General features: G+C 60.1%; 57 protein-coding genes (2 of these 57 cut by a window edge). 28 read left to right on the forward strand and 29 right to left on the reverse strand.

What is annotated here, in order from left to right; translation table 11 throughout:
- Positions 1–873, reverse strand: partial view of a sugar phosphate isomerase/epimerase family protein gene (locus AC3WP4_RS01590; protein ID WP_102614220.1) — the 5' portion only. 231 nt of this gene lie to the left of the window's left edge; the window shows 873 of its 1,104 coding nt (coding positions 1–873); its start codon is at positions 871–873; its stop codon lies off the left edge, out of view.
- On the reverse strand, positions 870–2,036 hold the full coding sequence (locus AC3WP4_RS01595) for a Gfo/Idh/MocA family protein (RefSeq protein WP_371916894.1): 1,167 nt from the start codon (positions 2,034–2,036) through the stop codon (positions 870–872). Before AC3WP4_RS01595 ends, AC3WP4_RS01590 begins: the two co-directional genes overlap by 4 nt.
- 377 nt (positions 2,037–2,413) lie before the next feature.
- Between AC3WP4_RS01595 and AC3WP4_RS01600 the strand changes: the two genes are divergently transcribed.
- On the forward strand, positions 2,414–3,418 hold the full coding sequence (locus tag AC3WP4_RS01600; RefSeq protein ID WP_102614325.1) for a LacI family DNA-binding transcriptional regulator: 1,005 nt from the start codon (positions 2,414–2,416) through the stop codon (positions 3,416–3,418).
- 32 nt (positions 3,419–3,450) lie between these two features.
- Here the strand turns inward: AC3WP4_RS01600 and AC3WP4_RS01605 are convergent, their stop codons facing one another.
- The 3 genes from AC3WP4_RS01605 to AC3WP4_RS01615 all read right to left on the reverse strand — a co-directional run bounded on the left by AC3WP4_RS01605 (position 3,451) and on the right by AC3WP4_RS01615 (position 5,621).
- The gene (locus AC3WP4_RS01605) at positions 3,451–4,464 is read right to left on the reverse strand and encodes a GlxA family transcriptional regulator (protein WP_173860437.1); all 1,014 of its coding nucleotides are present in this window, start codon (positions 4,462–4,464) and stop codon (positions 3,451–3,453) included.
- Positions 4,465–4,566: 102 nt separating this feature from the next.
- On the reverse strand, positions 4,567–5,358 hold the full coding sequence (gene map / locus AC3WP4_RS01610) for a type I methionyl aminopeptidase (RefSeq protein WP_102614217.1): 792 nt from the start codon (positions 5,356–5,358) through the stop codon (positions 4,567–4,569).
- Entirely contained in the window at positions 5,355–5,621 is a 267-nt protein-coding gene (locus AC3WP4_RS01615) for a ParD-like family protein (protein WP_074877849.1), read from the reverse strand. The genes map and AC3WP4_RS01615 overlap by 4 nt, the downstream gene beginning before the upstream one ends.
- 309 nt (positions 5,622–5,930) lie before the next feature.
- Between AC3WP4_RS01615 and AC3WP4_RS01620 the strand changes: the two genes are divergently transcribed.
- Both AC3WP4_RS01620 and AC3WP4_RS01625 read left to right on the forward strand, forming a co-directional pair.
- Positions 5,931–7,610 carry a thiamine pyrophosphate-binding protein gene (locus AC3WP4_RS01620; protein WP_102614216.1) on the forward strand — a complete coding sequence of 560 codons (1,680 nt, stop codon included), beginning with the start codon at positions 5,931–5,933 and terminating at the stop codon, positions 7,608–7,610.
- Positions 7,611–7,732: 122 nt separating this feature from the next.
- On the forward strand, positions 7,733–8,950 hold the full coding sequence (locus tag AC3WP4_RS01625; RefSeq protein ID WP_102614324.1) for a DUF3422 domain-containing protein: 1,218 nt from the start codon (positions 7,733–7,735) through the stop codon (positions 8,948–8,950).
- A gap of 32 nt (positions 8,951–8,982) precedes the next feature.
- On the opposite strand, the gene AC3WP4_RS01630 is transcribed toward AC3WP4_RS01625, so the two are convergent.
- Positions 8,983–10,101: a glycosyltransferase 61 family protein gene (locus AC3WP4_RS01630; protein ID WP_102614215.1), complete on the reverse strand. Its 1,119-nt coding sequence runs from the start codon at positions 10,099–10,101 to the stop codon at positions 8,983–8,985.
- Between the two features lie 74 nt (positions 10,102–10,175).
- Positions 10,176–11,330 carry a GNAT family N-acetyltransferase gene (locus tag AC3WP4_RS01635; protein WP_102614323.1) on the reverse strand — a complete coding sequence of 385 codons (1,155 nt, stop codon included), beginning with the start codon at positions 11,328–11,330 and terminating at the stop codon, positions 10,176–10,178.
- A 282-nt stretch (positions 11,331–11,612) separates the two neighbouring features.
- Here AC3WP4_RS01635 and AC3WP4_RS01640 point away from each other — a divergent pair, with 282 nt between their 5' ends.
- From AC3WP4_RS01640 to AC3WP4_RS01650, 3 genes are all read left to right on the forward strand, one after another.
- On the forward strand, positions 11,613–11,813 hold the full coding sequence (locus tag AC3WP4_RS01640; RefSeq protein ID WP_074880770.1) for a hypothetical protein: 201 nt from the start codon (positions 11,613–11,615) through the stop codon (positions 11,811–11,813).
- Positions 11,814–11,995: 182 nt separating this feature from the next.
- Positions 11,996–12,436, forward strand: a complete 441-nt coding sequence (locus AC3WP4_RS01645) for a hypothetical protein (protein WP_074877855.1) — start codon at positions 11,996–11,998, stop codon at positions 12,434–12,436.
- Between the two features lie 231 nt (positions 12,437–12,667).
- Positions 12,668–13,594 (forward strand): universal stress protein, encoded by a 927-nt coding sequence (locus tag AC3WP4_RS01650; protein ID WP_074877856.1) that lies wholly within the window; start codon positions 12,668–12,670, stop codon positions 13,592–13,594.
- Positions 13,595–13,732: 138 nt separating this feature from the next.
- Here the strand turns inward: AC3WP4_RS01650 and AC3WP4_RS01655 are convergent, their stop codons facing one another.
- The 4 genes from AC3WP4_RS01655 to AC3WP4_RS01670 all read right to left on the reverse strand — a co-directional run bounded on the left by AC3WP4_RS01655 (position 13,733) and on the right by AC3WP4_RS01670 (position 16,751).
- On the reverse strand, positions 13,733–14,545 hold the full coding sequence (locus AC3WP4_RS01655; protein ID WP_102614214.1) for a class I SAM-dependent methyltransferase: 813 nt from the start codon (positions 14,543–14,545) through the stop codon (positions 13,733–13,735).
- A 292-nt stretch (positions 14,546–14,837) separates the two neighbouring features.
- A complete protein-coding gene (locus tag AC3WP4_RS01660) occupies positions 14,838–16,067 on the reverse strand; it encodes a cytochrome c biogenesis protein DipZ (RefSeq protein ID WP_102614213.1) in 1,230 nt (409 codons plus the stop codon).
- A gap of 171 nt (positions 16,068–16,238) precedes the next feature.
- Positions 16,239–16,451, reverse strand: a complete 213-nt coding sequence (locus tag AC3WP4_RS01665) for a hypothetical protein (protein WP_102614212.1) — start codon at positions 16,449–16,451, stop codon at positions 16,239–16,241.
- Positions 16,452–16,487: 36 nt separating this feature from the next.
- The gene (locus AC3WP4_RS01670) at positions 16,488–16,751 is read right to left on the reverse strand and encodes a DUF2790 domain-containing protein (RefSeq protein ID WP_076027794.1); all 264 of its coding nucleotides are present in this window, start codon (positions 16,749–16,751) and stop codon (positions 16,488–16,490) included.
- A 305-nt stretch (positions 16,752–17,056) separates the two neighbouring features.
- On the opposite strand from AC3WP4_RS01670, the gene AC3WP4_RS01675 reads away from it, so the two are divergent.
- Positions 17,057–17,797 carry a response regulator gene (locus AC3WP4_RS01675; protein WP_102614211.1) on the forward strand — a complete coding sequence of 247 codons (741 nt, stop codon included), beginning with the start codon at positions 17,057–17,059 and terminating at the stop codon, positions 17,795–17,797.
- Entirely contained in the window at positions 17,794–19,101 is a 1,308-nt protein-coding gene (locus tag AC3WP4_RS01680; RefSeq protein WP_074877867.1) for a sensor histidine kinase, read from the forward strand. Before AC3WP4_RS01675 ends, AC3WP4_RS01680 begins: the two co-directional genes overlap by 4 nt.
- Before the next feature lie 124 nt (positions 19,102–19,225).
- On the opposite strand, the gene AC3WP4_RS01685 is transcribed toward AC3WP4_RS01680, so the two are convergent.
- From AC3WP4_RS01685 to AC3WP4_RS01695, 3 genes are read right to left on the reverse strand one after another with little or no spacing between them, the layout of a single operon-like run.
- Entirely contained in the window at positions 19,226–19,636 is a 411-nt protein-coding gene (locus tag AC3WP4_RS01685) for an SRPBCC family protein (RefSeq protein WP_102614210.1), read from the reverse strand.
- Between the two features lie 27 nt (positions 19,637–19,663).
- Positions 19,664–20,461 (reverse strand): SDR family NAD(P)-dependent oxidoreductase, encoded by a 798-nt coding sequence (locus AC3WP4_RS01690; protein ID WP_102614209.1) that lies wholly within the window; start codon positions 20,459–20,461, stop codon positions 19,664–19,666.
- Positions 20,462–20,463: 2 nt separating this feature from the next.
- Complete coding sequence (locus AC3WP4_RS01695) at positions 20,464–21,480, reverse strand: aldo/keto reductase (RefSeq protein WP_074877873.1); 1,017 nt, start codon at positions 21,478–21,480, stop codon at positions 20,464–20,466.
- Positions 21,481–21,598: 118 nt separating this feature from the next.
- On the opposite strand from AC3WP4_RS01695, the gene AC3WP4_RS01700 reads away from it, so the two are divergent.
- Together AC3WP4_RS01700 and AC3WP4_RS01705 are read left to right on the forward strand one after the other, a co-directional pair.
- The gene (locus AC3WP4_RS01700; RefSeq protein WP_102614208.1) at positions 21,599–22,498 is read left to right on the forward strand and encodes a LysR substrate-binding domain-containing protein; all 900 of its coding nucleotides are present in this window, start codon (positions 21,599–21,601) and stop codon (positions 22,496–22,498) included.
- Between the two features lie 47 nt (positions 22,499–22,545).
- Positions 22,546–23,466, forward strand: a complete 921-nt coding sequence (locus AC3WP4_RS01705) for a LysR substrate-binding domain-containing protein (protein ID WP_074877877.1) — start codon at positions 22,546–22,548, stop codon at positions 23,464–23,466.
- Here the strand turns inward: AC3WP4_RS01705 and AC3WP4_RS01710 are convergent.
- From AC3WP4_RS01710 to AC3WP4_RS01725, 4 genes are all read right to left on the reverse strand, one after another.
- Positions 23,387–23,983: a DinB family protein gene (locus AC3WP4_RS01710; RefSeq protein ID WP_074877879.1), complete on the reverse strand. Its 597-nt coding sequence runs from the start codon at positions 23,981–23,983 to the stop codon at positions 23,387–23,389. The genes AC3WP4_RS01705 and AC3WP4_RS01710 overlap by 80 nt on opposite strands.
- Before the next feature lie 259 nt (positions 23,984–24,242).
- Positions 24,243–25,361: an NAD(P)/FAD-dependent oxidoreductase gene (locus AC3WP4_RS01715; RefSeq protein WP_102614207.1), complete on the reverse strand. Its 1,119-nt coding sequence runs from the start codon at positions 25,359–25,361 to the stop codon at positions 24,243–24,245.
- 16 nt (positions 25,362–25,377) lie between these two features.
- On the reverse strand, positions 25,378–26,682 hold the full coding sequence (locus AC3WP4_RS01720) for an MFS transporter (protein WP_102614206.1): 1,305 nt from the start codon (positions 26,680–26,682) through the stop codon (positions 25,378–25,380).
- A 269-nt stretch (positions 26,683–26,951) separates the two neighbouring features.
- A complete protein-coding gene (locus AC3WP4_RS01725) occupies positions 26,952–27,740 on the reverse strand; it encodes an SDR family oxidoreductase (protein WP_102614204.1) in 789 nt (262 codons plus the stop codon).
- Positions 27,741–27,894: 154 nt separating this feature from the next.
- Here AC3WP4_RS01725 and AC3WP4_RS01730 point away from each other — a divergent pair, with 154 nt between their 5' ends.
- The 3 genes from AC3WP4_RS01730 (at position 27,895) to AC3WP4_RS01740 (ending at position 30,551) form a co-directional block, all read left to right on the forward strand.
- Entirely contained in the window at positions 27,895–29,061 is a 1,167-nt protein-coding gene (locus tag AC3WP4_RS01730) for an iron-containing alcohol dehydrogenase (protein WP_102614203.1), read from the forward strand.
- Positions 29,062–29,074: 13 nt separating this feature from the next.
- On the forward strand, positions 29,075–29,389 hold the full coding sequence (locus tag AC3WP4_RS01735; RefSeq protein WP_102614202.1) for an NIPSNAP family protein: 315 nt from the start codon (positions 29,075–29,077) through the stop codon (positions 29,387–29,389).
- Between the two features lie 178 nt (positions 29,390–29,567).
- Complete coding sequence (locus AC3WP4_RS01740; protein ID WP_102614200.1) at positions 29,568–30,551, forward strand: cyclase family protein; 984 nt, start codon at positions 29,568–29,570, stop codon at positions 30,549–30,551.
- Here AC3WP4_RS01740 and AC3WP4_RS01745 read toward each other — a convergent pair.
- From AC3WP4_RS01745 to AC3WP4_RS01755, 3 genes are all read right to left on the reverse strand, one after another.
- Entirely contained in the window at positions 30,544–31,473 is a 930-nt protein-coding gene (locus AC3WP4_RS01745) for a LysR family transcriptional regulator (RefSeq protein ID WP_074877896.1), read from the reverse strand. The two genes, AC3WP4_RS01740 and AC3WP4_RS01745, sit on opposite strands and share 8 nt — an antisense overlap.
- A gap of 237 nt (positions 31,474–31,710) precedes the next feature.
- Entirely contained in the window at positions 31,711–32,649 is a 939-nt protein-coding gene (locus tag AC3WP4_RS01750; protein WP_102614199.1) for a cyclase family protein, read from the reverse strand.
- Positions 32,650–33,032: 383 nt separating this feature from the next.
- Entirely contained in the window at positions 33,033–33,956 is a 924-nt protein-coding gene (locus tag AC3WP4_RS01755) for a LysR family transcriptional regulator (RefSeq protein ID WP_102614198.1), read from the reverse strand.
- Positions 33,957–34,131: 175 nt separating this feature from the next.
- On the opposite strand from AC3WP4_RS01755, the gene gbd reads away from it, so the two are divergent.
- From gbd to AC3WP4_RS01815, 12 genes are all read left to right on the forward strand, one after another.
- A complete protein-coding gene (gbd, locus tag AC3WP4_RS01760) occupies positions 34,132–35,271 on the forward strand; it encodes a 4-hydroxybutyrate dehydrogenase (RefSeq protein WP_102614197.1) in 1,140 nt (379 codons plus the stop codon).
- A gap of 72 nt (positions 35,272–35,343) precedes the next feature.
- Positions 35,344–36,123 (forward strand): enoyl-CoA hydratase-related protein, encoded by a 780-nt coding sequence (locus tag AC3WP4_RS01765; RefSeq protein WP_074877904.1) that lies wholly within the window; start codon positions 35,344–35,346, stop codon positions 36,121–36,123.
- A gap of 1 nt (position 36,124) precedes the next feature.
- Positions 36,125–37,330, forward strand: coding sequence for a CaiB/BaiF CoA transferase family protein (locus AC3WP4_RS01770; RefSeq protein ID WP_074877906.1), 1,206 nt, complete (start codon positions 36,125–36,127; stop codon positions 37,328–37,330).
- Between the two features lie 169 nt (positions 37,331–37,499).
- Complete coding sequence (locus AC3WP4_RS01775; protein ID WP_074877908.1) at positions 37,500–38,543, forward strand: TRAP transporter substrate-binding protein; 1,044 nt, start codon at positions 37,500–37,502, stop codon at positions 38,541–38,543.
- A gap of 15 nt (positions 38,544–38,558) precedes the next feature.
- Positions 38,559–40,457 (forward strand): TRAP transporter large permease, encoded by a 1,899-nt coding sequence (locus tag AC3WP4_RS01780; protein ID WP_074877910.1) that lies wholly within the window; start codon positions 38,559–38,561, stop codon positions 40,455–40,457.
- A gap of 63 nt (positions 40,458–40,520) precedes the next feature.
- The gene (locus AC3WP4_RS01785) at positions 40,521–40,979 is read left to right on the forward strand and encodes a thioesterase family protein (RefSeq protein ID WP_074877912.1); all 459 of its coding nucleotides are present in this window, start codon (positions 40,521–40,523) and stop codon (positions 40,977–40,979) included.
- Positions 40,980–40,993: 14 nt separating this feature from the next.
- Positions 40,994–41,953 (forward strand): amidohydrolase family protein, encoded by a 960-nt coding sequence (locus AC3WP4_RS01790; RefSeq protein WP_102614196.1) that lies wholly within the window; start codon positions 40,994–40,996, stop codon positions 41,951–41,953.
- Positions 41,946–42,905, forward strand: a complete 960-nt coding sequence (locus AC3WP4_RS01795; protein ID WP_074877916.1) for an amidohydrolase family protein — start codon at positions 41,946–41,948, stop codon at positions 42,903–42,905. Before AC3WP4_RS01790 ends, AC3WP4_RS01795 begins: the two co-directional genes overlap by 8 nt.
- A 31-nt stretch (positions 42,906–42,936) precedes the next feature.
- Complete coding sequence (locus AC3WP4_RS01800) at positions 42,937–44,514, forward strand: aldehyde dehydrogenase (NADP(+)) (protein WP_102614195.1); 1,578 nt, start codon at positions 42,937–42,939, stop codon at positions 44,512–44,514.
- Positions 44,515–44,636: 122 nt separating this feature from the next.
- A complete protein-coding gene (locus AC3WP4_RS01805) occupies positions 44,637–45,209 on the forward strand; it encodes a PPC domain-containing DNA-binding protein (protein ID WP_074877920.1) in 573 nt (190 codons plus the stop codon).
- A 102-nt stretch (positions 45,210–45,311) separates the two neighbouring features.
- Entirely contained in the window at positions 45,312–46,619 is a 1,308-nt protein-coding gene (locus tag AC3WP4_RS01810) for an OprD family porin (protein ID WP_102614194.1), read from the forward strand.
- A gap of 419 nt (positions 46,620–47,038) precedes the next feature.
- On the forward strand, positions 47,039–47,356 hold the full coding sequence (locus AC3WP4_RS01815; RefSeq protein ID WP_074880773.1) for a DUF2388 domain-containing protein: 318 nt from the start codon (positions 47,039–47,041) through the stop codon (positions 47,354–47,356).
- Between the two features lie 52 nt (positions 47,357–47,408).
- Here the strand turns inward: AC3WP4_RS01815 and AC3WP4_RS01820 are convergent, their stop codons facing one another.
- Together AC3WP4_RS01820 and AC3WP4_RS01825 are read right to left on the reverse strand one after the other, a co-directional pair.
- Positions 47,409–48,338: a pyridoxal-phosphate dependent enzyme gene (locus AC3WP4_RS01820; RefSeq protein ID WP_102614193.1), complete on the reverse strand. Its 930-nt coding sequence runs from the start codon at positions 48,336–48,338 to the stop codon at positions 47,409–47,411.
- Between the two features lie 67 nt (positions 48,339–48,405).
- Positions 48,406–49,197 (reverse strand): SDR family NAD(P)-dependent oxidoreductase, encoded by a 792-nt coding sequence (locus AC3WP4_RS01825; RefSeq protein WP_076027803.1) that lies wholly within the window; start codon positions 49,195–49,197, stop codon positions 48,406–48,408.
- Between the two features lie 123 nt (positions 49,198–49,320).
- On the opposite strand from AC3WP4_RS01825, the gene AC3WP4_RS01830 reads away from it, so the two are divergent.
- Together AC3WP4_RS01830 and AC3WP4_RS01835 are read left to right on the forward strand one after the other, a co-directional pair.
- Positions 49,321–50,268, forward strand: a complete 948-nt coding sequence (locus AC3WP4_RS01830; protein ID WP_102614192.1) for a GlxA family transcriptional regulator — start codon at positions 49,321–49,323, stop codon at positions 50,266–50,268.
- Positions 50,269–50,323: 55 nt separating this feature from the next.
- Entirely contained in the window at positions 50,324–50,983 is a 660-nt protein-coding gene (locus AC3WP4_RS01835; RefSeq protein WP_102614191.1) for a methyltransferase family protein, read from the forward strand.
- Between the two features lie 106 nt (positions 50,984–51,089).
- Here AC3WP4_RS01835 and AC3WP4_RS01840 read toward each other — a convergent pair whose 3' ends face one another.
- The 6 genes from AC3WP4_RS01840 to AC3WP4_RS01865 form a co-directional block, all read right to left on the reverse strand.
- Positions 51,090–51,758 carry an HAD-IA family hydrolase gene (locus tag AC3WP4_RS01840; protein WP_074877931.1) on the reverse strand — a complete coding sequence of 223 codons (669 nt, stop codon included), beginning with the start codon at positions 51,756–51,758 and terminating at the stop codon, positions 51,090–51,092.
- A gap of 112 nt (positions 51,759–51,870) precedes the next feature.
- Entirely contained in the window at positions 51,871–52,083 is a 213-nt protein-coding gene (locus AC3WP4_RS01845; RefSeq protein ID WP_074877933.1) for a DUF1059 domain-containing protein, read from the reverse strand.
- A 163-nt stretch (positions 52,084–52,246) separates the two neighbouring features.
- A complete protein-coding gene (locus AC3WP4_RS01850; protein ID WP_074877935.1) occupies positions 52,247–52,654 on the reverse strand; it encodes a response regulator in 408 nt (135 codons plus the stop codon).
- Between the two features lie 179 nt (positions 52,655–52,833).
- On the reverse strand, positions 52,834–53,115 hold the full coding sequence (locus tag AC3WP4_RS01855) for a pentapeptide MXKDX repeat protein (protein ID WP_074877936.1): 282 nt from the start codon (positions 53,113–53,115) through the stop codon (positions 52,834–52,836).
- A 68-nt stretch (positions 53,116–53,183) separates the two neighbouring features.
- Positions 53,184–53,969, reverse strand: coding sequence for a molybdopterin-dependent oxidoreductase (locus tag AC3WP4_RS01860; RefSeq protein WP_102614190.1), 786 nt, complete (start codon positions 53,967–53,969; stop codon positions 53,184–53,186).
- Complete coding sequence (locus AC3WP4_RS01865) at positions 53,966–54,586, reverse strand: cytochrome b/b6 domain-containing protein (protein WP_074877941.1); 621 nt, start codon at positions 54,584–54,586, stop codon at positions 53,966–53,968. The genes AC3WP4_RS01860 and AC3WP4_RS01865 overlap by 4 nt, the downstream gene beginning before the upstream one ends.
- Positions 54,587–54,789: 203 nt before the next feature.
- Here AC3WP4_RS01865 and AC3WP4_RS01870 point away from each other — a divergent pair, with 203 nt between their 5' ends.
- Positions 54,790–55,418: the 5' portion of a class I SAM-dependent methyltransferase gene (locus tag AC3WP4_RS01870; RefSeq protein WP_074877943.1), read on the forward strand. The gene runs 313 nt beyond the window's last position; only the first 629 of its 942 coding nucleotides appear in the window; its start codon is at positions 54,790–54,792; the stop codon falls past the right edge of the window.

Genomic DNA, 55,418 nt, shown 5'->3' on the forward strand with positions numbered 1-55,418 from the left:
GCCATCGCCCAGAGAACGGAAGCGGCCCGGTCGGTCGACCCATGCCTGATAGCCGCCGTAGACCCCCGAACGGGCATCGGGCCGGAACTCGGCGTCCTTGACGTGGAACATGCGGATGCGGTCGTGGTAGCGATCGATGAACCCCAGGTAGTCCATTTGCTGGAGCAGCAGATGACTGGGGTCATACAGAATGGCGGCGCGTGGATGATGATCGACCGCCTCCAGGAAACGCTCAAACGAGGCGCCGTCGTGCAGGTCTTCGCCGGGGTGGATCTCGTAGCACAGGTCGACGCCGGCCTCTTCGAAACAGTCGAGGATCGGCAACCAGCGCTTGGCCAGTTCTGCAAAACCCTGTTCGACCAAACCGCTCGGCCGCTGCGGCCAAGGGTAGAGATACGGCCAGAGCAACGCGCCGGAAAAGGTTGCATGGGCCTTCAATCCCAACCGCTGACTGGCGCGGGCCGCCAGCTTCAATTGGTCGATGGCCCATTCGGTCCGCGCCTGCGGCTGACCGCGCACATGCGCCGGCGCAAAGTCATCGAACAAGGCATCGAACGCCGGATGCACCGCGACCAGTTGGCCTTGCAAGTGCGTCGACAGCTCACTGATTTCGACGCCCGCCTGAGCACAGGTGGCTTTCAATTCGTCGCAATAATCCTGACTGTCGGCGGCGCGCGCCAGGTCAATGTATTGCGTGCCCAACGTGGGTAACTGAATGGCCTTGTACCCTTGGGACGCCGCCCAACGAGCAATATTGGCCAGGGTATCGAATGGTGCTTCAGCGGACATGAACTGCGCCAGGAAAATGCCTGGACCACGCAAGCCCGTCGAGGGTTGGGATGTAGGATTCACGGGGGAATTCTCCAGGTTCATGGATGGCAGACCAGTTCGGTCCACTTGCTGTCGCCACGGTGGTTGGCGATCACGGTTTCGATGAAAGCCATGCCGCGCAATCCCACTTCGATGCCTGGCACACCGGGCGCCTCATTGCCTTTGAGGTTGCTGCGGATCGCGCTGGCGAAGTCGCCGTAGAGGTTGGCCATGGCCTCCAGATAGCCTTCGGGATGTCCGGCGGGCAGACGCATGCGTCGGTTCGCGGCTTCGCACAACCAGGGTTGACCGACACCGGAACGCAGGGTGCGCAAGGGTTGATCGATGGCGCGATGAATCAGGCTCGACGGTTCTTCCTGACGCCATTCCAGCCCGCCCTTGTCGCCGTAGATACGGATCTTCAACGGATTCTCTTCGCCAGCGCAGACCTGGCTGGCGATCAATACACCGCTCGCGCCGTCGGCCATCTTGAACAGCATCGCCGCGTCGTCGTCCAGTTGCCGGCTTGCAAGGTGCGTATTCAACATCGCACACAGGTGCTTGATCGGTTGGTCTGCGACGAATTCGGCCAATGAAAAGGCATGGGTGCCGATATCGCCAATGCAGCCGCCCAGCCCCGACTGTTCGGGCAGATCGCGCCAGCCCGCCTGCTTGTTGCCCTGCCCGGCCACATCCTGACTGAGCCAGCCTTGGGGATACTCGACGATGACCTTGCGCACCGTGCCGATCACGCCGTCGCGGACCATTTGCCGAGCCTGCCAGACCATCGGATAACCGAGGTAGGTGTGAGCCAATCCATAGAGGCGGTCGCTGCTCTCCAGCAGTTTCTTGAGAGGTAACAGCTCGGACAGATTCAGCGCCGCGGGTTTCTCGCTGAACACATGAAACCCTGCACTCAGCGCCCGAGTGGCAATCGGCGCGTGCAGGTGATTAGGGGTGACGATGACGAGCAGTTCCATGCGCCGATCGGCGGGCAGTGCGCGCTCGGCATCGAGCATCTGCTGCCAGTCGCTGTAGCAGCGCGAAGCGGACAATCCCAGCGCCGCGCCTGTAGCCTGGTTGTTGCGGGCGTCTCGGCTGAACACACCGCACACCAATTCAAAACGACCATCGAGCCCGGCGGCCTGACGATGAGCCTTGCCAATGAAGGCACCCTCGCCGCCTCCGACAAAGCCCATTCTTATTTTTGCCACTGGAACGTTCATCGCGACTTTTCTCTGTTTGAGGCACTACACATCTTTTTGGCCCCCCGTAGCAGCTGCCGAACCTGCGAGGCTGCGTTCGACTGCGAAGCAGTCGTCAAATCAGTTTGCGGGCGCTTTCAGGCAAACCGCGTATGCAGGCCTGGCGAGGACTTCGTCCTCGAACGCAGGCTCGGCAGCTGCTACAGACTTAGCCCTGTGTAGATACCTATGCTGTTTGGACACTTAAACTCCGCGGCGATGTAACCGGTTACATCGCCACGGAAATTTAGGCCCTGTTGCGCGAGGTGTCAAACCCCGGATTAATATCGATGAACATTTCAGGGCACGCTCGACTTGCGCTAAGCTCGCCAGCCGCACAGTTCGACAACGAGGTGGTCTTGTCCAATATCCGTGAAGTCGCCCGGCTTGCCGGCGTCTCGGTGGCCACGGTCTCCAGAACGCTGAAATCGCCTGAGCGCGTGCTCCCCGACACGCGGGACAAGGTCAACGCCGCCGTGGAAAAGGCCGGTTATCGGCCGAACCTGATGGCGGTGCAGTTTCGCTCACGCAGGACGGGCAACCTGGTGATTCTGGTCCCGGCCATCGCCAACACGTTTTTCGCCCGGGTGATCAGCGGTGCCCAACAGGCTGCCCAGGCCGCCGGGTACCGACTGCTGCTGTGCGACACCCAGGGTCGTGAGGAAATCGAACGGGAATTCGCCGAGCTGGTGTACGCCCATCAGGCCGATGGCGTGATTCAACTGCGCGCCTACGACCCTTTTGAAGCGCCCTTCCCCAGCGCCGAGTTACCGCCCATCGTCAACGCCTGTGAGGTGATTCAAGGCGGCCGCCATCCCACGATCAGCCTCGACAACCGCGCAGCAGCCAAGGCCATGACCGAGCATTTGATAGAACTGGGCCACCGCCGGATTGGTCTGATCAAGGGCCCGAAAAGCAGCCCGCTGACCCGCGATCGTGTGGCCGGTTATCAGGACGCCTTGCGCCAGGCCGGCATCGCCTCCGATGCCGCTCTGATCTGCCACGGGGATTTCAGTTTGAAGGCTGGTGATGACGGTGCAGCAGCGATGCTGGCGCTGGCCGACCGTCCCACCGCGCTCTTTTGCGAAAACGATGAAATGGCCATCGGCGCGTTGAAGCGCATCAAGCAGCAAGGCTTGCGGGTACCCGAAGATATTTCACTGGTAGGCTTCGACGACATTCCCTTCGCGGCGTATTGCGATCCCCCCCTGACGACCATCGCGCAACCCGCCGAAGTCTTCGGCCAGAAAGCCGTCGAAATGCTGATTGCCTTGATTGAGAAGAAACCGATTGCGCAACGTCATGTGGTATTGCCGTTTGAACTGACGTTGCGCAATAGCACGGCAAGGGTCAACGAGCGCTGAACGATTTTGGGGGCTACTTGCCGCCCCCATTGCTACTTGACCAGGCGCTTTTCCTTGGAAGGCCTGTAGCCGAAGTAAGAGCTGTAACACTTGCTGAAATGGCTGGGCGATACAAAACCACAAGCCACCAATACGTCCACCTGGGACAGTTCGGTGTGCTGGAGCAGCCGACGCGCCTCGGTAATCCGCAATTCCATGTAATACCGTTGCGGCGTCGTGCCCAGTTGCTCCTTGAACAAGCGCTCGAGTTGACGACGCGAACGGCCGGCGTAAACCGCCAGTTGCTCCAGTTCCAGAGGCTCTTCGAGGTTGGCATCCATCAGCTTCACCACCTCGCGTAATGGCGCGCTCACACAGATATTTTCAGTCGGTTTTATGCGCCGATAACGCGACTCCTCGAAAGCCAGGATGTCTTCAATCCCCTCGACAAGGGCTTTGTCGTGCAAGCTTTTGATCCAGTCCAGCGCCATGTGGAACGCCCCCGAGGGACTGGAGGCCGTGAGGCGGTCTCGATCGATGACGTAGGGTTCACTGGTGACATGCGTCGCCTTGGAGATTTCCGCGAGCGCAGGGCGATGTTCGGGGTGAATCGCGCAGCGATATCCGTCAAGCAAGCCTGCCCTCCCCAGGAACCATGCGCCATTCCACAACCCGGCCAGAATGACGCCCTGGTCTGATGCGGCCCTCAACAGGGAGATGAGTTCATCCGTCGCTTTGAGTTCTGTCCTGTAGCCGCCGCAAATGACCAGCAGGTCCAGCTCCTGGATCGTTGAGCCAACGAAACGGCCATCCGGGCGGATGACCAGGCCCAGGTCACTGATGACTTCTTCATCGGTCAAGCCGAACGTTCGGGAAGAGAACAACCCGGGCCGCAGAAGATTCGCGGTGACAATCGTATCCAGTGCTTGCGTGAATGCGGGCAGCGAGAAATGCTCAAGCAGCAGAAATCCTGCCCTGACCACCTGAGTCTTCTCGTTGGGGTTCTCATTCAGATAGCGGAGATTTTTCCCCTTCATGCCTCCGCTGAATTGACGTCGCTCGATCAATGTTCGGCCTGCTCGGTTACGTTACCCAACCTGTCGTTGAGTGCGTTGATAAACCTCAATGCTAACTGTAGAGGTTTCAAAACCACTAGCGCCATTTTGCGCCTAAACGATAGCGGGATACCCATCGACACTATCGGGCCAACGGGTCAACACCTCGAAGCCGTCGTCAGTGACCGCGACCATATGTTCCCACTGAGCCGAGAGGGAGTGGTCCTTGGTGACCACGGTCCAGCCATCCGCCAGGGTTTTCACATGGCGTTTGCCAGCGTTCAACATGGGTTCAATGGTGAAGATCATGCCGGCTTTCAGTTTCAGGCCCTGGCCTGGGAAGCCGTAGTGAAGGACCTGCGGCTCATCGTGATAAATCTTGCCGATACCGTGGCCGCAGTACTCGCGCACGACGCTGAACCCGTCTCTTTCAGCCACCTTCTGAATGGCATGGCCAATGTCACCCAGCGTCGCGCCGGGGCGGACGACGCGAATACCGGCACACATCGCTTCATAGGTCGTCTCTGCCAGACGTCGAGCTTGCAGGCTGGGCTCGCCCACGAAGTACATGCGGCTGGTGTCGCCGTACCAACCCTCCTTGATCACGGCAATGTCGATATTGACGATGTCGCCATCCTTGAGTGGCGTGGCCGAAGGAATGCCATGGCAGACCACTTGGTTGACCGATGCGCACACGGTTTTCGGGAACCCGTGATAGCCGACATTGCCTGGAATGGCTTTCTGCACGTTGACGATGTAATCGTGACAGAGCCGGTCAAGTTCGTCGGTGGTGACCCCCGCTTTGACATGCGGAGCAATCATGGCCAGGACCTCGGCGGCCAGCGTGCCCGCCACACGAGACATGGCTATTTCTGCCGGGGTATTGAGCTTTACATAGGCCTTCATGGCTTGGCTCCTGATGCTGCATCAACCTGGGCGTTTTGCGAAAAATCGGCGAGTGCGCACAGCTGTTTCACATCGAGACCGCCCGCCAGTTCGGCACGAATCAGCACACGGCAGATGTCGCTGTGGTCCAGGTTTGGATGCAACTCCGCAAGCATCCCGATGCGCATCCAGTGCTCGGCCTGGGCGTTGATCGAGCGACTCAACGCATCGCTGGCGACGCGCAGATTCTCATGCATGGCTTCTGAAATTTTTACGATACCCACTGATCAATCCAATATGAAATGTATATGAACCGTATATTAATCGCTCATCGTGTGAAATTGCAATTTCACGACTGACCGCCACGCCAGAAGCGCACGACGGCATAAGAAGTAACTGGTTGACAAGCAGTCCGACTTCAATAGCTGAGGGAATGAAGTGCTGAGCAATCATCGTTTGTACGCCTACTCGATGATGCTCAGAATTCGTGGCGCAGACGTTAGCCGTTGTTCTTCCAATTGATCGAGTCCGTACCTGTCAGAAAGAGCGCGATTCCCCCTTTCACACCGCACCATTCGACTCAGGAGATAACAATGAATAAAACCATTTCTCGTCGTAGCGGAGGTCAGATTTTAGTGGATGCCTTACGCATCCATGGCGTCAAAAGAGCGTTTTGTGTTCCGGGAGAAAGCTACCTCGCGGTGCTCGATGCATTGCATGACGTGCAAGAAGAAATCGATCTGGTGGTGTGCCGCCAGGAAGGTGGGGCGGCCTATATGGCAGAAGCCTACGGCAAGCTCACTGGCGAGCCAGGCATCTGCTTCGTGACCCGAGGCCCGGGTGCAACGAACGCTTCGGTTGGCGTTCACACGGCGTTCCAGGATTCATCGCCGATGATTCTGTTCATTGGCCAGGTCGCTCGCGATCAGCAGCATCGCGAAGCCTTTCAGGAAGTTGATTTTCGCCAGATGTTTGGCCCCTTGGCGAAATGGGTCGTGCAAATAGACGACACCCGCAGAATTCCCGAACTGATCAGCCAGGCGTTCCACCGAGCGGTCAATGGCAGGCCTGGGCCTGTAGTGGTCGCCCTGCCGGAAGACATGCTGACCGAAATGGCGGAAGTCAGTGATGCCGGGCCTTTCAAACGCGTATTGATGACCCCGGCAGCCGAGCAAATGGCCGCCATGCAGCAATTGCTTGAACGATCAGAGCGGCCATTGATGGTGCTGGGTGGCAGCGGTTGGGACACCCAGTCGGTGCACGACATCCAGCTGTTTGCTGAACAGCAGAACATCCCGGTTGCCGCCTCCTTTCGCTGCCAGGACCTGTTCGACAATCGACACCCGAACTATGTCGGTGATCTTGGTTTCGCCGCGTCAGCGCAGCTGTCCTCAGCGATAAAAAACGCCGACCTGCTGTTGGTCGTGGGCTCCAGAATGGGTGAGGTTTCAACGGGCGGGTATGCGATCCTGGACATCCCGGTACCGAAGCAAACCTTGATCCATGTTCACCAAGGCATCGAGGAACTGGGACGGGTTTACCAACCTGCGTTAGCGATCAACAGCAGCCTGTCGACCTTTGCCCAATCAGCCGCAAAACTTCCTGCGGTGACCAGCCCGGTAAAGAGTGAATGGACGCGCACCCTGAACAAAAACTACCGCGAAAACCTGCAACACTCGCCCTCCCCTGGCGATGTGCAAATGGCCGAAATCATTGAATGGTTGAATCGCAGACTTCCAGACGATGCAATCCTGACCAATGGCGCCGGCAACTACGCTGTCTGGCTTCAGCGTTTCTATCAGTTCCGCCAGTACCGCACTCAGTTAGGCCCTACCAATGGCTCCATGGGCTACGGCGTTCCTGCTGCGGTGGCGGCCAAACTGACGTGCCCGGATCGGGTGGTGGTTTCATTTTCCGGAGATGGCTGTTTCTTGATGAACGGTCAGGAGATAGCGACAGCAGCGCAATATGGCGCCCATGTGGTTTTCATTGTGATCAACAACGGAATGTACGGAACCATCCGAATGCACCAGGAGCGCAATTACCCTGGACGCGTGTCAGGCACTGAACTGCTCAACCCGGATTTCGCCGCACTGGCCCAAGCCTATGGGCTGCATGGCGAGGTAGTCACCGCCACGTCGGAGTTTGCCCCAGCGTTTGAACGCTGCCTTAGCATGTCCCGGCCATCCTTGATTGAGGTCAGGGTAGACCCTGAAGCCTTGACCCCTCGACTCAGCCTGACTCAGATCAGAGAACAATCAAGCAAGAAGTAACCCGTTTCTTGGGTTTTGGGCGCCTGACTCACGATTGAGCAGGCGTCTTTTTTGAGCTTGTGACTCATCAGTTCATCGACCTGTCCCACCTACAACAGCAGTCGATCAATGGCCTGAACAGCATGCATCCGCAACGACAAACCCTGCACAACGAACTGCACGCGCGTCCGTCACTGTATTTCGACGAACCGGCCCATGTGTTTCATCTGGCCTTCCTTGGCGGGGAGCCACAGTGCAACGCGCTGCTGGAGCGCTGCTGCCCGACGCCAATCGATCCTCATGCTGCCCAGGGCATCACCCGACTCGATGGCCACGCCCTGAAATGGGAACGCCACGCCGAGTTCTTCACCCTGACCCTGGTGGTCACTTCATCCAGCGATGACCTGTCCTGGACATCACTGCCCGAGGTGCTGGCGCAAAAGATCGATGCGCATTTGCCGCAGCTGATCAACTCGGTGCAGATCGTCGTGCGTGGCGAAGCCGGCCTGGACCTCGCCAGCTACGGCTTCAAGGACCCGTGCGGTTCCTGCGTGGGCGGTGGCGATGCGGTGGTCTGGAGCGATTTTCGTCTCAGCGAGGACGGCAACAACCACATCCTGTTCATCAACCGGCGCCTCAATGCTTACCGCCAAGGGCGGATGATCCGTCGTTTGCTGGAAATCGAAACCTACCGCATGATGGCCTCGCTATCGTTGACCACGGCCAAGACCTTGAGCGCGCAACTCGATGTCTTTGACAAGACCTTGGTCACCCTCTCCGAGCGTAACGCCGACGCTGACAGCGGCAACGCAAAAGCCCTGCTGGCGGACATCTCCAACTTGTCAGCCCAAGTGGTCAGCAGCACCGCGAAAACCCGCCACCGCTTCAGCGCCACCCAGGCCTATGCCCAACTCGTGTACGAGCGCCTGGGCGAATTGCGGGAAAGTCACGTCGGCGATTGCCAGCGTCTGGGGGTGTTCATCGAACGGCGCTTCAAACCCACCGTCAGATACTGCACCGCCACCGAACAACGCCTGGAGCACCTGGCCAAAAGCGTGGCCAACCTGGGCGACCTGTTGCAAGCCCGGGTTCAGGTGGAAATGGAGGAACAAAACTCGGAAATTCTCAAAAGCCTCAACGCCCGCGCCGATGCCCAGATCAAGATCCAGCGCGCCGTGGAAGGCCTGTCGATCATCGCCATCACTTACTACCTGCTGAACCTGCTCAAGCTCGGCTACTCAGGGTTGCACCTGCTCGGCGCCGAGGTGGCCCCGCGAGAGGCAATGCTGGCGATGACGCCCCTCGCGATTGCGATCCTTGCGCTGATTATTTTCCGCATCAAGAAAGTCAAAGAGCACTGATACGGTGAGTCGCAGGGAAGCGCCATCCCCCATCAGGACGGGAACAGGTCCAGTGTGCGCTCGACCTCTTGAATGTCGATCTTGAAGCCATCGCCCTCTGGCGTTCCGACCACAAAGCCAAAATTCTGGTGGTCGCGATCCGTCAGGTACTTGAAGTAGCTGACGAAACGGTTCGGTGGCTGCAGTACCAGCAACGAACCACCCTGCGGCAGTACATTCACACCATGTACCAGCTGGCTCCCTTCGACCCCCATCACGATCCGCGCCCCGGCACATGTCGCCACGATGGTCGGCACATCGGTTTTCAAAGGGTCGACTATGCGAAACCCTCTGCTTTTGCGCAGATGTTCAGCGAGCTCCCTTTCATTGCGTAAATAGCGCAAGTCACCGTCGCCACCTCGCAGAATGAACACGCCGGGGTGGGACTCATAGCTCACGTGCGACAGTAGTTTTTCGCCCATGGCACGGAAACGTAAATGCCTGCTTTGATTGTTGCTCACATCGTCGAACAGCACGAGTTCACGAAAAAACGCACTGTGCAGGCGAAGCGGTTTCATATCAAACCAGTCCTCATAAGCGGGAGCCTGGGTAAACAGAGGAAACCTGGCAGAGGGCGCGGTGGTTATCGGGACGCCTTCGTTACATGCCAATGAATAGGTCGGGCAGTCTTCCATCAACCACGTACCAAACCATGTATTTCCGTTTTGCGTGCAGTAGGCGGCGCCGCGCTCGATTTCGTTTTCCACGAGAATTCGCGGAAACATACCGGGCTTGAGAGACAGCCAGTGACTTGCATTGTTCTTGTAGAGCGCTCCATCGATCAGCCAGACATCCTTGATCAGGTAGCCACGTGTCGGGCCTTGCACAACGGTGCCCAGCCCTTCCATGGTGCGAGCGGGATGCTCGAAAGGATAAAAGCGCTTTGCCTCCCAGCCTGTGACACGGTCCATTTGATTGGGCAGGAAGAAAGCAGGCGGAGAATACGATGTGCCACCCGGAGCCACGTCCCAGGTTTTCGCCGCCAGGCTTTTTAAGTTGATCTCCGCCTTTCGTGCGAGTCTTTTTCTTGCCATGTACCGGTAGGCGGCAAGGGTCCATTTTTTCCGATTGCCCGTGGTTGAAGTGCTGATTGGCGAGACATCGCTTTCCATGAAAAGTCCTCCCTGCACAACAGGGTCAATAGTCAGACGCGAAGCGCTCTGTTTATTTCAGGCCTGGAAATTGTTCAGCTCGATGCAATCCTTTTCATAATGGGTGGGGTCTGCAAACTGGCATAGCGACTACGCAAGGTTTCGAGAAACTGTTCGCCCGAGTTCCTGGCGCAATAAAGATAAATCTTGTGCAGCCCGCCAAATACCATTTCATGATAACGGCTAGCCACTTCCTCATCGCTTGGCCCGTCCGGCAAGCCAAGGTGAAGGGTCAATTCCTTGCCTTCAACCGCGAATAACGGTGTATCCCAGAGGAATTTGGCCGCCCCTGTCTTGGGCAGCCGGACAAACATGTAAGCGTGGTTGCCCATGGAATCAATATCACCGCCGCGCCTTCTTTTCCATTTCAGAAGTCCGTCATCCGGCCGCGCCAGGCAAAGACCGATGTCGTAATAATCGAAGCCATTGTCTATCGCCCATTCAAGTGCCATGAAGGTGGTAATCGAGTTCACTTCACGCAGTCTTTTGGCATCTGAAAAAATCGCCTCGGTGTATCCGAAACGCAGCGTGCTCCAGTAGCGCTTTCCGCCCCGGGTTATTACACAGCCAAGGTGACAGGCAACGACCTCGTCCTCCAGCATGATCAGGTCGAGCCGGCCGACGGTCTTGGCAATCCTGAAGACCTCCGGCGTGGCAAATTGCGCAGCGTGGATGCCTTGCCTTGCCGTGGCATAAGGTCTAAGCATCTCCCTATCGGCCTTTTCAATGTCTTCGTCCAACAGCGTCTGGACCATTCGGTAGCGCGGCCGGTTCTTGCGGATGTTTCGCCGTAATTCGCTGTCGTATTTTGTGGTGATCTCCTCGACGGATCGCCCCAGCGGTACGACGGCACTCAAATACAGGGGTACAAACAAGGCCCCCGAAGTCGGCATTTCACTCACCACCACTACATGGCTCGACACGCCAGGTTGCGCTTCGACGTCGACAACAGGGGAATCACCCTGGGTCTTTCCCCTGATGAGAAGCTTGGCCATCTCGCGCTTCTTTTTTCTTCCGATATAAAGGATTTCGTAGGGACTTTCGTTCTGCGCTCTGAACCTGGCAATCTCCCAGCGCCAGAAACACGCACGCCCAAGGATGTCTCGCAACCAGTGTGAAGCGTTTCTAATCTCATACCGCATTGAAGGAGATATCAGTTTGCGGATAACGGCCGCCACGTTCTCTTTCATTTCTTCGTCATCCTTTGAGCTTTCTTTGGGGCAGATCAGAAAAAGATCAAGGCGGAACTTCAAAGTGGCGCGCTTAAACCTTGATATAAAAGACATTTATTGATGACGAACGCTCTCACGTTCAGTGACTAGTAAAGTTCAAGGTAGCCACTTTGCAAGCGATATGAAGTGGCGTCAGTTGTCTATTTCATGACGCCAATTTTTCTTCCAGATCCGGTACAAAAATCTCGAACTCAAGCCATGGCATCGAATCCAATGTTCAGGCCAATGGAGGTCATTAAAATGAACAACGATGACAGTGTTAACGACGTCGAATCAGACGAAAATTCAAACGCCGAAACAGATCGTGAGAACAGGGGCACGGGCGCCAAAGAGGCGAATGAAACCGTCACGCCCTCTTCACCCCGAACCCGGGAGCAGGAAGCTGAGGAGCTCAATCGGAAAATAGCGGAGATAGAACGCAAAGTGGCGGACGGTAACTAGCAACACGCCAAGGGCCGTGAGGCCATCATCTGAAGCCCTTCCGTTCCTGTACGTCGTCACGCATTTGCATTGACATTGGACGGGGCTTGACCGGGTTCCGGTGCTACGCTTTTATTTCCTCGAATAGAGAACGAAGCGATGCTCACCGAACCCTCACCCCCCAGACGTTCACGACTGTAGCCATGAAACAGATCCTGATCGGTGGTATCACCGTAGCGCTTATCGGCACGATGACGTATGGGTTTTTCCAATGGAAAACCGTCGAAAGCCAGAAACACGACATGCTGTGCGGAGAAGCCAAGCAGACGCTCAAAGGCGTGGAAATCCGGGCGCGGGCGTTGGCTGCCGGGCTGTCCGTAGAAGCCTATGGCAAGGCTGAAGAAGACGAAGTGGCGACACTCATTGGTGCACTCGACGCCGCCAAGAGCGACGCAGAAGTCGATTCGGTCATAGAGGCTCACGCGGCCACCATCGAAGCAGAGGATGCGGCTATTGACGCCGAGGTTGATACCCGAGGCGATCAGACATTTCTCGAGCAACGACTGGTGAAGCAGCGGATCCCGGTCGACGTCAAGCAAGAACTGCAACGCGCCGCGAAGGCTGTTAGCGTCAGGTGCAGTTAGTAATCAACAGTAGTGCCCTCCTCCACAGCCCCAAGTAACAGTCCCCGATATCCTCGTGCAAGACCAACCCGCCGAACCTACTCCCACAGATTGACCAACGCTTGCGGCACCATCACGAACTTCAGCCCGCGTCCGGTTTGCGGACGGGAGGATGATCATGGTCAATACTTAGAGACTGGGTGTACGTCGCACGAGCCGCACGTCGGGCGGCTAATCCACGGGAGGTTCGTCATGTCTGGTCAATCCCGCTTCATGCTGGTTGCATCACCGCTGATGGAACACAGCCCCGCTTTCGACAGGGCCGCTGCGCTGGCCAAGGCCGAAGACGCCGCGCTGCACATCGTCGCCTTCGATTACCTAGAGGGTCTGGCAACCGCCAGCCTGGTCAACGAAAAGGCCCTGGAACAGATGCGCGTGGGCTACGTCGAGCGCCACCGCCAATGGCTTGAGGAACAGGCCCGTCCCTTGCGCAAAATCGGGGTTCACGTCACCACCGAAGTGGCCTGGGTAGAACGTCCGCTGGAAGAAATCCTGATTCACCTCAAGGAACAGCCGATGGATGTGCTGATCAAGGCGCTGGAGCACGAATCCCTGTTGTCGCGGCTGATATTCACCCCGCTCGATGTGCATTTGTTGCGCGAATGCCCGGTACCGCTGCATTTCGTCAGCCACGCCGTGCACGCGCTGCCCCGAAAGATCGTTGCGGCGGTCGACCCCTTTCATCGCGATGACCATTACAAAACCTTCAACGACCGGATCCTTCACGAGGCGGCGAAACTGGCGAGCGCCTGTAATGCCGAGCTCGATGTGGTCTATGCCTATGACCTTTCATCCATCAGTGCCGATGAATTCGGCTTCGACAACGGTTCGGCGTTCTTCTCGTCGGGCAAGGCCAGGACCGTATTCGATTACCAGGAGGACGCCTTCAACGACCTGGCCGAGCGCAACGGCATCGCGCCGGAGCAGAGGCACATGATCATGGGTAACCCGGCCAAGGTCCTCACCCGCTATGCCGACGCCTATGACGTTGATGTGATTGTCATGGGCCGGATTGGCCATCGCGGCATGGGCCGGCTGATCGGCAGCACGGTGGAGCATCTGCTGTACAAAATGCCGTGCAGCGTTTGGGTGGTGTACACCGAGCGGCTGGATGAATAATTGCCCCCCCGACAAAAACACTATCCCCCTGTGGGAGTGAGCCTGCTCGCGATGGCGGATTTTCAGTCAACATCAATGTTGAATGTAAGGCCCTCATCGCGAGCAGGCTCACTCCCACAGGGGGATAGTGTTGCCAGCTCAACGCCGGGTGATGACTACTTCCAGGTATTCACTCGGCACCACCAGCGATTTTTCTCCCGCTCGGTTCAAGCGGTTCAACAGTTCAGTCAGGTCGTTTTCCAGCGCCTGGGCGCCTTCAGGAGGTAGCGCCGCGAAGGCTTTGTGGACCGGACCGTACCAGGTGCGGAACGTGTCGATGAAATGCGCGGCCGAGCGGTAACGGAAATTAAAGGTCTTGCGCGCCACCTGGAGCAGGAAGTCTCGTTCGTCGAACTGCGTGCGCAGCCAGGTTTCGGTGCCCCACTGCGAAGGCGGTTGAGCGCCCGGCGGTGGCGGCAGGTGGCGGCCGAGTGTCTTGAACATCTGGCCGACAAAACCTTCGGGCGTCCAGTTGGCGAGGCCAATCCGCCCTCCGGGACGACAGACCCGCGCCAGTTCCGCCGCGGCCTTGGGCTGATCCGGGGTAAACATCACGCCGAAGGTCGAAAGCACGGCATCGAAGCTGGCATCCTCGAACGGCAAGGCTTCCGCGTCAGCCACTTGAAAGGTCACGTCCAGGCGCTCTGCCCTGGCCCGGTCTTCGCCGCGTTCCAGTAGCGCGGCGACATAGTCGGTAGAGGTGACGTGGCAACCACGGCGCGCGGCAGCGAGCGTCGCGTTACCGTTGCCGGCAGCCACGTCGAGCACGCGTTCATCGCAAAGCAAATCGCAGGCTTCGGCCAGTTGCTCACCGACAATCTGCAAGGTGGTGCCGATCACGGCATAGTCGCCACTGGCCCAAGAGGCCATCTGACGGTTTTTCAAGGCAGTTAGATCAATGGGTGTACTCATGGATTCTTTCTCCGGCGGAGTGGGATCACTGAGCAGGAACCGGCGGATACTGACTCCGCCGTCATGGGATCGATAATGTTCAGGCCCGGGGAAACGCTGACGCGGCGCCCGGGATCTCGCGTTCTATAACGAACTTGGGCATGGCAACCTCTCATTCTTTTTATTGATGACAGGGTCGGCAGGCCCTGTGTGCCAACTATCGCGCCGGACAACGCTGGCGTCCTGCCCGATCGTCGGCCAACCCTGCCCGATCGTCTGGAGATTTCACGGGTGGAGCTGTTGATTTACAGGTTCATGCGGCAGGGGCGGGGGCTTTGGCGTCAGCCTTGGCCTCTTCGAGCAACTGCTGAATCATCTTCTCCTGAGCCTCGTAGCGGCCTTCACCAAAATGGGTGAAACGCACCTGGCCCTTGGCGTCGATCAGGTAGTGAGCCGGCCAGTACTGGTTGTCGAAATTGCGCCAGATCGCGTAGTTGTTGTCGATGGCCACCGGGTAGGTAATGCCGAGCTTTTTCACCTGATCCTTGACGTTGTCGATGATGCGCTCGAAACCGTATTCAGGGGTGTGGACGCCGATCACCACCAGGCCATCCTTCTCGTATTTCTTCGCCCAGTCCTTCACGTACGGCAAGGTGTGCTGGCAGTTGATGCAGTCGTAGGTCCAGAAATCCACCAGCACCACTTTGCCTTTCAGCGAATCGTTGCTCAGCGCCGGCGAGTTGAGCCATTCGACCGCACCGGACAGCGACGGCATCGGGCCTTGGGCGTTGTCCATGGACGACTCTGCGCTGACCTTGCTGACGAAGTAATCGACGACTTTCGGCACGGTTTCCAGCACGCGTTGCTCAACCGTCGTCAGGCTTTCGGATGAAGTGCCGGCCAGCAGTGTCTTGTCGGCACCGGTAGAAATCACCGCCGCAGCCGCCAGCACCGCAACCCCCGTACCCCGACGCAGCCAACCGGTGACCGGAATCGACGACTTCAAGCGATTGACCAGCCCGCGGCCGGCGAAAATCAAGGTGCCCAGGGACAATGCGCTGCCCAGGCCGTACGCCACCAGTAACAGGCTGGTTTGAGCGTTTGCGCCTTGCAGCATGGCGCCCGTGAGGATGACCCCGAGGATCGGTCCGGCGCATGGAGCCCAGAGCAGGCCGGTGGCAACGCCGATCATGACCGAACCCAACGGGCCGGACATTTTGCGGGTGTCTGGATCGAGGCGGTTGCCCAGCGCCACGAAGGGCCGGGCCAGCCAGTCACCGACACGGGCGGAAATCAGCGACAGGGCAAACAGCGCCATTACGATGAGGGCCACGTGACGGCCGGAATTATTGGCGTGTACCACCCACTCGCTGCTGACCACGGCCAGACTGGAAATCAGGGCGAAAGTCAGGACCATGCCGCCAAGGGTGAGCAGGATCGAGGAACGTGTGCGTTTGACACCGGCGAACAGGAACGGCACGACCGGGAGGATGCAAGGGCTGAGGACGGTCAATATGCCGCCCAGGAAAGCGATGAGAAACATTGGGATCACCTTGAATATAGAGAGGGGGCGACACACCACCCATCCCTGTGGGAGCGAGCCTGCTCGCGATGGCGGTCTGGCAGTCACTGAAAGGCTGAATGTGCTGCCGTCATCGCGAGCAGGCTCGCTCCCACAGGGAGACAGTGGCGTTTACAAAATTTAGCTAGAGCGTCAGACCGCCTGGTTTTCCAGCTTCTGGCCCTGCGGGGTGCGGCTCGACCCGTCGTCTGCCAAAAAGGCGTTCCCGCCCTTCTGCGCCACCGGCGTCAGCTGAAAGCAAGTCGCGCTGCCACAGCTTTTCTGTTCAACAGCAGCATTGGCATGGGCAGCGGCGCCCGCCACGGAGAAGGCAATGGCCGTCAAAAAGCGGCTTACGTTGTTCATGATGTTCCTCCTGTTTGAAATGGGTCAGCGCAGGACTCAGTTGTCTGAGTTGCAGCTATCAGCAAATTTTCGATAGTCCAGGACCTGGGTTTTGTTATGGGAATCCAGGTAAGTCAGCTGGGCATCCACAACTGCGCAGGAAGTCGAGTCGTCCTGTTTCAGCGACACCACTTTCTTGATGTCCAGGTGCGTGCCGTAGGTGTAGGTTTTAGCGGCGACATCGGCTTCGGCGCGGGCCGACAAGGTGCAGATGTTCAGGGCGGCAAACAGGCAAGCGGCACAGACGGCTTTGGCGTTCATGGTGGTTTCCTCAAGGCTTCAACAGGGCAATCGTTGATTGGGCCGAGGCGGTTTGATTTGCCTCGATGGAACTTATTAGAAGCTCGCGAGGTATCTCGTCTGTGTCGGGAACAGGCGCGGGTAAATCGTTACGTATCAGAACCGGGCCGGGATACACAGCGATACAAACGCCCTGAAAACGGGGGTTTTTGCCTCCACGTGTATCCGTCGACAGGCCAGATACACTGCAATACAAAGGACTGCGGGCGAGCGGGCCAAGGCTCGATAGACTGCGCGACATCCCCCATCTACAGAGGCCTGGCCAAATGGAACACGTCGATCACATTCTCATCGTGGACGATGACCGCGAGATCCGGGAACTGGTAGGCAACTACCTCAAGAAAAACGGCCTGCGCACCACCGTCGTGGCCGATGGGCGGCAAATGCGCACGTTCCTGGAGTCCACACAGGTGGACCTGATCGTGCTCGACATCATGATGCCGGGCGACGATGGCCTGGTGCTGTGCCGTGAGTTGCGCGCCGGCAAACACAAGGCCACGCCAGTGCTGATGCTCACCGCGCGCAATGATGAAACCGACCGCATCATTGGCCTGGAAATGGGCGCCGACGATTACCTGGTCAAGCCTTTCGCCGCCCGTGAGCTGCTCGCCCGCATCAACGCGGTGCTGCGCCGCACGAGGATGCTGCCACCCAACCTGGTGGTCACCGAAAGCGGTCGCTTGCTGGCCTTCGGACGCTGGCGCCTGGACACCTCGGCCCGGCACCTGCTCGATGAAGACGGGACGATGGTCGCCCTCAGTGGCGCGGAATACCGGTTGCTGCGGGTGTTCCTCGATCACCCGCAGCGGGTGCTCAATCGCGATCAATTGCTGAACCTGACCCAAGGCCGCGATGCCGACCTGTTCGACCGCTCCATCGACTTGCTGGTCAGCCGCTTGCGCCAGCGCTTGCTGGACGATGCCCGCGAACCGGCCTACATCAAAACCGTGCGCAGCGAAGGCTATGTGTTTTCGCTGCCGGTGGAAGTCCTCGGGGCGCCCTCATGAACCTCTCCATGCGCTGGCCTCGCACCCTCGCCTCGCGGCTGTCGCTGATCTTCCTGATCGGCTTGATTCTCGCGCAGGCGCTGTCTTTCGGCGCGCAGTACTACGAGCGGTACGAAAGCACGAAAAACACCATGCTGGGCAATCTGGAAACCGACGTCTCGACCTCCATCGCCATCCTCGACCGCTTGCCGGCCGAAGAACGCATGAGCTGGCTGCAACAACTGAATCGACGTAACTACCGCTATTTGTTGAACGAAGGCTCGCCGGGCATGCCGATGAGCGATTCACCCATGGCGATGACGTCGATCAAGGAGGCCATCGGCAAGGATTACCCGATGACGGTGACCGACATCCCCGGGCCGGAAAAACATTTTCAGGTCCACCTGAAACTGGCAGACGGCAGCCCGGTGACCATCGACGTGCGACCCTCGATGGTGCCGTTGTCGCCTTGGCTGCCCATCGTGTTGCTGGGGCAATTGGCACTGATGCTCATCTGCACCTGGCTGGCGGTGAGAATCGCCATCCGCCCCCTCACCCGCCTCGCCCAGGCGGTGGAGACCCTGGACCCCAACACCCACGCGGTGCACCTGGACGAACAAGGCCCGACCGAAGTCGCCCATGCCGCCAAGGCCTTCAACTCGATGCAGGCGCGCATCGCCGCTTACCTCAAGGAACGCATGCAACTGCTGGCGGCGATTTCCCACGACCTGCAAACCCCGATCACCCGCATGAAACTGCGCGCCGAATTCATGGACGATTGCGCCGAGAAAGACAAACTCTGGAATGATCTTGGCGAGATAGAACACCTGGTGCGCGAAGGCGTGGCCTATGCCCGCAGCGTGCATGGCGCCACCGAGGAAAGTCGCCGCACCAATCTGGATTCGTTCCTCGACAGCCTGGTGTTCGACTATCAGGACATGGGCAAAGACGTGCAGCTCGGCGGCAAAAGCGACGCGGTGATCAACACCCGCCCGCACGCCTTGCGGCGGGTGCTGGTGAACCTGACGGACAACGCGCTGAAGTTCGCCGGCGCCGCCGAGTTGTGGGTGGAAGCGAAGGCTGACGGCAGTGTGTCGGTGAAGGTGATGGACCGCGGGCCGGGGATTGCCGAGGAAGAATTGGCCCAGGTGATGGAACCGTTTTATCGCGTGGAGAACTCGCGTAACCGCAGTACTGGCGGGACCGGGTTGGGGTTGGCGATTGCGCAACAGTTGGCGTTGGCGATCGGGGGATCGTTGACGTTGAGTAATCGTGAGGGGGGTGGGTTGTGCGCGGAGCTGAAATTACCGGCTCAGGCTCAGTAGCTGATCGTTCCCACGCTCCGCGTGGGAATGCCTCAAGGGACGCTCCGCGTTCCAACTCGCGAAAGGGACGCGGAGCGTCCCGGGCTGCATTCCCACGCAGAGCGTGGGAACGATCAGTTCAGGGTCAGGCCGGGTAGTTGGCGCGCAGGGCCTCGAGGCCACCCTGATAGATACCGGTAAACAGCGCCACCACGTCCTCGTCACTCACGCCCACAGGCGTAAACCGCCCGGACCACGTCACTCGCGCGCCCTGCCCCTGCGCATCAACACGGATAGTCGCCAGGTAGTCAGTAGCCGGAAACGGTGCCTGCAAAATCGAATAACTGTAAGTCTTCCCGGCGTTATCAAACGTCTCCAACCGTTCAACCACCACTGCGCCGTCCGCCGTTTGCAGGCTGCGCACCCGGCCGCCTTCACTCAGCTCGCTTTGGGGAATAAACGGCAGCCAGTCCGGCAGCGAGTTAAAGCCGCCAATCAATTGCCAAACCTGCTCGGCGGTCGCCGGAATGTCGATGAATGCTGATGCTGTAGCCATGAAATATTCTCTCTCAATCAAAAAGGTTCAGATCGCCATGCTGTCGACAACACCACCGTCGACGCGCAAAGCTGCGCCAGTGGTGGCCGAAGACAGCGGCGAGGCGATATAAGCCACCAGATTCGCGACTTCCTCGACATCCGCCACGCGTTGGATAATCGAACTCGGCCGGGCCTTGCGCACGAAGGCGTCGGCTTCTTCCCGAACGCTGCGCCCCGATTTGTCAGTGGCGTCTTTGAGCATCTGCTCCAGGCCATCGGTCAACGTCGGGCCAGGCAGGATAGCGTTGACCGTCACCCCGGTGCCTGCCAGCCGCTTGGCCAGACCATGAGACACCGCCAGGTTCGCGCTTTTGGTCACGCCGTAGTTGATCATGTCGGCCGGTGTTGCGACCCCGGATTCCGAGGACAGGAAGATCACCCGGCCCCAGCCCTGCTTGACCATGTCCGGCACGTAATGCCGTGACAGGCGCACGCCGGAGATCACGTTGACCTCATAAAAACGCGTCCACTCGCTGTCCGGTGCGTCGAAGAAATCCACATCGTTGAAGATCCCGAGGTTGTTCACCAGGATGTCCGCCCGCGGTTCGGCGGCGAACAACAACTCGGCGCCTTCGGCAGTGCCCAAATCGGCGGTCAGGCCACGCAACCGCGCATCCGGCACGCTCTGACGAATGCTCGCCAGCGCCTGTTCGACCTTGGCCGTCTCGCGGCCGATCACCACCACCGTGGCGCCGGATTCGGCCAGCGCCTTGCTGATGCCCAGGCCAATGCCGGCGGTGCTGCCGCTGACAATGGCGAGTTTTCCACTCAGATCGATGTTCATGCTCAACCTCCAATGATCGGCAATGGCGCGCGTTCGGACACCAGTTTCGCCTCGCGCATCGCCTGCCAGAACGCAGCGGGAATGACCGCCGACATCGCGGCAACGTCTTCAGCAATCCGATCGGGACGGCTGGAGCCTGGAATCACCGCCGCCACGGCCGGGTTAGCCAACGAAAACTGTAACGCCGCTGCCTTGATGTCGACACCATGGGCGGCCGCAATTCGCTTGATCTGCTCGACTTTATTGATGATCGCCGGGCTGGCTTTCTGGTACTCGAAGTGTGTGCCACCGGCCAGAATGCCCGAGCTATAAGGACCACCGACCACAATCTCGACGTTCTGCGCCAGCGCGGCGTCCATCAAACGTTGCAAGGCACGATCGTGATCGAGCAGCGTGTAGCGACCGGCCAGCAGAAAACCGTCCGGCTGGGCTTCGGTCAAATCCAGGGTCAGCTCGCACGGCTCAACCTTGTTCACGCCCAGCCCCCAGCCCTTGATCACGCCTTCTTCGCGCAAGCGGGTCAGTACCTTGAAGGCGCCGGTGCGGGCCTGGTTGAAGTATTCCAGCCATTGATCGCCGTAGAAGTCCTGGGCGATGTCATGCACCCAAACGATGTCCAGCCGATCGGTTTGCAGGCGCTTGAGGCTGTCTTCGATGGAGCGCAGCGTGGCGTCGGCGCTGTAATCGTTGACGATCTTGTTCGGGCGACCGTGTTCGAATACTCCACTTTTTTCGCCCAAATCACGGGCTGCGGCGTCTTCGACTTCATCGAGAATCACTCGGCCGACTTTGCTGCTGAGTACGTAGTCGTCGCGGTTGTACTGGGCCAGCGCGGTGCCCAGGCGTATTTCCGACAGGCCCGAGCCATAAAACGGAGCGGTGTCGAAGTAACGCACACCGGCATCCCAGGCGGCGTGGACGGTGGCGAGCGCCTCGTCTTCAGGAATGGCGCGGAACATGTTGCCCAATGGGGCGGTGCCGAAACCGAGGGCGCCAGGTAGTTTGTCTTTCAAGCTCATGGGTTTTTCCTCTTGAGTGTCAGGGGTCAGCAGAGGTGACCGTTGAGCAGATCCTAGATTGCGATGATCGGACCGTCCAAGACATAATGTGCAGCACTTGAGTCCCCAGAGGTCTGACATGATCGACATCCGCCAATTGCGCTACTTCGTCGCCGTCGCCGAAGAAGAACACGTCGGTCGCGCCGCCGAACGCCTGCACATTTCCCAGTCGCCCCTGAGCCGGCAGATCGCCCAGCTCGAAGAACGCCTGGGGCTGACCCTGTTCGAACGCAGCCAGCAACGCATTCGCCTGACCCGCGATGGCCAGACTTTCCTGGCTGAAACCCGTGCCCTGCTGACCCACGCCAATCGCCTGGAATCCCTGGGCAAGCGCCTCGGTCGTGGCGAAGAAGGCGGTTTGTGCATCGGCTACATCGAAAACGCCATGCACGCCGGCGTCCTGCCCAATGCCTTGCGGGTACTGCGGGTGGACCGGCCGAACGTGCACGTCGCGCTGTACAACCTCAATTCCGCCGAACAACTCGAAGGCCTGCGTCAGCGTAGTCTGGATATCGCACTGGTCAGCGAACCGCCCGTCGCCGACGACCCGGACCTGCTGGGTTTTCAGGTGCTGGACGATCCGATGCTGCTGGCCCTGCCCGAGCATCATCCGTTGGCTAACCACACCACACTGACCCCGGCAGATCTGGCCGATCAGGAATGGATCGGCGTGCAACCCCGCCAGGACGCCGCCAGCCGCGACGACTTCGTCAGCGCCTGCATCCGCGCCGGTTTCACCCCGGACATTCGCATGGAAGCCACTGAACCGTTTACCGCATTGGGGTTGGTGGCCTCGGGGCTGGGCATCGCCATGATCCAGAAAGGCCTGAGCCGCAACGCACCACCCGGCGTGGTGCTGCGCGAAGTGCCATGGATTTCCTTCACCACGCCGCTGTGGGCCGCGTGGCACCGGGTCAATTTGCGACCGCTGGTGGAAACGTTCAGGAAAGTGCTGACCGAACCGGGCCCGGCCACCTAATCGTCCACTCCGCGTGGGAAGCACACAAAACCCAGCGAGAACCCCGCATGAACCGCAACGACCTGCGCCGCGTCGATATGAACCTGCTGGTGATTTTCGAAACGCTGATGTTCGAAAAGAACCTGACCCGGGCCGGAGAGAAGCTGTTTCTCGGCCAGCCTGCCGTCAGTGCCTCGTTGGCCAAGTTGCGCGACCTGTTCGACGACCCGCTGCTGGTGCGTAACGGTCGGGTGCTGGAGCCGACCCAGCGCGCATTGGCGATTCTCAAGGAATTGCAGCCGGCGATGGACACCATCTCCGGCGCGGTCAGCCGGGCCAAGGATTTCGACCCGTCCACCAGCCGCGATGTGTTTCGCATCGGCCTGTCCGACGACGCCGAGTTCGGCTTGTTTCCGCCGCTGCTCAAGCAAATACGCGAAGAAGCGCAAAACGTTGTGGTGGTGGTGCGGCGGGTGAATTTCCTGCTGATGTCGTCGATGCTCTCCACCGGGGAGATTTCTGTCGGCATCAGCTACACCACGGAACTGCCAGCCAACGCCAAGCGCAAAAAACTGCGGGACCTGAGCGTGAAGATCCTGCGCGGCGACAATCGTCCCGGCCCCCTGACCCTGGATGATTACTGCGAACGTCCCCATGCGCTGGTGTCGTTTTCCGGGGATTTGACCGGGGCCATCGACAACGACCTCGCACGTATCGGCCGCTCACGCCGGGTGGTGCTGGCGGTGCCGCAATTCGCCGGCCTGCGCGCCTTGCTGGCCGGCACCGATATGCTGGCCACGGTGCCGGACTACGCGGCGTGCGCGCTGATCGAAGGCAGCAGCCAGTTGCGCGCCGACGACCCGCCGTTTGACATCGTGCTGTCGGAACTGTCCATGGTCTGGAACGGCGTCAACGATAACGATCCGGCAGAACGTTGGTTGCGCTCGAGAATTGCGCAACATATGTCGGCGCCGCTGCCGGGGCTCTAATCGGTTGGAAGGACGCGGGGTCAGTCTCACGCAGGTAGACCGGCAGGTCAGTGACCGGCGGCATGACCGGGATCTCGAAATACATCTGGATCACCCAGCCGCGGTGATAACTGGCGTGGTTGACCACATGCATCAATATCGCCCCGGCGCTCATGACGCCGCTTTCACCCGAGACAAAGCTGAACTCGACGGGCTTATCCAGCGAGGCATCGGTCTGCCGTTCGCTCCAATCGCAGTACCAGTGATCGATGTCTTTTTGCGCCTGGCGCAACTCGGCGAGTTCGGGGTGCAGCAAATCGTGTGACGTCTTGAAGCCGTGCCCTCGGCCTTCGAGGTGGGCCTGCCAGATGCAGTCCACTACGTAGAGGTGGTTTAGGGTGCCGATCATGTTCTTGAACACCGAGACGCGCTCTTTATTGACCTCACCCGGAGGCAGTGCAGCCAAGCTGTCAAAGAGGCGTTGATTGGCCCAGCGCTTGTAATCGGCCAGCATGCGGGCAGTGCGTACGTTAATCATCGCAGGTCTCCCATTGTGATGGGCGCACTGCAAAGCATAGACCTCACGGCGAGCGGCATCGCAAACGCTGATTACCGGTAGCTCCGCCGTAACACGACCTATGTAGCAGCTGTCGAGCAACGCGAGGCTGCGTTCGGCTGCGCAGCAGTCGTGAATCCTGTGCACGCGATTTATCTGAGACACCGCAGCGTATGGTTTAGCGACGGCTTCGTCCGAACGCGGCCCGCACCGAACGCAGCCTCGCGTTGCTCGACAGCTGCTACATAGGTCGTGGTGTGGCTAATATCGTCGTTACCCGATCGGCCAGCGCCAGGCAACTGGTCAAGCCCGGTGACTCGATACCGAACAGGTTCACCAGCCCCGGCACACCATGCTCGGCCGGCCCACTGATGGCAAAGTCGGCCGCCGGTTCGGCAGGCCCGGTGATTTTTGGGCGGATACCGCTGTAGGCCGGTTGCAGGCTGTTATCGGGCAATCCCGGCCAGTAACGTCGGATCGCTTCATAGAAACCATCGGCACGGCGCGGATCCACACGATAGTCGACCTGATCGACCCATTCGACGTCCGGCCCGAAGCGCGCCTGGCCGCCCAGGTCCAGCGTCATGTGCACGCCCAGCCCCGCACTTTCCGGGGCCGGATACACCAGATGCCGGAATGGCGCCCGGCCGCTGAAACTGAAATAGCTGCCCTTGCACAATCGAGCCTCGGGAACGTGCTGCGACGGCAAGCCGTCAATCCGGCTCGCCACCTCCGGCGCGGACAGCCCGGCGCAATTGATCAACTCGCGGCAGCTCAAGGCCGTCGGTTGCGCGCCGCCCATTTGCAGTTCGAAACCTTGCTCGGTGCAACGGGCTGACATCAATGGCGTATGAAAAACCAGCGACGTACCGCTGGCTTCGGCATCCCCCTGAAGCGCCAGCATCAAGGCATGGGAATCGACGATCCCGGTGGACGGCGACCAGAGCGCAGCGACGCAGGACATTGCCGGTTCAAGTTGCCGCGCCTGTTCGGCGTCCAGCCATTGCAGGTCATCGACGCCATTGCTGTGGCCCTGCGCCAACAACTTCCGCAAGCCCGCGCACTGACCGTCATCGGTGGCCACAATCAGCTTGCCCAGGCGCCGATAATCGACGCCGCGCTCATCGCAATAGGCGTAAAGGCGTTGCTTGCCCTCCACGCACACTTGCGCCTTGAGGCTGCCGCTCGGGTAGTAAATGCCGGCGTGGATCACTTCCGAATTGCGCGAGCTGATGCCCACGCCAATGCCCTCACCCGCCTCGACCAGGATCACCTCCCGCCCGCTGCGGGCCAGGGCTCTGGCGACCGCCAGCCCGACCACTCCGGCCCCGACCACCACGCATTCGATATCGACGCTCACCTGTCCTGCGCTCCTTTCACGCCAGCCCTCGTTCCCGATAATCGATCAGGCTGGAGAATATCGCCAGCAGCATCGCCATGACCACGAAGAAGATCAGCACCAGGAAGTACGACCCGGTGAACTGCACGATCAGCCCGATCAGGATCGGCACGATCACCCCGGCCATGTTCCCGCAGAAGTTCATGGTGCCGGCCAGCACGCCGGTTTTCGAGGTGCCGCCAAGGATCGACGGAATGCACCAGTACATGCCGCACCAGCGAATGAAAAACATCGCCACGCAGAGCAAACCGATCGCTTTGCTGGCCTCGCTCGCATACGCCACCGCCAGCATGCACAGGGCCGCCACCAGCGCCGAGCCGCTGAACATGCTGCGCATCACCAGGTTTGGCGAGGCGCCGCTGGATTTCCATTTGTCCCCCAGATAACCGCCAACCAGCTCGCCGACGAAACCGCACATGAAAATCAGGAAAGTCGCCCCGCCCATGCTCGAAATGTTCAGGCCGTGGGTCTGGTGCAGGTAGCTCGGCATCCAGGTCAGCAAACCGTAGAACACACTGAGGATGCAGCAATAACCGGCGAACATCGCCAACACCGAACGATCCTTGAGCAGCTCCTTGAGAGGAATGCTGGTGACCGCGCCGGGTTGGCTGACTTTGGTATTGCCCTCGGTGATGTGCGCCAATTCTGCAGCATTCACCCCTGGGTGCTCGCTGGGATGGTTGCGGATGTATTTCCAGGCCAGCACACCCGCGAGCATGGTGCCGACGCCAGCAATCACGAAGGCGATGCGCCAGGAGTCGAACCAGCCGATCAGGCCGGCAATGATGATCGCGCCGAAGGCACTGCCCAGCGGTGCACCGCCATCGACCAGCACCGCGCCGCGTCCGCGTTCGTTTGGTGTCAGCCAGGCGCCATTGAGCTTGGCCCCGGCGGGCATGATCGGCGACTCGGCAATGCCCAGGCCCATGCGGGTGATCAGCAGCGTGATCCAGTTGTGCGCGCCGGCGGCCAGGGCCTGAAAGGCGCCCCAGGCGACGGTCGCAATGACGATGACACGACGGGTCTGGAAACGATCCAGCAGCATGCCGCCAGGAATCTGCATCAATGCGTAGGACCAGAAAAACGCGCTGAGCATCAAGCCTTCCAGCGCCGGCGGGATCTGGAACTCACTGGAAATCAACGGCAAGGCCACCGACAACGAAGCGCGGTCGATGTAGTTGATCGCGGTCAGCAGCAACATGATGAGGAAGATCCGCCAGCGCACGCTGGTCGGGCGCTCGGTGGCGGTCAGGGACAGCGTTTCGGCACTCGGATTGTTCATGAGGGGCGCTCTTTATTGTTGTGGATGCAAGCGGCCCAATGCCTGTCAGCCACCGCAATCCTTGTGGGAGCGAGCTTGCTCGCGATAGCTGACTGGCAGACAACTCATCTGTTGAATGTAAGACCGCTATCGCGAGCAAGCTCGCTCCCACAGGTATTGCGTCTTGTCTGCCTGGCATTGGGTAAGCGGCTCCACTCTAATCACGCACCCGACAGCTGAATAATGAGGGGATCTGATTGGGGGATCACTGAACGTCATCCCCCAATCAATCAGAACGTACCGGGGTAGCTGCCGCCGTCCAGCAACAGGTTTTGCCCGGTAAGGAAACCAGCGTGGGCGCTGCAAATGAACGCGCAGTACGCGCCGAACTCGTCGGGCTGGCCGAAACGCTGGGCCGGCACGTGCTGGCGCCGCTGCTCGCTGATGCTCTCAAGCGTGGTGCTGTTAGCTTCGGCGGCGGCACTGAGGGTTTTGTGCAGGCGCTCAGTCTCGAACGGGCCTGGCAGCAGGTTGTTGATGGTGACGTTGTGCCCGGCCAGCCGCGACTGACGCGCGAGCCCGGCGATGAAACCGGTCAGCCCGCTGCGAGCGCCGTTGGACAGGCCCAGCACATCGATCGGCGCTTTCACCGCGCCAGAGGTGACGTTGACGATGCGCCCGAACCCTCGCTCGGCCATGCCATCGACGCAGGCCTTGATCAGCTCGATGGGCGTGAGCATGTTGGCGTCCAGCGCTTTCAACCAGTCTTCGCGCTGCCAGTCACGGAAGTCACCTGGCGGCGGACCGCCAGCGTTATTGATCAGGATGTCCACCTGCGGACACGCCGCCAACACCTGCTCGCGCACCGCAGGCGTGCTGATATCCCCGGCCACCGTGCGCACTTCGATGCTCGGTGCCAGGTTGCGCAACTCTTGGGCTGCAGCCTCCAAGGTTTCGTTGCCACGGGCGTTGATCACCAGGTTGACGCCCTCCTTCGCCAAGGCTCGCGCGCAGGCCAGCCCCAGGCCCTTGCTGGCGGCGCAGACGATGGCCCAGCGGCCCGATATTCCCAATTCCATGACGATGCTCCAGTCGGTTCGAAAACCTTACGTTACCACTGCGATAGGACACATCAGGGGATGACAAAGGGTGATCGCCGGATCAGACCTTTTCATTATCAGCCGCCTCCCACGCTTATTACTGTCTCCAGACCAATAAGAACCGGAGACACCCATGAACCCGTTCCAGTTTTATTTCCCCACGACCCTGAAAAGCGGCAACGGCCTGGTGCGTCAGGCCGGTGCGTTGCTCAAGCCGCACGTTCGAAAAAAACTGCTGGTGGTCACCGACGCAGGGCTGATGGCGTCGGGTGTGATGGAAGGCTTTTTCACTTCGCTGGTCGAGAGTGACATTCACTACGAAGTGTTTTCCGGTGTCGAACCCAACCCCACCACCGACGTGCTGGAACGCGCCGTGGCATTCCTGAAGAACCACGACTGCGATTCGGTCATCGGCGTCGGGGGCGGTAGCAGCATCGACACCGCCAAAGGTGTGGCGGCCATGGCCACCAACCCCGGCAACATCCTCGACTACGAGGGCTACGACAAACTGCTGCACCCGCCTCTGCCGATCTTTGCCATTCCGACCACCTCCGGCACCGGCAGCGAATGCACCGCCTCCACCGTGTTCACCAACACCAAAACCCTGTTCAAGACTGTGATCATCAGCCCGGCGCTGTTTCCGAAACTGGCGATTCTCGACGCCGAACTGACCCTCAAACTGCCGCCGTCGATCACCGCGGCCACGGGCATGGACGCCTTGACCCACGCCATCGAATCCTACGTGTCGAAACAGGCCAACCCGGTCAGCCAGGCCCTGGCGCTGCAAGCGATCAAGATGATCTGCACCCACCTGCCGAAAGCGTTTTTCAGCGGCTCCGACCTGCACGCCCGGGAACAGATGCTGCTCGGTTCGTTCCTCGCCGGCGTCGCGTTCGCTCAATCGAAACTGGGCAACGTGCATGCGATCTCCCACACCTTCGGCGGCGTATTCAACATTCCCCATGGCATCGCCAACGCGACGCTGCTGCCCTACGTCATCGAATACAACCTCGCGGCCTGCCCGGAGCTGTTTCGTGAAATCGCCGTGGCCATGGGCGAGAACGTTGATGGCCTGAGCGTTGCCCGCGCCGGGCACAAAGTGGTGGAACACGTGGTGGCGCTGAACAAGGCCATCGGCATTCCCGACAACATCAAGGACCTGGGCGTGGCCCTGGACTACATGCCGCAAATGGTCAGCGACTCGATGCGCAGCGGCAACGTGCTGGTCAATCCACGCCTGACCACCGCCGCCGACATCGAACGAATCATCAGCAACGCCTGGCACGGCACTCACTCCTGAAGAGACGACGCCCATGTTTTACGAAATGCGCACCTACACGGTTCAAATCGGAAAAATGCAGACCTACCTCAAGCACTTCGAGGAAACCGGCCTGCCGGTGATCTCCCGCTACACCACGCTGGTAGGTTGGTGGTACACCGAAATCGGCGAGCTGAATCAGGTCATCCACATCTGGGCCTACCAGAGCCTGGATGACCGGATCAAGAAGCGCGCGGCGCTGTATCAAGACCCGGACTGGCTCGAAGGCTTCGTGCCGAAAGCGTTCCCGATGCTGGAAAAGATGGAATCGAAACTGCTGATCGCTGCGGATTTCTCCCCCATCAAATAATCCCAACACAGCTCCGATGGGCAACGCGAAACCTGTGGGAGCGAGCTTGCTCGCGATAGCGGTTGTTCATTCAACATCGATATTGACTGTTCCGCCGCCATCGCGAGCAAGCTCGCTCCCACAGGTACAGCGCATGGATTCAAGTCCGTCGGCATCCGCTCAAACCAAGGAAACCCTCATGTGCGACCACAATCCCAATAACACCGCCGCCGACCGTTCTCCCGACATCAAAGCCTTGCTCGAAGGCCTGCCGACCAACTGGGGAAAATGGGGACCCGACGATGAAGTCGGCGCCCTGAATTACCTGCAAAGCGCAGAAATACTCCGGGGTATCGCCTCGGTTCGCCAGGGCAAGACCTTCACCCTGCAAGTGCAGATCGGCCACCCCAAAGGCGAACCCTTGTGGCCCGGCCGACGTCCGTCAATGCGCGTCAACGTGTTGGACAAGGGCCATTTCCTGGCCGGCAAGAGCCACTTCGACGGCCATGTGGAATACGCCGACGACGTGATCTTCATGCACCTGCAAGGCTCGACCCAATATGACGCGCTGGGCCACGTCTGGCACGACAACAAACTGTGGAATGGCTACGACGCCATGAGCACCATCGGCAGCATGGACAAGGCCAGCATCCTGCCCATTGCCGAACGCGGGATTGTCGGGCGTGCGGTGCTGATCGACATGGCTCGCCATCGCGGCAAAGCGGTGCTGGACAAGGGCGAAACCTTCAATCACCAGGACCTGTTGGCTGCGGCGACAGCCCAGGGCGTCGAGATCCAGAAGCGCGACATCCTGATCATCCGCACGGGTTGGATCGGCTCGTTCTATGAGCGCGAGCCGGAAGAGTTCTACAAGGATTTCGCCGAGCCGGGCCTGACCTTCAGCCGCGAGTTGGTGGAGTGGTTTCACCAGATGGAAATCCCCAATCTGGTGACCGACACCATGGCCAACGAAGTGGCGGTCGACCCCACCTCGGGCGTGCTGATCCCGCTGCACAATGCCTTGATGCGCAACCTCGGCGTGACCTTCACCGAAGTGGCGATGCTTGATGCTCTGGCAAGTGATTGCGCTGAAGACGGCCAGTGGCAGTTCCTCTATACCGCCGCGCCGTTGAAGGTCGTTGGCGGCACGGGTGCACCGGTCAATCCGATCGTGATCAAGTAATCAGGTCCTGCTGCAATTCGTTGATCAGCAGGGTCGCCGCCGGGGAAAGATCGGCGCCGGCCCGGCTGATCACGCCGTAGGGCTCGATCAATGCACGCATCGACACCGGCAGTTTCACCAGCAAATCGTGTTGTTCGCAGAACCTGGCCACTTCCACCGGGATCACTGCCAACAAGGTCGGATCCTGTTGCACCAATAAAATGGTGGCAAAAATCGATGAGGTTTCCAGCGGATACCGGGGAGTCCCCAGCCCTGCCTCATTCAGCTCACGCTCCAGGGTCTGACGCATCGGCATGTCCTTGGGATAGACCACCCAGCGGTAGTCGCTCAACTGCGATAGCTGCAAAGACTCGGCGCTGGCCAGCGGATGGTCCTTGCTGGCGACCACAGCCAAGGGTTCTTCGCTCAGTTCGATGCAGTCATAGGCATCCGAACGCTGGCCGACGCTGGTGCGACAAATCGCCAGGTCCAGTCGTCCCTGATCCAGCAACCCGAGCAACGTGGCGCTGGTGTTTTCCACCAGTTCCACCGACAGCTCCGGCTGCTTCAGGCGCAACTCGGTCAGGGCCCGGGTCAGCAACGGCACCGCCCCCATGATCACCCCCACAGAGAGCCGCCCGCCCTGGCCCTGCATGATGCTGAGCATTTCTTCGCGAAGGTGCTCGACATCGCTGTAGATCAGCCGCGCATAACGAATCATGCAACGACCCATTTCGTTGGCCACCAGGCCTTTGGGCTGGCGTTCGAACAGCGGCATGCCGAGCAACGATTCGACTTCACCCAACGCCTTGGTGGCGCCGGACTGGGAAATCGAAATCTTCTCGGCGGCCTTGTGCAACGAGCCGCGATCATCCAGCGCGATCAGCAGACGCAGTTGTTTGAGGCGCAAACGAGCAGCGATGCTGCAAAGGGAAGGAACCATGTCCGTGTGTTCTCGATTCAAGAGGTAAACAATGACTGCGGCAACGCACACTTCGAATCCGTAACGCAAAACCGTAGCAGCTGGCGAAGCCTGCGTTCGGCTGCGAAGCAGTCGTAAAACCTGAGTACGCGGTTTTTTCTGACACACCGCATTGCCTGATCTCACGACTGCTGCGCAGCCGGACGCAGGCTTCGCCAGCTGCTACAAAGTGTGCGTTACGGCTTCGAACGGTGGCTGTCAGCGAATGGCGACCGGGTTGATGTTGACCTGGGTCGAGCCCGTGTACAGCGGCTGGCCGAGGACAAACATGAACTCCCACGCCTTGTCTTTCACCAGTGCCCGGCTGTCGATCAACTCAAGGTTGTAGATGCCGTTTTTGGCCAGCATGTATTGGTTGACCGGGAATTCCTGGCCGTCTTTGGCCGGGTAGATCTCCGACGCCCAGGTATCACCGCCGAAGGCGACGATCTGCTTGTCCACCAGCCATTTGGCCGCTTCCATGCCGATGCCCGGCTCCACGGCGAGGAATTTCTTGTTGTCCTTGCCCAGCAGCTCCAGCCAACCGGTGTTGAACAGCACCACATCGCCTTTCTGGATGGCGATGCCTTGCAGATCCAGGGCCTTCTGGATATCAGCGACGCTGAACTCGGTTTTCTCCGGCACGATCGGCGTGCCGTACACGGCGGTCATGTCCAGCACCACACCGCGGGTGACGATGGGCGGGACCTTCTCCAGGCCGAGTTTTTTCACCCCTTCCACGGTGACGAAATCGGCGGCGCGGTTGCCGTTGTAATAGACGTAATCGATACCGATATGGCCGATGCCGTTGAGCTGGGTGCCGACGCCGGTCCAGCCCACGACCAGTTCATCGTTGAAGGTGAATTTGTTCGGGCCCATGGTCGTGCCACCGGCTTCGCCCGGCTGGATGTTGGTCAGGTTGAAGCTGCGATGACGGAACGCTGGCAACGTTTTGTCGATGGGCACGGCCAAGGGGTAGGTTTTGCCGGTTTTGATCAGTTTCGAGGCATTGATCACCGACTCGGCGTTGAGCAGGTTCAGCGCGCCGATTTCATCGTTGGCGCCGTATTTGGAGGGGTACCATTTCTCGGCATCCGCAGCGTGGGCGGCATTGAGGGTGAACAACAGGGCAAACGGCAGTGCCAATCGATTCAGCATGAGGGGGTCCTTGTGAGTTGCAGTGGACCCAAGGTACGCAGCCCGTCTGCGGGGAAACAGACCGGCATCGGCAATACATTTGTTCTGGATATTCACGAGTGATGCGAGTGCCGTAGGAGCAAAGCTTGCTCGCGATGAACGATAACGCGGCGTGTCAGGCCCGACGCCATCGCGAGCAGGCTCGCTCCCACAGGACCCGGTATCGACCATAAATCCTGCGAACGGCACCAGACAGGGGCTGTGCGGCGGACACCGCGAAGTATCGCGGCGCGGATACATTTCAAACACCGCGCCTGCCGCAAATCAAATTTGCCTGAAACGCACGAATACGCGCATCCAAAGCCGTGCACTATCGCAAGCGCCTGTTTCAACCAGCCCCAAGTTCATCCGGGATTCAACAAGGCTTCTCGCAGCAGCCTGGCTGCCGGCGAGTCCGGCACGCCTTTGCGCGAAACCAGCTCATACGGTTCGCTGCGCGAGGTGATGGGCAGCGGCAGCGTGGTGGTGAAGCCGTAGCCGGAGCAGAACTTCGCCACGTCGGTCGACACCAACGCGACGAGGGTCGGGTTTTCCTGAAGCAGCGACAAAGTGGCAAACGCCGACGTGGTTTCCAGCAGGTGCACCGGGAAACGCAGGTCGGCTTCGTGAAACTCGCGCTCCAGCAGCAAACGCATCGGCATGTTGGCGCGATAGACGACCCAGCGGTAATCCACGAGGTCCTTCAGCGACAGCTGCCGGGCATAGGCGAATGGATGCTGAGTGCTGGCGATCACCGCCAGGGTTTCTTCGACGAAGGTGGCGCTCTCATACAAGTAGGGCGTGGTGCTGATGGTCGTGCGGCAGATCGCAAGGTCCAGGCGCCCGGCGTCAAGTTGGCTGAGCAGTGCGGCACTGGTGTCTTCGACGATCTCGATGGACAGCTTCGGGTGGTCGGCAATCACCCGGCTGATCGCGGTGGTCAGCAACGGGACGGCACCCATGATGGTGCCGACGGACACCCGCCCGCCCTCGCCGCTCATGATGCCGATGATCTCTTCGCGCAGGTGTGCGAGGTCGGTCTGGATCAAGCGGGCGTAACGAATGACCGAGCGTCCGGCATCGTTCGGCTCAAGCCCGCGGTTAGTGCGGGTGAACAACGAGGTACCGAACGTCGTTTCAATTTCTTGCAGGGCTTTACTGGCGCCGGGCTGGGTCAGCGCAACCTGTTTGGCCGCGCCCAGCAAGGAGCCGTGTTCATCAAGGGCTATCAACAAGCGCAGCTGCTTGATGTGCAGGCGGGACATGATCGAATTGAGTGAGGGCGTCATCAGGGTTAACTAAAAGTTATAGAGGTATCGAAAGTTGTCAGTATCGAGGCTCGCCACGACGGCCCTATAGTCCACCCCACAACCAGGCAATGCAATGGGTTTGACCAGAGAGCGAAAGCCTTCCTGCCGCAGACCGATTGCAACAATAACAATCCTGTATAACTTGTGGTGAATCATGTCCCTCATCAATTACGTCACCAAGATCCAGTTCGGCTACGACAGCCTGCAGCATCTGGCCGCCGAAGCCGGGCGCGCGGGCATTACCCGGCCGCTGATTGTTACCGACATCGGCGTGCGCAATGCCGGCATCGTCGACAAGGTCATCGCGGCCCTCGGCGCCAGCCTGCCTCCTTCGATTTTCGACGCCACCCCATCTAACCCCAACGAACACGCGGTACGTGAAGCCGTGGCGCACTATCACCTCGGCGAGTGCAACGGCATCATCGCGGTCGGCGGCGGTTCTTCCATCGATCTGGCCAAAGGCGTCGCTGTCTGCGCCACGCACGACGGTCCCCTGCACAGCTTTGCGGTGATCGAAGGCGGGCTGGATCGCATCACCTCTGCCACCGCGCCGCTGATCGCCATTCCCACCACGGCGGGCACTGGCAGCGAAGTCGGCCGAGGCGCCATCCTGATCCTCGACGATGGTCGTAAAGTGGGCGTAATCTCACCTTACGTAGTGCCTCGCGTGGCCATCTGCGACCCGGAACTGACCCTGGGCCTGCCACCGATGCTGACCGCCGCCACCGGCATGGACGCGATCGCTCATTGCATCGAGACGTTCATGGCACCGGCCTTCAACCCCGCGGCGGATGGCATCGCCCTCGACGGCCTGTGGCGTGCCTGGGAACACATCGAGCGCGCCACCGCCGAACCCGGTGATCGCGAAGCGCGAATGAACATGATGAGCGCGTCGATGCAGGGCGCACTCGCTTTTCAGAAGGGATTGGGCTGCGTGCACAGCCTGTCCCACGCCTTGGGCGGCATCAATCCGAAGCTGCACCACGGCACTTTGAACGCCATCTTTCTGCCAGCGGTCGTGGACTTCAACGCCAACGCCCCGACCGTTCGCGACGAACGCAAGCTCGAACGCCTGCGCCATGCCATGGGCCTCGAGGCCGGCGCCAATATCGGCACAGCCATTGAGGACATGACCCGCCGCCTGGGCCTGCCGACCCGCCTCAGCGAAATCGGCGTCGATGAAAGCCTGTTTGCCGGCATCGTCGAAGGCGCCTTGCACGATCACAGCCACAAGACCAACCCCCGCGAAGCATCGTCCGCGGACTACCTGTCGATGCTTGAGCAGTCGTTGTAACCGTCGCTATCCAACAATAAAAAATGAGGAGGCAGCCGCGTCGTCGGTTGAACCGACGCCAGCGCAACAATCATGAAGCCCACCGTCCTTATCGACCGGCAAGACAGCCTTGCCACCGTCACCCTCAGCCACCCAGGGAAAATGAACGCCCTGACCTTGTCCATGTGGCAGGACCTGGGTGATGCCATGACCGTGTTGTCCGCCGACGCCAGTGTGCGCTGCGTCATATTGCGCGGTGCCGGCGAACAAGCCTTCGCCGCTGGCGCCGATGTCAGCGAGTTCCCGAGCGTGCGCGCCAACCTGGCTCAAGCCCGGGAATATGCCGAAGTGACCTCGGCGGCCATGCGCGCGGTTGTCGACTGCCCGCACCCGGTGATCGCGATGATCCATGGCGTGTGTGTCGGCGGCGGCCTGGAAATCGCCGCACTCTGCGACCTGCGTATCTGCGGCACCTCCAGTCGTTTCGGCGCGCCGGTCGGCAAGTTGGGGCTGGTCATGTCGTATGACGAAATGGCCGGTCTGGTGGCGCTGGCCGGGCGCTCGACCACCCTGGAAATTCTGCTTGAGGGTCGCATTCTCGACGCCAACGACGCCTACGTGAAAAACCTCGTGACCCGCGTCGTACCCGATGCCGAGGTCGAGTCCGAAACCCTCGCCACCGCCCGGCGCATCGCCGTTGGAGCGCCCCTCGTCGCCCGCTGGCATCGCCAGGCTGCACGTCAGCTTGAGGCCGGCGTGGCACCCAACGTCGAGCAGATTGACGCGAGTTACTTCTGCTACGACACCGAAGATTTTCAGATCGGTCTGAGCGCTTTCATCGAGAAAGCCAAACCACAATTCAAGGGGAAATAACATGGGACCGCTGACAGGAATGCGCGTGGTAGAACTGGCTCACATCATGTCCGGCCCGGTGTGCGGAATGATGCTGGCCGACATGGGCGCCGACGTGGTGAAGGTCGAGAAAGTCCCGGGCGGTGATGATTCGCGCCGCTTCTCGCCGATCATGGCCAGCGGTGAATCGGCTTCGTTCATGGTGGTGAACCGCAACAAGCGCGGTATCGGCCTGAACCTGAAAACCGAGGGCGGGCGCGACGTATTGCGCCGCCTGTTGATGGACGCCGATGTGGTCACGGAAAACTTCCGTGCCGGCACCATGGAGAAATTCGGCCTGGGCTACGAAACGCTGAAAACCCTCAATCCAGGGCTGATCTACTGCGCGATCTCCGGCTACGGCCGCAGTGGCCCGTTCGGCGAGAAAGGCGGCTTCGACCTGATCGCCCAGGGCATGAGCGGCATGATGAGCATGACCGGTGAAGCCGGACGCGAGCCGGTCAAGGCCGGTTCGCCAGTGGCCGACATCAACTCCGGCATTCTCGCCGCTCTCGGCATCTGCGCGGCGTACGCCGCCAAACAGAAAACCGGCCTCGGCCAGATGGTCGATACCTCGCTGTTCGAAGCCGGCCTGCAACAGATGTACTGGCCGGCTGCGGCATATTTCGCCGACGGCACCATCCTGCCGAAGATGGGTTCGGCCAACTCCACCAGCGCGCCGTATCAGGTGTTCCGCACCGCAGACGGCTGGATCAACATTGGTGCCGCCAACCAGGCTAACTACGAACGGCTGGTCGAGGCGCTCGCCGTGCCACAACTCGAAGCCGACCCACGCTTTGCCAGCAACGCGTTGCGCATGGAGCACCGTCTGGCCTTGGTGGAAATCCTCAACGAAGTCCTGGTCGCGCGCACCACGGATGAATGGATGGTGCTGTTCGACAGCCTCGGCCTGCCTGCCGGGCCGGTCCTCGATATCGCCGCGGCGCTGGCCCATCCGCAAACCGAAGCACGCGGCATGGTCGTCGAGACCCAACACCCGACCGAAGGCCGGGTACGCGGCATGGGCTTGCCGATTCACTTCTCCGACATGGACAACGCCGCGCCGCCGAGCAGTCGGCATGCGCCGCTGCTCGGTGAACACACCCGCGAAGTGCTGAAAGAAAGCGGCTACGCGGAAGATGAAATCGACGAGTTGATTCGAAGCCAGGCCGTGGTGGCACTGGCGTAACGCAAAAAAACTGTGGGAGTGAGCCTGCTCGCGATGAGGCCGTGTCAGGCGACATAAGTATCGACTGATACGCCGCCATCGCGAGCAGGCTCACTCCCACAAGGAGCAGCGTTTGCTTTAACGATCCGCTGTTTTTTAGAACAACTACAAAAACAATAAGGTGAACATCATGAGCCGTATCTTGACCGAGGCCGTCAGCCGCCGATCATTCCTGGTATCTGCCGGCGTCACCGTCGGCGGTGCCTTCGCCGCCAACCTGCTGCCCTCCAGCGTCTTCGCCGCGACCAAACCCATCGTGTTGCGCTACACCAGCAGCCTGCCCGATACCCATCCACTGAACATCCAGATGAAGGCGGCTTCGCTAGCCATCAAGACCGAAACCAACGGCGCCGTGGATCTGCAGGTGTACGCCAACGGCGCCATGGGCGGCGACACCGACATGCTCTCCCAGGTGCGCGCCGGGGCAGTCGATTTCATTCCGTTGCCAGGCGCGATTCTCTCCACACTGGTGCCGGCCATGTCGATTGAAAGCATGCCGTTCGCGTTCAAGGACTACGACAGTGTCTGGGCCGCGCTGGACGGCAAGCTGGGCGAATACGTACGGGCCAAGACCGCCAAGGTCGGCCTGATCCCGATGGAGAAAGTCTGGAACAACGGCTTCCGCCAGATCACCAGTTCGACGCGGCCGATCTACACGCCGCAAGACCTGGCCGGCTTCAAACTGCGAGTGCTGGTCAGCCCGCTGTGGACCTCCATGTTCAGCGCCCTGGGCGCCTCCCCTACCGGCATCAGCATCAACGAAACCTACTCGGCGTTGCAGACCAAAGTGGTCGACGGCCAGGAAAACCCGCTGGTGGTCGTCGAAGCCGCGCGCTTCTATGAAGTGCAGAAATACTGCTCCATGACCGACCACATCTGGGGCGGTTTCTGGATCGTCGCTTCGGGCAAGACCTTTCCAAAACTGCCGGCGGACGTGCAGGAAATCGTTTCCCGGCAAATCAACGCTGCGGCGCTGGTCCAGCGTCAACAGGTGATCGATCTCAACGCCAGCCTGGAGCCGTCCCTGACCGCCCATGGCATCACCTTCAACAAAGTCGACCGTTCATTGTTCCGCACTGACTTGCAGTCCAAAGGCTTTTACACCCAATGGAAAGAAAAGTACGGCACTGAAGCCTGGAGCTTGCTGGAGCAGTACGCGGGTCAACTGTCCTAAGCCGGAGACAAGGTCATGAAAAACGAAATACCAATGACGGATGTTTCTCCCGCTGAAGGACTCAGCACGCGCCCCACCACGTTTCGTCTCGGTCGCGCCTTGGACACCGGGCTGCGCTGGCTGACCGAAGGCAGCGCGGCGTTGCTCGTGGTTGTCGAAGTCACGCTGCTGTTTTGCAATGTGTTCTCGCGCTACGTGCTCAATCAACCCATTGTCTGGGGCGACGAACTGGCCTCGCTGCTGTTTCTCTGGCTGGCGATGCTCGGCTCAGTGGTGGCGATGCGTCGAGGCGAGCACATGCGCCTGACGTCGTTCATCGGAAGGCTGCCGCTGGAAAAACGCGCCTTTGTCGACACCTTGGGCGCCGTGATTGTCATCGCGTTCATCGGGTTGCTGTTCACCCCGGCCTGGGAATACGTCAGCGACGAGTGGATCATCACCACCGCCGCCCTTGAAATCCCCAACGCCTTTCGCGTGTCCGCCATCGCGGTCGGTCTGAGCCTGATGCTGATGACCTGCGTCGCGCGTCTGCTGACCAGCGCCCGGTTGATCGACTTCTCGGTGTCGGTGGCGATGTTGGCTTCCCTGGCTGCGTTGTTGTGGGTGGCAGAAGGCTGGATGTTGCTGATGGGTAACTGGAACCTGGTCATTTTCTTCATGATCGGTGTGATGGCGATGATCATGATCGGTGTGCCGATCATGGTGGCGTTCGGCCTGGCCACGGTAGCTTATCTGTCGACCATGACCGGCACACCCTTGACCCTGGTGGTCGGCCGGATGGACGAAGGCATGGCGAGCCTGATCTTGCTGGCCATTCCGTTGTTTGTGTTTTTGGGGGCACTGATCGAGGCCATGGGCATGGCCCGAGCGATGATCCGCTTCCTCTGTTCGTTGATCGGCCATGTCCGTGGCGGTCTGTCTTATGTGTTGATCGGCGCCATCTACCTGATCTCCGGCATTTCCGGCTCCAAGGCTGCCGACATGGCCGCCATCGCGCCGGCGCTGTTTCCGGAAATGAAGAAGCGCGGTGAGGATGAAAACGAACTGGTGGCGATGCTCAATGCCTCCGGGGCGATGTCGGAAACCATTCCGCCAAGCCTGGTGCTGATCACCATCGGCTCGGTGACCGGCGTGTCGATTTCCGCCCTGTTCACCGGTGGTTTCATGCCGGCGGTGGTGGGTGCAATCGCCATGGCGGCGGTGATCTGGTGGAAAAACCGCAAAGGCAACGCCACCACCGGTAAACGCGCCTCCGGCAAGGAAATCGGCCACTCGCTGCTGGTCGCGTTACCGGCACTGGCCCTGCCCTTCGTGATCCGCACCGCGGTGGTCGAAGGGGTCGCGACCGCCACCGAAGTCGCCGCCATCGGCGTGGCCTACACCTTCATCGTCGGGTTGCTGTGCTACCGCTGCTTTGACTGGCGCCGGTTGTATCCGATCCTGGTCAGCACCGCGTCGCTGTCCGGCGCGATCCTGATCATCATCGGCAGCGCCACCGCCATGGCCTGGGCATTGACCCAGTCGGGCTTCTCGCACCAGTTGGCGCAGGTGATGTCGACGGTGCCGGGGGGCGCGATGGGCTTCCTGATCATCTCCGCCGTGGCGTTCATCCTTCTGGGCAGTTTTCTGGAAGGCATCCCGGCCATCGTGCTGTTCGGGCCGCTGCTGTTTCCGATTGCCAAAGACATGGGCATCAACGACGTGCATTACGCCATGGTCGCGATCTTCGCCATGGGCCTGGGTTTGTTCGCCCCGCCGTTTGGGGTGGGTTTCTACGCCGCCTGCGCCATCGCCAAGGTCGACCCCAGCGGCGCCATGCGCCGGGTCTGGCCGTATCTCGGCGCACTCGTTGTCGCCTTGGGCGTGCTGATCGCCGTGCCCTGGATTTCCATCGGTTTCCTGCCCACTGCCTGAATCACCTTTGACTCCAGCCGACGGTAGAAGCCCGACCGTCGGCCCTCAAACACGAGGTTTTTTATGAACTTTTCCACACTGCAAGCCGGCATCGCCACCGAGCGTCGATTGATTGTCGACCGGGAACGCACCATCTCGTTTCTGGGCGAGGACTTACGCATCTACGCCACGCCCCGGCTGGTGGATGACATCGAACAGACCTGCCTTGATTACCTGCTCACCTTCCTCGATGAGGGCGAAAACACCGTCGGCGCAGCAGTCGACATCCGCCATGTCGGCGCCACGTTGCTCGGCATGTCGGTCAGCATCGTCGCCACGGTGACCCGAATCGAGGGTCGCAGCATCACTTTCAACGTCGAAGTTCGCGATGACGTCGAGCTGGTGGCCACGGCGGCGCATACCCGGGTGGTGGTGAACGTCGCCAAACTGCGCAGCCGCGTTCAGGCCAAGGCCGAGGCGGCCGCCGCAGGGGAAGTCGAAGACAGCGTGCTCAGCCCTTCCCAATTCGCCGCGTCGCGCTGAGCAAGGACGACGTCATGATCACGCTGCACGAACGCAATGGCTTATCGAACCTTGCGCCCGAGGATGCGCTACCGATTGTCGATGCTCACCACCACCTGTGGGACCTGGGCAACGGTCGATATCCCTGGCTGCAGGACGACTATCACGAGGATTTTTTTCTCGGTGACTATCACAGCCTGTGCCGTGATTTCTTGCCGGAAAACTTTCTCGCCCTGACCGAACGACAACGGTTGGTGGGAACGGTGCATGTCGAGGCCGAACGGGCTCGCGATGAGCAAGTCGCCGAGACACGCTGGCTGGAACAGGTGAACGCCCGTTACGGCTTCCCGAATGCCATCGTTGCCCACGCCTGGTTCGACCGAGAGGACAGCGCGGACATTCTCGCGGCCCAGGCTGCCAGGCCGCTGGTCAAAGGCATCCGTTCCAAACCGGTGACCTCGGCATCGCCAGACGTATCAATTGCCGGCGCCAGGGGCACCATGCAAGACCCGAAATGGCTGGAAGGCTTTTCGCGTCTGGCTGACCACGGTCTGTCGTGGGACCTGCGCGTGCCGCCGTGGCACCTGGTCGAGGCCGCCGAAGTGGCGGCGATGTTTCCGCACATCCAGATCGCCCTCAATCACACCGGTTTCGCCTGGGACCGCAGCCCGCACGGCATGAGCCGCTGGCGTAAAGGCCTGGAAGCACTGGCCTTGCAGCCTAACGTGCACATCAAGCTGTCGGAGTTCGGGTTGAAAGACTCGCTCTGGAACTACGACGACAACCGGATCGTGGTGCTGACCGCATTGGAGATCTTCGGCCCCGAGCGCTGCATGTTCGCCAGCAATTTCCCGGTCGCCGGATTGCGCGCGTCCTACGACACGATTGCCGATGGCGTGGCCGCGATGCTCGCGCCACTGGGGCGTGCCGTGCAGGAAGCGGTGTTCGCCGGCAATGCGCAACGCTTTTATCGTCTGGAGGAACAGCATGGATAACCCCTCCGTGATCGACTGGCGTGCGCGCTTTCTGGCCAACGGCGAGGATGCGGACTTACCCATCGTCGACGCTCATCAACACTATTTCGATATCGAAAAGCATTACTACCCGTGGCTGAACGACCGTCCGTTGCGACCGTTTCGTTATGGAGATTACTCGTCGATCTGCCGCAACTTTCTGCCTGAAGACTATCGCCGGCTGACGGGCAACCATCGCATCGTGCAGACCGTCGTTATCGAGGGTGAATGGGACCCTGCGACGCCCGCCGACGAGGTGGGTTTTGTCGAGTCGCTGGCACAAAACGAGCCGACCCTGGCGGCGATGGTGGCGCAGGTTTGGCTGGATCGTGAAGACGCATCGGACCTGTTGCGGCTGTACGGCGATCATCCGTTGGTGCGCGGCGTGCGCCACAAACCTGCGGTCACCCGCCTTGAAGCCTGGCGCGAAGATTTCGTTGCGCCCGGCTCCATGCGTGACCCTCGTTGGCGCGAGGGCTACGCACAACTGGCTGAAAACGGCCTGCACTTCGAGTTGCAGGCGCCGTGGTGGCATCTGCCGGAAGCGGCCGAGCTGGCGAGGGACTTTCCCGACGTGACCATTGTGGTCAATCACACGGCGCTGCCGGCTGATCGTTCGCAAGAAGGGTTGGCCGGCTGGCGTGAAAACCTCGCATTGCTGGCACGGGAGCCGAACGTCGCCCTGAAGATTTCCGGCATTTGCGTCCCCGGCGAGGCATGGCCCGTCGAGTCGAACCGCGTGGTGGTGAACGACGCGATTTCGATTGTCGATGTCAGTCGCTGTGCGTTTGCCAGCAATTACCCGGTCGACGGCGTCGTGAACGGCATGAGCGAGATCTTCGACGGCTTTAAAACGATTGTCAGCGACCGCTCCCTGACCGATCGGCTCGCCCTGTTTCATGACAACGCCCGACGCATTTACCGGCTCACTTGACCCTCATTTGAACAGCCTTTCAGGAGTTCCCATGTTTGAAGTTTCAGGCCACAACTACATCGCTGGCGCTCGTTCGGCAAAAGGCTCGAGCACCTTGCAAAGCCACGACGCCAATACCGGCGAAGCACTGCCGTATCGCTTCCATCAGGCGACCACGGATGAAGTGAATGCGGCCGCAGAAGCGGCGGCCACGGCTTACCCGATCTTTCGTAATCTTTCATCCGCTCGACGCGCTCAGTTTTTGGAGGCGATTGCCACTGAGCTTGAGGCGCTGGACGACTCGTTCATCGCCCTGGTGTGCCGGGAAACTGCCCTGCCCGCCGGCCGTATTCAAGGTGAGCGGGCACGCACCAGCGGCCAGATGCGCCTGTTCGCCACGATGCTGCGTCGCGGCGATTTCTACGGCGCGCGCATCGATCGTGCGCTGCCCGACCGTCAACCGTTGCCTCGCCCCGACCTGCGCCAGTACCGCACCGGGCTCGGTCCGGTCGCCGTGTTCGGTGCCAGCAACTTCCCGCTGGCCTTCTCGACCGCCGGCGGCGACACCGCCTCCGCCCTCGCAGCGGGCTGCCCGGTGGTGTTCAAGGCCCACAGCGGTCACATGGCAACCGCCGATTACGTCGCCGATGCGATCACTCGCGCGGCCAGGAAAACCGGAATGCCTGATGGCGTGTTCAGCATGCTCTACGGCAGCATCGGTGAAGCATTGGTCAAGCACCCGGCGATTCAGGCGGTAGGTTTCACCGGTTCATTGCGCGGTGGCCGGGCCTTGTGTGACATGGCGGCGGCACGGCCTCAGCCGATTCCGGTGTTCGCCGAGATGAGCAGCATCAATCCGGTGGTGTTGATGCCCGAAGCACTCAAGGCGCGCGGTGACAAGATCGCTGCCGAATTGGCCGCTTCCGTGGTCCTGGGCGCAGGTCAGTTCTGCACCAATCCCGGTTTGGTTTTGGGCATTCGTTCGCCAGAGTTCACGGCCTTCCTCGAACGTTTCACCGGGTTGATGGGCGAGCAATCAGCGCAAACGATGCTCAATGTTGGCACGCTGAAAAGCTATTGCCACGGTCTGGACAATCTTCACGCACACCCTGGCATGACGCACCTGGCCGGTACCGCACAACAGGGCAATCAGGCGCAACCGCAAGTGTTCAAGGCCGATGTCAGCCTGTTGATCAACGGGGATGAGTTGCTTCAGGAAGAAGTCTTCGGCCCGACCACCATCGTCGTGGAGGTCGCCGATCACGCCGAATTGCTCCAGGCACTGCACGGTTTGCGCGGTCAGTTGACCGCTACGTTGATCGTCGAAGATTCGGAGCTCAATACCCTGAACGACGTGCTGGCCCTGCTGGAACAGAAAGTCGGTCGCGTGCTGTTCAACGGTTATCCGACCGGGGTGGAAGTCTGCGATGCCATGGTTCACGGCGGTCCGTACCCGGCCACTTCGGATGCGCGCGGTACATCGGTCGGAACGTTGGCGATCGACCGTTTCCTGCGTCCCGTTTGTTATCAGAACTGCCCCGACAGCTTGCTGCCGGACGCCCTGAAGAACGCCAACCCGCTGGGCATTGCCCGACTGGTGGACGGTGTCAGCAGCCGTGATGCGCTGTAAGTCACCCGGCTTCAACTAACACCCGCTGTCAGCAACTTCCGCGCCTGTTGAACAACAGGCGTCGGATTCGCTCGTCCCAAAAACCGCTTCACCCACACAACAACAAAAACAGAGGAAGTCTCATGCACGTTCAACTTCACCGGAAACACCGCTTTTGCAAATTGATGCTGGCCGTGACCGCTGCCGTGATGATCAACACCGCAGGCGCTCAACTGGCCGTTGCCGAAACCGCTCCTGCCGCGACGACAGCCCCTATGCAATGTGTAACTGAAGCCACACCGCGCTACACCAAAACCCCCACCGGTTACCTCATGGTCCTGCGCATGGGCGACAACGCCTTCAAGGAACTGACCAAACTGGCCATCGCCGAGAAAATCCCCAGCGCGTCCATCAGCGGCATCGGCTTCGGCAATGTGAAGTTCGGTTTCTGGAACAAGGACAAAAAAGACTTCGACGCCAAGACCTTGAACAGTGTCGAGATGGCCAGCGTCACCGGCTCGGTGGCGTGGAAGAACGACCAGCCTTCGATCCATATGCACGGCGTTGCCGGTGACGCCACGTTTCAAGCGTACGGCGGCCACATCCTCGACTTCGAAGTCACCACCGGCTCGATGGAAATCACCGTGATCGTGCACCAACGTCGTCTGGAACGCGGGATTGACCCGTGCATCGGCGCCAATGTGTTGGGTATTTAAGCCAGGCAAATAACGCTCCCGCAGGCATCGAACGTGCCGGCACCCGCTACTGCGGGAGCCACCCTCCCAAATTCAAACTACAAAAATAAAGGGGCGATTCACATGAGCAAGAAGAAAACGGCGGTGACCTTTGCATTGGGTGCCATTGCACTCAGCACCCAGGCGCACGCCGACTTCCTGAGTGACAGCAAAGCCACGTTGGGAATGAGAAATTTCTACTTCAACAACGACAACCGCGACGGCACGGCTGCGCCGTCGAAAACCGAAGAGTGGGCGCAGGGTTTCATGCTCGATTACAAGTCGGGCTACACCGACGGCACGGTTGGTTTTGGCGTCGACGCACTGGGCCTGATGGGGATTACGCTGGACAGTGGCAAAGGACGGCACGTCGGCAGCTCGATGATTCCTTCAGAGAGCGACAATAGCGCGGTCGACGAATGGAGCCGGTTGGGGTTGACCGGCAAGGTCAAGGTCTCGAAAACCGAACTGCGCCTGGGCACGCTGATGCCCAAGCTTCCCATCCTCGTCTCCAACGACGGCCGCCTGCTGCCGCAGACCTTCGAAGGTGGCCAGATCACCTCGGGCGAGTTCAAGGATTTGACCTTCACCGCAGGCCGAATCGAACACGCCACCGGTCGGGGCTCAAGCGATCAGACCGGGTTGGCTGCCACGGGCGGCACTCGTGAAAGCAACGCGTTCGACTTCGCCGGCGGCGACTGGAAAGTCACCAAGGACCTGACCGCCCAGTATTACTACGCTAACCTGGACAACTACTACACCCAGCAGTTTTTCGGTCTGATCCACACGCTGGCGATCGCGGAAGGTCAATCGCTGAAAACCGACTTGCGCTACTTCAAGACCGATTCATCCGGTGCAAACAGCTCGGGGACGTCAGGCTACAAAATCAGCGGCTACACCGAGGGCAATGATGGTGAGATCGACAATCGAACCTGGAGCGCCGCGCTGATTTATACGGTGGGTGGCCATGGCCTCACAGCGGGTTATCAAAGCGTTTCGAGCGGCAGCAACTTCACGCAGCTCAATCAAGGCAGCCTGGCCAACAAGGGTGCCGGCGGCTCCAGCGTCTACCTGTACACCGACCGACTGATTCAAACCTTCACCCGCGCAGGGGAACGCACAGCCTTCGGTCAATACGCCTACGATTTTGCCGCCATGGGGGTGCCCGGACTGAAAGCGTCTGTCATGTACCTCAGCGGGGACAACATCAAGACGACCTCTGGCGATACCCAGAAGGAATGGGAGCGGGATATTGCGCTGGACTACGTGATTCAGTCAGGTTCGCTTAAAGGTGTCGGGTTCGGATGGCGTAACGGCAAGTCCAACAGCGAGGCGTCCCGCAACCAGGATCAGAATCGCTTGATCGTGAGCTACAGCATCCCACTGCTGTAGGAGCAAAGCTTGCTCCGGGCGGCGATCCGACGATGGCGTCGGCACCTTCAACATCAACGTGACTGACACACCGCTATCGCGAGCAGGCTCACTCCCACATTGGATCTTGGGTGGCCGCAAAATGTATGACCAACCTCATTCCCTGTGGGAGTGAGCCTGCTCGCGATGGCCTCGGCAAACTCAACATCAAGGTGACTGACCCACCGCTATCGCGAGCAGGCTCGCTCCCACATTGGATCGCGGGTGGCCGCAGAATGTGTGATTGACCTCATTTCCTGTGGGAGTGAGCTTGTCCAGATTCATTAGGCCAGATCAGTGTTGAACTGATATCGCTTCGCCAGGGAACTCCTGACGTCCGCCACGCATCCTAGACTATGAGGTACTTCCTTTTTTGCTTCACGCTTTCCGAGGACACCGTCATGCGTCGTCTGATTATCATCTCTTCACTAGTGCTTTGTTTGCCCGTTGGTTCGGCCATGGCCGATGTAGATGCAAAAGATGTCGCCACCTCGGCTGGGGTCTCCGCATCGCTGTACTCGACCTTTAAGGATGACAAACGGGTGATTCCAGCCCGAGATGACGCCACCAGCTTCGTCGCCAGTGGTGGCGCGATTCGGGGTGCTTATCTGGAGTCGTACTTAAAGCAGGTTCGCCTGGAAAATCCCGGCCTCAACGCCAGCGACGAAGACCTGGCCAGAGCAATCCTCGTCCAGGAAGGCGTAGCTGCAGGTCAATAAAGGCTGAAAAAGTAGCGGTGGGGCTCGCGGCACCCGGATAGCGTGTGCAGCCCTACCTCGCTTCCGCACCTGAGAAACGCGCCCAACCTGCCACCAATTGCGCGCTGATGCTCACGCCGCCACACACCACAATCACTACATCATGGGCATCGGCAATCGCCGGATGGTCCAGGTATCCAATCGCCAACGAAACGCCGCACGCCGGCTCGACCAACTGACGCAGGTCGTTGGCGTAACGCACCACGCCCATGATCGCCTCGTCATCGCTGAGCACGACACATTCATGCGGGAAATCGAGGATGTGCTGCACCGGCCAGGCAGCCACCAACGTAGCGCCGAGCGACTTGGCGACCGTATCGATCCGGGGAAATACCACCGGATGTCCGGCGCTGACAGCGGCGGCAAAAGACGCGGCACCCTGGGTTTCACACGCGATGATCCGGCAGTCCATGCGCTTGTGGCGGATCAATCCGGTGAGAATCCCCGCCAGCAAGCCTCCGCCCCCAACCGACATCACAAGTGCATCGACCTGAGGACAGTCCTCGAGGATTTCATCGACCATCGTGCTGTGCCCTTCCCACAGCACCGGGTGATCGAAGGCTGGCACGTATTCGGTGTCCGCGCCCTGGGCGAGTTCCTTGGCCCGTAGATTGGCTTCGTCCCAGACCTTGCCATGGACGATCACCTCGGCACCGGTTTTCCTGATCCGTGCACGGGTGGTTTCCGGCGTGGTGTTCGGCACCACGATGCAGGCTTTCAACCCCAGGCTGGCGGCAGCCACGGCGGTGGCAAACCCGGCATTGCCGCCGGAAGGACAGATCACTTTGCGTTTCCCTTGCACCGCCGCCTGGCTGCACAACAGCCCTATGCCGCGAAGTTTGAATGAGCCGCTCGGTTGCAGGTTTTCCAGTTTGAGCCAGATTCGGCGGGACGGGGTCGACAGATCCGGATGCAGAATCAAGGGCGTTCTGATGTGAAGCATGGTGGTGCTCCTTAAGGGTGAACGGTCCTTATCCAAGCTTAGTTCACCCTGCCCGGCGGCTACCGCTTCAGCTATAACGCGGTGCGGCCGTGGAGTTGCCGAACAACCCCGAAAGCGTCTGACGCTGGGCTTCGTAAGTGTCCCACTGGTCGCCTTGGTGCAGGCCGGGAATGGTCACCACTTCGCCTTGCGCCAGGCCCGTCAACGCGGCATCGACCATGTCCTGGGCAGACATCACGATCTCTTGCGGCAGGTTTTCCACTGGGTTGCCGGCCTCGCTCCAGAAGTCGGTAGCGGTGGCGCCGGGCAATACGGCCTGGATACGAATGCCTTTGTCCGCCAACTCGCGGTGCATCGACTGGCTCAGGCCGAGGACAAACGCCTTGGTCCCGCCATACACGCCGTTAAGAATTTCCGGGGCGATGGCAACGATCGAGGAGATATTGATCACCGTCCCGGTGCCGCGAGCGACGAAGCCTGGCACCACCGCGTAAGCCAGGCGCATCAACGCGGTCACGTTGAGGGTGATCATGTCTTCCATGTCATCCACCGGGCTGCCGAGCAGCGGCATGACAGCACCGACCCCGGCGTTGTTGACCAACAGGGTGATACTGGCGTCGTTGCGTAGAATCTCTTCAACCCGCCGCACGTCGGCCTTGTCTTTCAGATCAGCGGCGACCACTTCCACGGCGCGGCCGGTTTCGTTACTCAGGTGGTTGGCCAGGGCGTTCAGTTTTGCCTGGCTGCGGGCGACCAGAATCAGGTCGTAACCCTGCCGGGCGAGGCGGTCGGCATACACCGCGCCGATGCCCGAAGAAGCGCCAGTGATCAGTGCGGTACCTTTGGATGAGAGAGCCATGTCGATTACCTTCACAGTGAGGCGATAACGTCGCCGGGTGCGAACCGTTATAAAGGGTCTAACGCTCGTCTCAAATGACGTTTAAAGTACGTTTTTCGGACATGACCTTTTGAGGACACCTCAATGACATCCATAGCGTTTGTAGTGTTTGAAGGGTTCCAGTCCATGGCGCTGGCGGCCATGCCGGTGTTCGAGTACGCCAACTTCAGTGCCGGCGAAGCGCTTTATGATGTCAGCGTAGTGTCCGAAGACGGCCGCACATTGCGTGCGTCCGGTGGCCTGAGCGTCGGCACCGAAGCCTTTGGTGAACGAGTGTTCGATACGGTGATCGTAGTCGGCGGCGATGCCATCCTCGAGCAGGCGCCCGAGGGCGTGCTGACGTATCTGCGCCACAGCGTTAAAACCGCACGGCGCACGGCGTCGATCTGCTCCGGGGCGTTCGTCCTCGCCCAAGCCGGTTTGCTCGACGGACGGCGGGCCACCACCCACTGGGCTTATGCCCGGGAGCTGCAAGCGCGGTTCCCGTCGATCAAGGTCGAAGAAGACCGCATCTACGTCGTCGACGGTTCGATCTGGACCTCCGCCGGGATGACCGCCGGCATCGACCTGGCGCTGGCCATGGTGGAAAAGGATCACGGCGCCGCACTGGCCCGTTCCGTGGCGCAGAAACTGGTGATGTACCACCGCCGCGCGGGCGGCCAGTCGCAGCACTCGGCGCTGTTGGAACTGGAGGCGAAATCCGACCGCATTCAAACCGTCCTCGGCTATGCGCGAGAACACCTCACCGAAACCTTGTCGGTGGAGCAACTGGCGGACGTCGCGCGCCTCAGCCCTCGGCAGTTCAGCCGGGCCTTTCGCGCGGAAACCGGTCAATCACCAGCCAAAGCCATCGAGAACCTGCGCCTGGAAACGGCACGGCAGATGCTGGAGCGCGGACGCCTGACCCTCGACCAGATCGCCGAAGAATCCGGTTTCAGCGACTGCCGTCGTATGCGCGAAGCCTTCCTGCGGGCGTTCGGACAGCCGCCGCAAGTGATTCGGCGAAATGCCAGGGCCGACGGCGCCACGTAGGAGCTGCCGCAGGCTCCTACACTGAACGGTGTCAGGTCCGTTTGTGGAGGTGCAGATGAAAATCTCGGCCAAACTGGCGTTTTTCGCCATTGTTTCCACCCTCGCCTACCTTGGGCTTGCGGTGTGGGGGCTTGGCGGGTTCTCGGCGTTTTTCGCTCATGCACCGCTGGTGGTCATCGTGCTTGCCACGTTGGTGATGGTCATCGCGTCCTGGTTCACCGAGGTCAACCTGAGTTCCGGCGAACGTGAAGACCGGGCCAATCGCTGGGTGCTGCCGGTGTTCGGGGTGATCGGTTTATTAAGCGGGTACCTGCCGGCCTACACCGACCGGATCGATTTCTGGACCTTTGGCGGCGAAGGGGTGCGCTGGCTCGGGGCGTTGCTGTTCATCATCGGCGGCACGCTGCGGATGTGGCCGGTGTTTGTGCTGGGCAAGCGTTTCAGCGGATTGGTGGCGATTCAGCCGGGGCACACGCTGGTCACCGACGGGATTTATCGCACCTTGCGCAACCCCAGTTATCTGGGGCTGATGATCACTGCCGTGGGCTGGGCACTGGCCTTTCGCTCTGGCGTTGGCCTGTTGCTGGCCGCGCTGACGCTAATCCCGCTGATCGCCCGCATTCACGCCGAAGAAGCGCTGTTAAGGGCGCAGTTCGGCAGCGAATACGAGGCTTACTGCGCCCGCAGTTGGCGGTTGATTCCCGGGGTTTATTAGCCAATTCACCTATCCCCTGTGGGAGCGAGCCTGCTCGCGATTGCGATCTTTCAGTCACATCAACGCTGAATGTGCTGACGCCATCGCGAGCAGGCTCGCTCCCACATTAGATTGTGTGTAGGCGGATTTGGTCGTCTTGATCCACATGGGCCTCGACCGAGTCGTAGCTGGCTAATGTGGCATGCGGAGTCTGGAGCGGATGGTCGTGGGTCGCGGTCACCACGATCAGGCCCGCTCCCGCTGCCTCGGCGGCGAGAATGCCCACGGTGGCGTCTTCGAAAATCAGGCAATCGGCCGGTTCAACGCCCAAACGCCTGGCTGCCAGTCGATAGCCCGCGGGATCAGGCTTTCCGGCACTCACATCTTCCGCAGTGACCATCACCAAAGGCTCTGGAATGCCCGCCGCGGCCATCCGCCGCAGCGCCAATGCCTTCGGCGCCGAGGTGACGATTGCCCATTGGTTGGCGGGCAGCGATTTCAGGAAATTCGCCGCGCCAGGCACCTCGATGATCCCCTCGACATCCTCGATTTCCGCCTCGGTGATGAACGCCGCTTCCGCCTCGCCATCCACCCCCGGCAACGCCAGGCGATTGATGGTGTCGATGGCGCGAACGCCATGGATGGTGGGCAGGAATGAGACGACATCGACGCCGTGACGCAAGGCCCAGGCCGCCCAGATCCGCTCGGCAGCGGCGATGGAGTTGAGGACGGTGCCGTCCATATCAAACAGAAAAGCGCGGTATGAGGTGTTGAGGACAGATTTTTGAGCAGACAAGGGGGAGGTACCTCTCGCAAGTGCCAGGCGGGTTCGCCGAACAATGTAGCATTTGCGAGGAGCTGCCGAACGCTACCCGAGCCTTCGGCAACTCCAGCAGAGGTTTTTCTTGCTAAGCGGTGCGCGGTGCTTCAACAGGCGGCGTGCCGTCGTGAAACATTGTTTTCAATTGAGCACGCAGTTCCGGTGAATCGGTGTGCTTGTGAACACTGACCGCATGCTGTGCAGCAGCCTCGAGCAGTTCGTTTTCAGAGTCTGCGCACAGAGCGACCGAGCATTTGGCATCACTTGGAAACTCGCGGCAGTCGATGTATTTACGCGCCATGATCTTCTCCTCCCTGCGACGAACGCAGGCCGCGGCCTGCGCGAATGGTCACTCGACGCGCCCCCAGACATCAAACACGATTGCATGTCGCACCGAGTGTGCCGACTCTTGAAGTATAGGCCCGCCACAAGGCCCATTGTCACAGGTGGGATGGGTTCAGGTTCTATAGGGTGTCTTTCGACTTCAAGGCAAATTCCACACAGTCCAGCAACTGCCCGAGCGCCCACGGTTTCTTGATGAACGACACCGAATGCCTGACCCCGGAACTTTCCGGGGTTTCAAAACCGGACATGATCATGATCGGTTTTTCGGGCCAACGGTCGCCAAACAGATTGGCCAGATCGGCGCCGTTGAGCTTGCCTGGCATGGTGATGTCCGTGAGCAACAAGCTAACCTGTCGTGCATGCAATTCCAGATATTCCGATGCAGCGTCTGCACTGATATGCGGTTCAACCACAAAGCCTTCTTCCTGAAGAATTTCGCAGAGAAATTCCAGGATCAGCGGGTCGTCCTCAACCACGAGAATCAACCCGCCAGCAAGGTGATCACCTGCTATCGATTCTGGACACATGATTTGCCACTCCCTGATCGCATCAATGATTTCGCGGGTTCAAATCCGCTACCTATCAGGTATGAGCAGCGGACTTCGCGGAAATTCATTTTTGATACAACCGGGAGGCGAAATCAGGCGCATACAGCGCTGCAGGGCGCCTGCCAACCAGGTTCTGGTCTCGACCAGGGGTGTGCGGATCAGTACGACGATGCGTCTTTTTTCATGCTGTCCTTGGACATCGCATCCTTTTTCATTCCGTCCTTGGACATGGCGTCTTTCTTCATCGCGTCCTTGCTCATGGAATCCTTGGACATGGCGTCCTTTTTCATCGTGTCTTTGTGCATCGCGTCTTTGGACATTGAGCCCTTGCTCATGCTGTCGTTGCTCATGCTGTTACTGGTTGCTGCATCAGCGGCAAACACGCTGGCGGCGCTAAACGCCAGGCACATGGACAGTACGGTGGTCGCTAACTTTTTCATGATGAAACTCCTTGAAGCACAGGTTGCGAAGCGCAGCGGGTGCTGCGCAGTGAAGTGGCCAGGCGCCATCAGCTACCAGCAAACCAGTTGTAGCCCTGGTCTTCCCAGTAGCCACCCGGATAAGTGTTGGTGACGAAAAGCGCCTGAATATGTTTGGGGTTCTTGTAGCCCAGCTTGGTGGGCATGCGCAGCTTCATCGGGAAGCCGTATTCGCGCGGCAGCACCGCGCCGTCATAGGTCAGCGCCAGTAAGGTTTGCGAATGCAGTGCGGTGGCCATGTCGATGCTGGTGTAGTAGTCGTCCGCGCATTTGAAGCCGACATATTTGGCATCCGTGTCGGCACCGATCCGTCTCAGGAAGTCACTGAACCGTACGCCGCCCCAGCGCCCGATCGCGCTCCAGCCTTCGACGCAGATGTGCCGGGTAATCTGTTCGGTCTGCGCCATGGCGCGCAGTTCTTCCAGGCGCCAGCTGCGCTTGTCGGCGACCATGCCGGTCACTTCCAGTCGATAACCCTCTTCCTCCACCGTCGGCGCCTCCTCGATGCCGTAGAAGGCATTGAACGGAAACGGCCGGGTGATCATTGACTCGGGATAAGTCGGTGCCAGGGTATTGGGGTTGAACAACCAGCCCTGGACCCGATCGTTGAACCGGGACATGGAGGACAACGCGGTTTCGACGCTCTCGTTGTCGGTGAGGTTGCAGCCGGACAACATGGCCACGCCGCCGAGGGTCAGGCCGCGCATCAGGAACGAGCGTCGCGAGCGGTCCTCGATCTGCGGTGCGAGGATCTTTCTGGCATCCGTCAGGATGGACGACTCGTCCAGCCCTGAGCCTTGAATGCGCTTTTTCATACGACCTCCTTGCGACCGACAATCATGGCCCACAACGTTTTGGGCACCAGCGCGACCATCACCAAATGAACCGCGACAAAGGCCACCAACAGCGCCATCGCGATGAAGTGCACGTGCCGCGCGCTTTCGTAGCCACCCATCAGCTCACGCAACAGCGGAAACTGGACGGATTTCCACAACACCAGCCCGGAGATCACCAGCAGCGTGATGTCGACCATCACGAACAGGTACGCCACCCGTTGCACCTGGTTGTAATGACTCAGGTCGGCATGCCCCAATCGACCACGCAATGCCGCCCACAAGTCATGCAAAACCCCTTTGGGCGAAACCGGGAAAAAGCGCCGTTTCAGACGACCACTGACGAGGTTGATGATCAGGTAGACAAGACCGTTGACGGCCAGAAGCCACATCGCCGCGAAATGCCATTGCAACGCGCCAGCGAGCCATCCACCCAAGGTGATTTCTTTGGGAAAACTGAAGTCGTACAGCGGGGAGGCGTTATAGATTCGCCAACCGCTGGTGACCATGACCAGCACCGCCAGGGCGTTCAGCCAATGGGTCAGCCGTAACCAGCGGGGATGGCTGCTGACCGTGGGTGTAGCAGGTAACTGCGACATGATGGGCTCCCGGCGGTTGATCGTTGGAGCCGATTATGCGAGCCGACAGATCGCCAAATCCTCACGTAAAGTTAAATTAAACGTGATAACTACCCACCTATAACCTGTGGGAGTGAGCCTGCTCCCACAGTTTTTTTTGCGTGGTCCGCCCTTGGCTCAATTGTGGTTAAAATGCCGCCCCCACAAATTGCTGGCCCTGCCCGATGAACGCTGACGCCCTTTCCACCCTCCACGACCATCTGCTGACAGCCCTGGCCACCGCCCCCGCCGAAACCCGCCGGCTGTTCCACGGCCGGGGCCGGTGCTGGCCGGGGCTGGAGCAATTGACGGTCGACTGGTTGCAGGGCGTGGTGCTGGTGTCGCTGTTCAAGGAACCCGAAGCCTCGCAGCTGGAGGCGTTGAAACACAAACTGATGGACCTCACGCAATCGCCTGCGTGGACGCAATCCGGCGCGCATACCCTCTTGCTGCAACATCGCTACCTGCTGCAAAGCACCACCGAGTGGTTGTTGGGGGACGCGATCGACGAGATGACGATCACCGAGGGCGGCCTGCATTACCGGGTGGACCTGGGCCGCAAGCAGAACACCGGCCTGTTCCTCGACATGCGTTACGGCCGCGACTGGGTGCGGGCCAATGCCCAGGGCAAGCGCGTGCTGAATCTGTTCGCCTACACCTGCGGCTTTTCGGTAGCGGCCATCGAAGGGGGGGCGACGCACGTGGTCAATCTGGACATGTCCAGCCCGGCCCTGAGCCGTGGCCGCGACAATCACCGGCTCAACGGCCACGACCTGAGCAAGGTGACGTTCCTCGGTCATGACCTGTTCAAGTC

The organism is Pseudomonas sp. FW305-20, from assembly GCF_058788075.1.

What these genes read in the sequence shown, in the direction of transcription:
- AC3WP4_RS01595 (WP_371916894.1), bottom strand. Translation starts at nt 2,036, where the DNA reads ATGAACGTTCCAGTGGCAAAAATAAGAATGGGCTTTGTCGGAGGCGGC.
- map (WP_102614217.1), bottom strand. Translation starts at nt 5,358, where the DNA reads ATGAAGGCCTATGTAAAGCTCAATACCCCGGCAGAAATAGCCATGTCT.
- AC3WP4_RS01620 (WP_102614216.1), top strand. Translation starts at nt 5,931, where the DNA reads ATGAATAAAACCATTTCTCGTCGTAGCGGAGGTCAGATTTTAGTGGAT.
- AC3WP4_RS01625 (WP_102614324.1), top strand. Translation starts at nt 7,733, where the DNA reads ATGCATCCGCAACGACAAACCCTGCACAACGAACTGCACGCGCGTCCG.
- AC3WP4_RS01630 (WP_102614215.1), bottom strand. Translation starts at nt 10,101, where the DNA reads ATGGAAAGCGATGTCTCGCCAATCAGCACTTCAACCACGGGCAATCGG.
- AC3WP4_RS01635 (WP_102614323.1), bottom strand. Translation starts at nt 11,330, where the DNA reads ATGAAAGAGAACGTGGCGGCCGTTATCCGCAAACTGATATCTCCTTCA.
- AC3WP4_RS01640 (WP_074880770.1), top strand. Translation starts at nt 11,613, where the DNA reads ATGAACAACGATGACAGTGTTAACGACGTCGAATCAGACGAAAATTCA.
- AC3WP4_RS01645 (WP_074877855.1), top strand. Translation starts at nt 11,996, where the DNA reads ATGAAACAGATCCTGATCGGTGGTATCACCGTAGCGCTTATCGGCACG.
- AC3WP4_RS01650 (WP_074877856.1), top strand. Translation starts at nt 12,668, where the DNA reads ATGTCTGGTCAATCCCGCTTCATGCTGGTTGCATCACCGCTGATGGAA.
- AC3WP4_RS01655 (WP_102614214.1), bottom strand. Translation starts at nt 14,545, where the DNA reads ATGAGTACACCCATTGATCTAACTGCCTTGAAAAACCGTCAGATGGCC.
- AC3WP4_RS01660 (WP_102614213.1), bottom strand. Translation starts at nt 16,067, where the DNA reads ATGTTTCTCATCGCTTTCCTGGGCGGCATATTGACCGTCCTCAGCCCT.
- AC3WP4_RS01665 (WP_102614212.1), bottom strand. Translation starts at nt 16,451, where the DNA reads ATGAACAACGTAAGCCGCTTTTTGACGGCCATTGCCTTCTCCGTGGCG.
- AC3WP4_RS01670 (WP_076027794.1), bottom strand. Translation starts at nt 16,751, where the DNA reads ATGAACGCCAAAGCCGTCTGTGCCGCTTGCCTGTTTGCCGCCCTGAAC.
- AC3WP4_RS01675 (WP_102614211.1), top strand. Translation starts at nt 17,057, where the DNA reads ATGGAACACGTCGATCACATTCTCATCGTGGACGATGACCGCGAGATC.
- AC3WP4_RS01680 (WP_074877867.1), top strand. Translation starts at nt 17,794, where the DNA reads ATGAACCTCTCCATGCGCTGGCCTCGCACCCTCGCCTCGCGGCTGTCG.
- AC3WP4_RS01685 (WP_102614210.1), bottom strand. Translation starts at nt 19,636, where the DNA reads ATGGCTACAGCATCAGCATTCATCGACATTCCGGCGACCGCCGAGCAG.
- AC3WP4_RS01690 (WP_102614209.1), bottom strand. Translation starts at nt 20,461, where the DNA reads ATGAACATCGATCTGAGTGGAAAACTCGCCATTGTCAGCGGCAGCACC.
- AC3WP4_RS01695 (WP_074877873.1), bottom strand. Translation starts at nt 21,480, where the DNA reads ATGAGCTTGAAAGACAAACTACCTGGCGCCCTCGGTTTCGGCACCGCC.
- AC3WP4_RS01700 (WP_102614208.1), top strand. Translation starts at nt 21,599, where the DNA reads ATGATCGACATCCGCCAATTGCGCTACTTCGTCGCCGTCGCCGAAGAA.
- AC3WP4_RS01705 (WP_074877877.1), top strand. Translation starts at nt 22,546, where the DNA reads ATGAACCGCAACGACCTGCGCCGCGTCGATATGAACCTGCTGGTGATT.
- AC3WP4_RS01710 (WP_074877879.1), bottom strand. Translation starts at nt 23,983, where the DNA reads ATGATTAACGTACGCACTGCCCGCATGCTGGCCGATTACAAGCGCTGG.
- AC3WP4_RS01720 (WP_102614206.1), bottom strand. Translation starts at nt 26,682, where the DNA reads ATGAACAATCCGAGTGCCGAAACGCTGTCCCTGACCGCCACCGAGCGC.
- AC3WP4_RS01725 (WP_102614204.1), bottom strand. Translation starts at nt 27,740, where the DNA reads ATGGAATTGGGAATATCGGGCCGCTGGGCCATCGTCTGCGCCGCCAGC.
- AC3WP4_RS01730 (WP_102614203.1), top strand. Translation starts at nt 27,895, where the DNA reads ATGAACCCGTTCCAGTTTTATTTCCCCACGACCCTGAAAAGCGGCAAC.
- AC3WP4_RS01735 (WP_102614202.1), top strand. Translation starts at nt 29,075, where the DNA reads ATGTTTTACGAAATGCGCACCTACACGGTTCAAATCGGAAAAATGCAG.
- AC3WP4_RS01740 (WP_102614200.1), top strand. Translation starts at nt 29,568, where the DNA reads ATGTGCGACCACAATCCCAATAACACCGCCGCCGACCGTTCTCCCGAC.
- AC3WP4_RS01745 (WP_074877896.1), bottom strand. Translation starts at nt 31,473, where the DNA reads ATGGTTCCTTCCCTTTGCAGCATCGCTGCTCGTTTGCGCCTCAAACAA.
- AC3WP4_RS01750 (WP_102614199.1), bottom strand. Translation starts at nt 32,649, where the DNA reads ATGCTGAATCGATTGGCACTGCCGTTTGCCCTGTTGTTCACCCTCAAT.
- AC3WP4_RS01755 (WP_102614198.1), bottom strand. Translation starts at nt 33,956, where the DNA reads ATGACGCCCTCACTCAATTCGATCATGTCCCGCCTGCACATCAAGCAG.
- gbd (WP_102614197.1), top strand. Translation starts at nt 34,132, where the DNA reads ATGTCCCTCATCAATTACGTCACCAAGATCCAGTTCGGCTACGACAGC.
- AC3WP4_RS01765 (WP_074877904.1), top strand. Translation starts at nt 35,344, where the DNA reads ATGAAGCCCACCGTCCTTATCGACCGGCAAGACAGCCTTGCCACCGTC.
- AC3WP4_RS01770 (WP_074877906.1), top strand. Translation starts at nt 36,125, where the DNA reads ATGGGACCGCTGACAGGAATGCGCGTGGTAGAACTGGCTCACATCATG.
- AC3WP4_RS01775 (WP_074877908.1), top strand. Translation starts at nt 37,500, where the DNA reads ATGAGCCGTATCTTGACCGAGGCCGTCAGCCGCCGATCATTCCTGGTA.
- AC3WP4_RS01780 (WP_074877910.1), top strand. Translation starts at nt 38,559, where the DNA reads ATGAAAAACGAAATACCAATGACGGATGTTTCTCCCGCTGAAGGACTC.
- AC3WP4_RS01785 (WP_074877912.1), top strand. Translation starts at nt 40,521, where the DNA reads ATGAACTTTTCCACACTGCAAGCCGGCATCGCCACCGAGCGTCGATTG.
- AC3WP4_RS01790 (WP_102614196.1), top strand. Translation starts at nt 40,994, where the DNA reads ATGATCACGCTGCACGAACGCAATGGCTTATCGAACCTTGCGCCCGAG.
- AC3WP4_RS01795 (WP_074877916.1), top strand. Translation starts at nt 41,946, where the DNA reads ATGGATAACCCCTCCGTGATCGACTGGCGTGCGCGCTTTCTGGCCAAC.
- AC3WP4_RS01800 (WP_102614195.1), top strand. Translation starts at nt 42,937, where the DNA reads ATGTTTGAAGTTTCAGGCCACAACTACATCGCTGGCGCTCGTTCGGCA.
- AC3WP4_RS01805 (WP_074877920.1), top strand. Translation starts at nt 44,637, where the DNA reads ATGCACGTTCAACTTCACCGGAAACACCGCTTTTGCAAATTGATGCTG.
- AC3WP4_RS01810 (WP_102614194.1), top strand. Translation starts at nt 45,312, where the DNA reads ATGAGCAAGAAGAAAACGGCGGTGACCTTTGCATTGGGTGCCATTGCA.
- AC3WP4_RS01815 (WP_074880773.1), top strand. Translation starts at nt 47,039, where the DNA reads ATGCGTCGTCTGATTATCATCTCTTCACTAGTGCTTTGTTTGCCCGTT.
- AC3WP4_RS01820 (WP_102614193.1), bottom strand. Translation starts at nt 48,338, where the DNA reads ATGCTTCACATCAGAACGCCCTTGATTCTGCATCCGGATCTGTCGACC.
- AC3WP4_RS01825 (WP_076027803.1), bottom strand. Translation starts at nt 49,197, where the DNA reads ATGGCTCTCTCATCCAAAGGTACCGCACTGATCACTGGCGCTTCTTCG.
- AC3WP4_RS01830 (WP_102614192.1), top strand. Translation starts at nt 49,321, where the DNA reads ATGACATCCATAGCGTTTGTAGTGTTTGAAGGGTTCCAGTCCATGGCG.
- AC3WP4_RS01835 (WP_102614191.1), top strand. Translation starts at nt 50,324, where the DNA reads ATGAAAATCTCGGCCAAACTGGCGTTTTTCGCCATTGTTTCCACCCTC.
- AC3WP4_RS01845 (WP_074877933.1), bottom strand. Translation starts at nt 52,083, where the DNA reads ATGGCGCGTAAATACATCGACTGCCGCGAGTTTCCAAGTGATGCCAAA.
- AC3WP4_RS01850 (WP_074877935.1), bottom strand. Translation starts at nt 52,654, where the DNA reads ATGTGTCCAGAATCGATAGCAGGTGATCACCTTGCTGGCGGGTTGATT.
- AC3WP4_RS01855 (WP_074877936.1), bottom strand. Translation starts at nt 53,115, where the DNA reads ATGAAAAAGTTAGCGACCACCGTACTGTCCATGTGCCTGGCGTTTAGC.
- AC3WP4_RS01860 (WP_102614190.1), bottom strand. Translation starts at nt 53,969, where the DNA reads ATGAAAAAGCGCATTCAAGGCTCAGGGCTGGACGAGTCGTCCATCCTG.
- AC3WP4_RS01865 (WP_074877941.1), bottom strand. Translation starts at nt 54,586, where the DNA reads ATGTCGCAGTTACCTGCTACACCCACGGTCAGCAGCCATCCCCGCTGG.